At 71.4% G+C, this 49,698-nt stretch carries 45 protein-coding genes; 20 read left to right on the top strand and 25 right to left on the bottom strand.

The annotated features are described in order from the left end of the window. Nucleotides 1-258 precede the first annotated feature (258 nt). The gene (locus AB0412_RS34550; protein ID WP_366406570.1) at nucleotides 259-1,275 is read left to right on the top strand and encodes a sigma-70 family RNA polymerase sigma factor; all 1,017 of its coding nucleotides are present in this window, start codon (nucleotides 259-261) and stop codon (nucleotides 1,273-1,275) included. On the opposite strand, the gene AB0412_RS34545 is transcribed toward AB0412_RS34550, so the two are convergent. Continuing rightward, nucleotides 1,159-1,542, bottom strand: coding sequence for an STAS domain-containing protein (locus tag AB0412_RS34545; protein ID WP_366406569.1), 384 nt, complete (start codon nucleotides 1,540-1,542; stop codon nucleotides 1,159-1,161). The two genes, AB0412_RS34550 and AB0412_RS34545, sit on opposite strands and share 117 nt — an antisense overlap. A gap of 92 nt (nucleotides 1,543-1,634) precedes the next feature. Between AB0412_RS34545 and AB0412_RS34540 the strand changes: the two genes are divergently transcribed. Continuing rightward, on the top strand, nucleotides 1,635-2,555 hold the full coding sequence (locus AB0412_RS34540; protein WP_366406568.1) for an AEC family transporter: 921 nt from the start codon (nucleotides 1,635-1,637) through the stop codon (nucleotides 2,553-2,555). Between the two features lie 59 nt (nucleotides 2,556-2,614). Here AB0412_RS34540 and AB0412_RS34535 read toward each other — a convergent pair whose 3' ends face one another. The 6 genes from AB0412_RS34535 to AB0412_RS34510 form a co-directional block, all read right to left on the bottom strand. After that, nucleotides 2,615-3,898, bottom strand: a complete 1,284-nt coding sequence (locus AB0412_RS34535) for a thymidine phosphorylase (RefSeq protein WP_366406567.1) — start codon at nucleotides 3,896-3,898, stop codon at nucleotides 2,615-2,617. 93 nt (nucleotides 3,899-3,991) lie between these two features. Next, nucleotides 3,992-4,390 (bottom strand): cytidine deaminase, encoded by a 399-nt coding sequence (locus tag AB0412_RS34530; protein ID WP_366406566.1) that lies wholly within the window; start codon nucleotides 4,388-4,390, stop codon nucleotides 3,992-3,994. After that, nucleotides 4,387-5,661, bottom strand: a complete 1,275-nt coding sequence (locus AB0412_RS34525; RefSeq protein ID WP_366406565.1) for an ABC transporter permease — start codon at nucleotides 5,659-5,661, stop codon at nucleotides 4,387-4,389. Before AB0412_RS34525 ends, AB0412_RS34530 begins: the two co-directional genes overlap by 4 nt. After that, the gene (locus AB0412_RS34520) at nucleotides 5,658-6,782 is read right to left on the bottom strand and encodes an ABC transporter permease (RefSeq protein WP_366406564.1); all 1,125 of its coding nucleotides are present in this window, start codon (nucleotides 6,780-6,782) and stop codon (nucleotides 5,658-5,660) included. Before AB0412_RS34520 ends, AB0412_RS34525 begins: the two co-directional genes overlap by 4 nt. After that, nucleotides 6,782-8,359 carry an ABC transporter ATP-binding protein gene (locus AB0412_RS34515; protein ID WP_366406563.1) on the bottom strand — a complete coding sequence of 526 codons (1,578 nt, stop codon included), beginning with the start codon at nucleotides 8,357-8,359 and terminating at the stop codon, nucleotides 6,782-6,784. Before AB0412_RS34515 ends, AB0412_RS34520 begins: the two co-directional genes overlap by 1 nt. Before the next feature lie 196 nt (nucleotides 8,360-8,555). Continuing rightward, nucleotides 8,556-9,605: a BMP family ABC transporter substrate-binding protein gene (locus AB0412_RS34510; RefSeq protein WP_366406562.1), complete on the bottom strand. Its 1,050-nt coding sequence runs from the start codon at nucleotides 9,603-9,605 to the stop codon at nucleotides 8,556-8,558. A gap of 865 nt (nucleotides 9,606-10,470) precedes the next feature. On the opposite strand from AB0412_RS34510, the gene AB0412_RS34505 reads away from it, so the two are divergent. Further along, on the top strand, nucleotides 10,471-12,108 hold the full coding sequence (locus AB0412_RS34505) for a phospho-sugar mutase (RefSeq protein WP_366406561.1): 1,638 nt from the start codon (nucleotides 10,471-10,473) through the stop codon (nucleotides 12,106-12,108). Between the two features lie 128 nt (nucleotides 12,109-12,236). Here AB0412_RS34505 and AB0412_RS34500 read toward each other — a convergent pair whose 3' ends face one another. Continuing rightward, nucleotides 12,237-12,950, bottom strand: a complete 714-nt coding sequence (locus tag AB0412_RS34500; protein WP_366406560.1) for a PH domain-containing protein — start codon at nucleotides 12,948-12,950, stop codon at nucleotides 12,237-12,239. Nucleotides 12,951-13,063: 113 nt separating this feature from the next. Between AB0412_RS34500 and deoC the strand changes: the two genes are divergently transcribed. From deoC to AB0412_RS34485, 3 genes are read left to right on the top strand one after another with little or no spacing between them, the layout of a single operon-like run. Next, complete coding sequence (gene deoC / locus AB0412_RS34495; protein WP_366406559.1) at nucleotides 13,064-14,014, top strand: deoxyribose-phosphate aldolase; 951 nt, start codon at nucleotides 13,064-13,066, stop codon at nucleotides 14,012-14,014. A 5-nt stretch (nucleotides 14,015-14,019) separates the two neighbouring features. Next, the gene (locus AB0412_RS34490; protein ID WP_366406558.1) at nucleotides 14,020-15,480 is read left to right on the top strand and encodes an aldehyde dehydrogenase family protein; all 1,461 of its coding nucleotides are present in this window, start codon (nucleotides 14,020-14,022) and stop codon (nucleotides 15,478-15,480) included. Next, nucleotides 15,473-16,366, top strand: a complete 894-nt coding sequence (locus AB0412_RS34485; protein WP_366406557.1) for an aldehyde dehydrogenase family protein — start codon at nucleotides 15,473-15,475, stop codon at nucleotides 16,364-16,366. Before AB0412_RS34490 ends, AB0412_RS34485 begins: the two co-directional genes overlap by 8 nt. A gap of 81 nt (nucleotides 16,367-16,447) precedes the next feature. On the opposite strand, the gene AB0412_RS34480 is transcribed toward AB0412_RS34485, so the two are convergent. Continuing rightward, nucleotides 16,448-16,855, bottom strand: coding sequence for a hypothetical protein (locus AB0412_RS34480; protein ID WP_366406556.1), 408 nt, complete (start codon nucleotides 16,853-16,855; stop codon nucleotides 16,448-16,450). Nucleotides 16,856-16,914: 59 nt separating this feature from the next. On the opposite strand from AB0412_RS34480, the gene AB0412_RS34475 reads away from it, so the two are divergent. Beyond that, nucleotides 16,915-17,631, top strand: a complete 717-nt coding sequence (locus AB0412_RS34475; RefSeq protein WP_366406555.1) for a uridine kinase — start codon at nucleotides 16,915-16,917, stop codon at nucleotides 17,629-17,631. 211 nt (nucleotides 17,632-17,842) lie between these two features. Here AB0412_RS34475 and AB0412_RS34470 read toward each other — a convergent pair whose 3' ends face one another. After that, complete coding sequence (locus AB0412_RS34470; protein WP_366406554.1) at nucleotides 17,843-18,580, bottom strand: SigE family RNA polymerase sigma factor; 738 nt, start codon at nucleotides 18,578-18,580, stop codon at nucleotides 17,843-17,845. Nucleotides 18,581-18,821: 241 nt separating this feature from the next. On the opposite strand from AB0412_RS34470, the gene afsQ1 reads away from it, so the two are divergent. The 5 genes from afsQ1 to AB0412_RS34445 all read left to right on the top strand — a co-directional run bounded on the left by afsQ1 (nucleotide 18,822) and on the right by AB0412_RS34445 (nucleotide 22,820). After that, nucleotides 18,822-19,499, top strand: coding sequence for a two-component system response regulator AfsQ1 (afsQ1, locus tag AB0412_RS34465; protein ID WP_006133375.1), 678 nt, complete (start codon nucleotides 18,822-18,824; stop codon nucleotides 19,497-19,499). After that, the gene (locus tag AB0412_RS34460; RefSeq protein ID WP_366406553.1) at nucleotides 19,496-21,196 is read left to right on the top strand and encodes a HAMP domain-containing sensor histidine kinase; all 1,701 of its coding nucleotides are present in this window, start codon (nucleotides 19,496-19,498) and stop codon (nucleotides 21,194-21,196) included. The genes afsQ1 and AB0412_RS34460 overlap by 4 nt, the downstream gene beginning before the upstream one ends. After that, nucleotides 21,196-21,849: a hypothetical protein gene (locus AB0412_RS34455; protein WP_366406552.1), complete on the top strand. Its 654-nt coding sequence runs from the start codon at nucleotides 21,196-21,198 to the stop codon at nucleotides 21,847-21,849. Before AB0412_RS34460 ends, AB0412_RS34455 begins: the two co-directional genes overlap by 1 nt. A gap of 128 nt (nucleotides 21,850-21,977) precedes the next feature. Beyond that, nucleotides 21,978-22,559 (top strand): VanZ family protein, encoded by a 582-nt coding sequence (locus AB0412_RS34450; RefSeq protein ID WP_366406551.1) that lies wholly within the window; start codon nucleotides 21,978-21,980, stop codon nucleotides 22,557-22,559. Nucleotides 22,560-22,619: 60 nt separating this feature from the next. Next, nucleotides 22,620-22,820 carry a PspC domain-containing protein gene (locus AB0412_RS34445; protein ID WP_260829531.1) on the top strand — a complete coding sequence of 67 codons (201 nt, stop codon included), beginning with the start codon at nucleotides 22,620-22,622 and terminating at the stop codon, nucleotides 22,818-22,820. Between the two features lie 101 nt (nucleotides 22,821-22,921). On the opposite strand, the gene AB0412_RS34440 is transcribed toward AB0412_RS34445, so the two are convergent. Together AB0412_RS34440 and AB0412_RS34435 are read right to left on the bottom strand one after the other, a co-directional pair. Then, on the bottom strand, nucleotides 22,922-23,287 hold the full coding sequence (locus tag AB0412_RS34440; protein WP_366406550.1) for an ATP-binding protein: 366 nt from the start codon (nucleotides 23,285-23,287) through the stop codon (nucleotides 22,922-22,924). A 138-nt stretch (nucleotides 23,288-23,425) separates the two neighbouring features. After that, nucleotides 23,426-24,583, bottom strand: coding sequence for an adenosine deaminase (locus AB0412_RS34435; protein WP_366406549.1), 1,158 nt, complete (start codon nucleotides 24,581-24,583; stop codon nucleotides 23,426-23,428). Nucleotides 24,584-24,728: 145 nt separating this feature from the next. On the opposite strand from AB0412_RS34435, the gene AB0412_RS34430 reads away from it, so the two are divergent. Next, complete coding sequence (locus AB0412_RS34430; RefSeq protein WP_366406548.1) at nucleotides 24,729-25,484, top strand: alpha/beta hydrolase; 756 nt, start codon at nucleotides 24,729-24,731, stop codon at nucleotides 25,482-25,484. A 94-nt stretch (nucleotides 25,485-25,578) separates the two neighbouring features. Here the strand turns inward: AB0412_RS34430 and AB0412_RS34425 are convergent, their stop codons facing one another. Then, on the bottom strand, nucleotides 25,579-26,532 hold the full coding sequence (locus tag AB0412_RS34425) for a LysR family transcriptional regulator (RefSeq protein ID WP_366406547.1): 954 nt from the start codon (nucleotides 26,530-26,532) through the stop codon (nucleotides 25,579-25,581). A gap of 64 nt (nucleotides 26,533-26,596) precedes the next feature. Between AB0412_RS34425 and AB0412_RS34420 the strand changes: the two genes are divergently transcribed. Beyond that, nucleotides 26,597-27,877, top strand: a complete 1,281-nt coding sequence (locus tag AB0412_RS34420) for an MFS transporter (RefSeq protein WP_366406546.1) — start codon at nucleotides 26,597-26,599, stop codon at nucleotides 27,875-27,877. Between the two features lie 705 nt (nucleotides 27,878-28,582). Here the strand turns inward: AB0412_RS34420 and AB0412_RS34415 are convergent. Together AB0412_RS34415 and AB0412_RS34410 are read right to left on the bottom strand one after the other, a co-directional pair. Then, nucleotides 28,583-29,632 carry a BMP family ABC transporter substrate-binding protein gene (locus AB0412_RS34415; protein WP_366406545.1) on the bottom strand — a complete coding sequence of 350 codons (1,050 nt, stop codon included), beginning with the start codon at nucleotides 29,630-29,632 and terminating at the stop codon, nucleotides 28,583-28,585. Between the two features lie 244 nt (nucleotides 29,633-29,876). Beyond that, nucleotides 29,877-31,106 carry a M20 family metallopeptidase gene (locus AB0412_RS34410; protein ID WP_366406572.1) on the bottom strand — a complete coding sequence of 410 codons (1,230 nt, stop codon included), beginning with the start codon at nucleotides 31,104-31,106 and terminating at the stop codon, nucleotides 29,877-29,879. A 332-nt stretch (nucleotides 31,107-31,438) separates the two neighbouring features. Between AB0412_RS34410 and AB0412_RS34405 the strand changes: the two genes are divergently transcribed. Continuing rightward, nucleotides 31,439-32,143 (top strand): class I SAM-dependent methyltransferase, encoded by a 705-nt coding sequence (locus AB0412_RS34405; RefSeq protein WP_366406544.1) that lies wholly within the window; start codon nucleotides 31,439-31,441, stop codon nucleotides 32,141-32,143. A 12-nt stretch (nucleotides 32,144-32,155) separates the two neighbouring features. Here the strand turns inward: AB0412_RS34405 and AB0412_RS34400 are convergent, their stop codons facing one another. The 4 genes from AB0412_RS34400 to AB0412_RS34385 form a co-directional block, all read right to left on the bottom strand. After that, nucleotides 32,156-33,220, bottom strand: a complete 1,065-nt coding sequence (locus AB0412_RS34400; protein ID WP_366406543.1) for a hypothetical protein — start codon at nucleotides 33,218-33,220, stop codon at nucleotides 32,156-32,158. A gap of 45 nt (nucleotides 33,221-33,265) precedes the next feature. After that, nucleotides 33,266-34,201: an N-acetylneuraminate synthase family protein gene (locus AB0412_RS34395; RefSeq protein ID WP_366406542.1), complete on the bottom strand. Its 936-nt coding sequence runs from the start codon at nucleotides 34,199-34,201 to the stop codon at nucleotides 33,266-33,268. Nucleotides 34,202-34,215: 14 nt separating this feature from the next. Then, complete coding sequence (locus tag AB0412_RS34390; RefSeq protein WP_366406541.1) at nucleotides 34,216-35,469, bottom strand: N-acylneuraminate cytidylyltransferase; 1,254 nt, start codon at nucleotides 35,467-35,469, stop codon at nucleotides 34,216-34,218. A gap of 116 nt (nucleotides 35,470-35,585) precedes the next feature. Further along, nucleotides 35,586-36,905: a DUF6716 putative glycosyltransferase gene (locus tag AB0412_RS34385; RefSeq protein WP_366406540.1), complete on the bottom strand. Its 1,320-nt coding sequence runs from the start codon at nucleotides 36,903-36,905 to the stop codon at nucleotides 35,586-35,588. Nucleotides 36,906-37,103: 198 nt separating this feature from the next. Between AB0412_RS34385 and AB0412_RS34380 the strand changes: the two genes are divergently transcribed. The 3 genes from AB0412_RS34380 to AB0412_RS34370 all read left to right on the top strand — a co-directional run bounded on the left by AB0412_RS34380 (nucleotide 37,104) and on the right by AB0412_RS34370 (nucleotide 40,548). Further along, complete coding sequence (locus AB0412_RS34380) at nucleotides 37,104-38,084, top strand: glycosyltransferase family 2 protein (RefSeq protein ID WP_366406539.1); 981 nt, start codon at nucleotides 37,104-37,106, stop codon at nucleotides 38,082-38,084. Then, nucleotides 38,081-39,418: a polysialyltransferase family glycosyltransferase gene (locus tag AB0412_RS34375; RefSeq protein ID WP_366406538.1), complete on the top strand. Its 1,338-nt coding sequence runs from the start codon at nucleotides 38,081-38,083 to the stop codon at nucleotides 39,416-39,418. The genes AB0412_RS34380 and AB0412_RS34375 overlap by 4 nt, the downstream gene beginning before the upstream one ends. Before the next feature lie 143 nt (nucleotides 39,419-39,561). Further along, nucleotides 39,562-40,548, top strand: a complete 987-nt coding sequence (locus AB0412_RS34370; protein ID WP_366406537.1) for a hypothetical protein — start codon at nucleotides 39,562-39,564, stop codon at nucleotides 40,546-40,548. A gap of 62 nt (nucleotides 40,549-40,610) precedes the next feature. Here AB0412_RS34370 and AB0412_RS34365 read toward each other — a convergent pair whose 3' ends face one another. After that, nucleotides 40,611-42,947, bottom strand: a complete 2,337-nt coding sequence (locus AB0412_RS34365; RefSeq protein ID WP_366406536.1) for a glycosyltransferase — start codon at nucleotides 42,945-42,947, stop codon at nucleotides 40,611-40,613. After that, on the bottom strand, nucleotides 42,944-44,341 hold the full coding sequence (locus AB0412_RS34360) for a glycosyltransferase family 29 protein (protein ID WP_366406535.1): 1,398 nt from the start codon (nucleotides 44,339-44,341) through the stop codon (nucleotides 42,944-42,946). The genes AB0412_RS34365 and AB0412_RS34360 overlap by 4 nt, the downstream gene beginning before the upstream one ends. Nucleotides 44,342-44,648: 307 nt before the next feature. On the opposite strand from AB0412_RS34360, the gene AB0412_RS34355 reads away from it, so the two are divergent. Further along, a complete protein-coding gene (locus AB0412_RS34355) occupies nucleotides 44,649-45,743 on the top strand; it encodes an acyltransferase (protein WP_366406571.1) in 1,095 nt (364 codons plus the stop codon). Between the two features lies 1 nt (nucleotide 45,744). Here AB0412_RS34355 and AB0412_RS34350 read toward each other — a convergent pair whose 3' ends face one another. Then, nucleotides 45,745-46,416, bottom strand: a complete 672-nt coding sequence (locus AB0412_RS34350) for a TetR/AcrR family transcriptional regulator C-terminal domain-containing protein (RefSeq protein ID WP_366406534.1) — start codon at nucleotides 46,414-46,416, stop codon at nucleotides 45,745-45,747. A 71-nt stretch (nucleotides 46,417-46,487) separates the two neighbouring features. Between AB0412_RS34350 and AB0412_RS34345 the strand changes: the two genes are divergently transcribed. Further along, complete coding sequence (locus AB0412_RS34345; RefSeq protein ID WP_366406533.1) at nucleotides 46,488-47,888, top strand: FAD-dependent oxidoreductase; 1,401 nt, start codon at nucleotides 46,488-46,490, stop codon at nucleotides 47,886-47,888. Nucleotides 47,889-47,996: 108 nt separating this feature from the next. Here AB0412_RS34345 and leuE read toward each other — a convergent pair whose 3' ends face one another. From leuE to AB0412_RS34330, 3 genes are all read right to left on the bottom strand, one after another. Further along, complete coding sequence (gene leuE, locus AB0412_RS34340) at nucleotides 47,997-48,653, bottom strand: leucine efflux protein LeuE (protein WP_366406532.1); 657 nt, start codon at nucleotides 48,651-48,653, stop codon at nucleotides 47,997-47,999. Nucleotides 48,654-48,697: 44 nt separating this feature from the next. Continuing rightward, the gene (locus tag AB0412_RS34335) at nucleotides 48,698-49,273 is read right to left on the bottom strand and encodes a Uma2 family endonuclease (protein ID WP_366406531.1); all 576 of its coding nucleotides are present in this window, start codon (nucleotides 49,271-49,273) and stop codon (nucleotides 48,698-48,700) included. 92 nt (nucleotides 49,274-49,365) lie between these two features. After that, nucleotides 49,366-49,698: methylmalonyl-CoA mutase family protein (locus tag AB0412_RS34330; RefSeq protein ID WP_366406530.1), on the bottom strand; the 333-nt coding region annotated here is incomplete at its 5' end.

Here is a 49,698-nt window from a genome sequence, read left to right as displayed (position 1 = left end):
TGGGGGTCCCCCCGCTCGAGCGAAGCCGAGAGTGGGGGAGGGTGGGCGCAGCGGCACCCCGCAAGCGCGGGCGAGCGACACCCACCCCCGGCCAGACCCCACCCGGGGCACCCGGGTCCACTGGCCAGCCTTGCCCGCAGCGGTGTGCTGACCTGCGCGTTTCTCGACTCGGCGGGCCATTGTCAGTGCGCTGCGGTAGCTTCCGGAGTGGTGGGTGCGATGGTGCGCCACGACAGGAGCCACAGGGGTGGGTGGACGATGACGAACGGCACGGCGACGACGACCGACCTGGACGCCAGGCTGGAGGCACACCGCGTCGAGCTGACCGGGTACTGCTACCGGATGCTCGGCTCCTCCTTCGAGGCGGAGGACGCGGTGCAGGACACGATGGTCCGCGCCTGGCGCAGCTTCGACAAGTTCGAGGGGCGGTCCAGTCTGCGGTCGTGGCTGTACCGCATCGCGACCAACGTGTGTCTGGACATGCTGACCGCGGGCAACAAGCGTGCCCGGCCCATGGATCTGACCGAGTCGACGCCGCTCGCCCAGGCCGCCCTGTCCCCCCGCCCGGACAACACGTGGCTGGAGCCGATGCCGGACGCCCGTGTGCTGCCCACCACCGACGACCCGGCGGAGGCCGCCGTCGCCAAGGAGTCCGTGCGGCTCGCCTTCATGGCCGCCCTGCAGCAGCTCCCGCCCAAGCAGCGCGCGGTACTGATCCTGCGTGAGGTGCTGGCCTGGAAGGCGAACGAGGTCGCCGAGCTGCTCGGCACGTCGGTCGCGTCGGTCAACAGCGCGCTGCAGCGAGCCCGGGCCACGCTGGCCGAGCGGCAGCAGCCCGGTGCCGACGCGACCGTCTCCGACCCGCTGGACGAGGAGCAGCAGAAGCTGCTGGAACGCTATGTCGCGGCGTTCGAGGGCTACGACATGTCGGCGCTGACGGAGTTGCTGCACGAGGACGCCATCATGACGATGCCGCCGTTCGACCTGTGGCTGACCGGCAGCGAGGACATCACCGGGTTCATGACGACGCTGGGTGCGCCGTGCGCGGGGTCGCGGCTGCTGCCGGTGCAGGTCAACGGTCTGCCGGGGTTCGCCCAGTACAAGCCCGACCCGGAGGCCGGTGGCTACACCCCGTGGGCCGTGCAGGTGCTGGAGATCTCAGACGGCCGCATCACCGGGTTCCACTGCTTCCTCGACACCAAGCGGTGGTTCCCGCTGTTCGGGCTGCCCCTCCACCTCGAAGCGGAGGCCGACGAGGTCGAGCAGGGAGCATAGGGCCGGGTCGGGGTCGCGCAGCCGTATCCGCCCTCCGGCACGCCGGGCGGCGAGCTGGAGCCGGGCGAGGAGGTTCACGGCGGCGAGGCCCGGCGGGCCCAGGCCGCCGACATCGCAGACGACTACCCCGCCGGGGGCGTTCAGCAGAGCCCGCAGCGCATCGCAGGGCCCGCTCACCTCGTCCCGGGTGACGGGGCCGCGCAGCACGAGTACGGGGGGTGTCATGGCGTCCACGATCGGTAGACCGGGCGGTGGGCCATAACTCATCGCGGGTGCGGGTGATCACATTGACCCGGGGGCAGACCTGCGCCGAGGGTTGGCTGTATGTGCCATAGATCCTTCCCGCTCGAGGGGCCGTCGTGCAGGGGGTGCTGAGCGGGTTCGCGGTGATCGCCGTCGTCATCGGCGTCGGCTATGTCATCGGGCGGCGGGGGTATCTGGGCACGCAGGGCAGTGAGGTGCTGACGAAGCTCGCGTTCCATGTGGCGTCCCCGGCCCTGCTGTTCACCACCCTTGCGCGGGCCGACCTGTCGGTGGTCTTCTCCGAGCGGCTCCTGGTCACGGCGCTGAGCACGGCGGCGGTGGCGGGTGTCTTCGTGGCGGTGGGTGCCGTACGGCGCTGGGGGGTCGGCCGGACGACCATCGGTGCCCTGTGCGCCGGCTACGTGAACTCCGGCAACCTGGGCATCCCGATCGCGGTGTACGTCCTGGGCGACGCCTCGCTGGTCGCGCCGGTGCTGTTGTTCCAGCTGATCGGGGTCACGCCGGTCGCGCTGACGATCCTGGACCTGTCGACGGCCGGCGAGAAGGGCTCGCTGTGGCGGCGGCTGCTCACGCCGCTGCGCAATCCCATCGCGGTCGGATCGCTGGCGGGAGTGGCCGTGTCGGCGTCGGGGATCACCGTTCCGGGGCCGGTCATGGATCCGGTGACCCTGATCGGCAACATGGCCGTCCCGGCCGTCCTGCTCGCCTTCGGCATCTCGCTGCGGGGCAGCACACTGCCTCTTCGGGGCGGTGAGCGGGGGGCGGTGCTGCTCGCTGTGGCGCTGAAGTCGGTGGGCCAGCCGGTGGTGGCCTGGGTGCTCGCGGCGGGCGTCTTCGGGCTGCGCGGGGCGCAGCTGCTGGACGTGGTGGTGACGTCGGCGCTCCCGGCCGCGCAGAACCTGTACACGTACGCGTCCACGTACGGCGTGGGCGAGCGGCTGGCCCGGGACGCCGTCCTGGTGTCGACGGTGGTCTCGGTACCGGTGCTGGTCGTGGTGGCTGCGTTGTTCGGCTGACCGCGTCGTGCACGGGACCGGTCCGCCGGTCCCGTGCACGCGCCGGGGAGAGCCGAAGGTCAGGCGATGCGCTCCAGCACCACCGGGGACGGGGTGAAGCCGGTGTCGGGGGCGGAGATGTCGTACGCGGACTCCAGGGCCTGCAGGGCGTACTCGAAGCGCTCCGGGGTGTCCGTGTGGAGGGTCAGGAGCGGCTGGCCCTCGGTGACCTCGGCGCCGGGCTTGGCGTGGAGCTCCACGCCCGCCGCCGCCTGCACCTGGTCCTCCTTGCGGGCGCGGCCCGCCCCCAGGCGCCAGGCGGCGACGCCGACGTCGTAGGCGTCCAGGCGGGTCAGTACCCCGGAGGCCGGGGCCTTGATCACGTGCTGTTCACGGGAGGTGGGCAGGGGGGCGTCGGGGTCGCCGCCCTGGGCTGCGATCATGCGGCGCCAGACGTCCATCGCGGAGCCGTCGGCCAGGGCCTTCGCCGGGTCGGCGTCCTTCACGCCCGCCGCATCCAGCATTTCGCGGGCCAGGGCGAGGGTGAGGTCGACGACGTCCTGCGGGCCGCCGCCGGCCAGGACCTCCACGGATTCGCGGACCTCCAGGGCGTTGCCCGCCGTCAGGCCCAGGGGCGTCGACATGTCGGTGAGCAGGGCGACCGTCTTCACGCCGTGGTCCGTGCCCAGGCCGACCATCGTCGAAGCGAGTTCGCGGGCGTCGTCCAGGGTCTTCATGAACGCGCCGCTGCCCACCTTCACGTCCAGGACCAGGGAGCCCGTGCCCTCCGCGATCTTCTTGGACATGATCGAGGAGGCGATCAGGGGGATCGCCTCGACCGTGCCCGTGACGTCGCGCAGCGCGTAGAGCTTCTTGTCCGCCGGGGCCAGGCCGTCGCCTGCCGCGCAGATCACCGCGCCCACCTCGTCGAGGACGGTCAGCATCTCCTCGTTGGACAGCAGCGCGCGCCAGCCGGGGATCGACTCCAGCTTGTCCAGCGTGCCGCCGGTGTGGCCGAGGCCGCGGCCGGAGAGCTGGGGGACGGCGGCGCCGCAGGCGGCGACCAGGGGCGCGAGGGGGAGCGTGATCTTGTCGCCGACGCCGCCCGTGCTGTGCTTGTCGGCCGTGGGGCGGGACAGGGACGAGAAGTCCATGCGCTCGCCGCTCGCGATCATCGCGGCCGTCCAGCGGGCGATCTCCCGGCGGTTCATGCCGTTGAGCAGGATCGCCATCGCGAGGGCCGACATCTGCTCGTCGGCCACCTCCCCGCGGGTGTACGCGTCGATGACCCAGTCGATCTGTTCGTCGCTGAGCTCGCCGCGGTCCCGCTTGGTGCGGATGACGGAGATGGCGTCCATGGCCATGGCTGGCGTTCCTTCCGGAGTGCGAAGGGGGCGGTGCGAAGGGGGCGGCCCCTCCGATCGGGGTGGTGGTCGGTCGGAGGGGCCGCGGTCGCGTTACTTGTCGAGGTGCTTCGGGGTGAAGGCCTGGGGCAGCATCTCCGAGAGCGGCAGGATGCCCGCCGGGGTCTCCAGGAGCAGTCCCGGGCCGCCGAACTCGTACAGCAGCTGCCGGCAGCGGCCGCACGGGACGAGGATCTGGCCGTCGCCGTCCACACAGGTGAAGTGGGTGAGCCGGCCGCCCCCGGTGCGCTGAAGTTCCGAGACCAGCCCGCACTCCGCGCACAGGCCGAGACCGTACGAGGCGTTCTCGACGTTGCAGCCGGAGACGATACGCCCGTCGTCGACCAGGGCGGCGACGCCGACCGGGTAGCCCGAGTAGGGGGCGTACGCGTGGGACATGGCGTCCCGGGCGACGGCGCGCAGCGCCTCCCAGTCGACGTCCGCCGAGGTCACTTGCCCTGCCCCTTCCGGTACGGCAGTCCGTCCGCCTTCGGCATCCTCAGGCGCTGCGCGGACAGTGCGAGGACGACGAGGGTGACGACGTACGGCGTGGCGGAGACGACCTGGTTGGGGACCTCGTTGGTGGTGGCGTACCAGGTGAAGACGAGGGCACCGACGATCAGGGTGATCACCGCGTGGACGTACTTCTTGCGGACGGCCAGCCAGATCGCGCCGATGAGCAGCAGCAGCGCGCCGAGCAGCAGCAGGGCGTGCACGTTGGCGGAGCCGCCGCGCAGGTTGAGGCTGTCGGTGTAGCCGAACAGGCCGGCGCCGATGGCGAGGCCGCCCGGCATCCAGTTGCCGAAGATCATCGCGGCGAGGCCGATGTAGCCGCGGCCGCTGGTCTGGCCCTCCAGGTAGAAGGGGTTGGCCACGATGGACAGGAAGACACCGCCGAGGCCGGCCAGGGCGCCGGAGATGATCACGGCGAGGTACTTGTACTTGTAGACGTTGACGCCGAGGGACTCGGCGGCGACGGGGTTCTCGCCGCAGGAGCGCAGGCGCAGGCCGAAGGCGGTGCGCCACAGGATCCACCAGGTGGCGGGGATCAGCGCGACGGCGATCAGGGTCAGCCAGGAGACGTCGGTGACCAGACCGCCGAGCAGGCCGGCGATGTCCGAGACGAAGAACCAGCCCTGGTTGTTGAGGTCCCGGAGCCAGTCGGACAGCCCGGGCACCGTGAAGTGGCCGAGGGAGTCGACCGCCGGGGACTGCTTGGCGGAGCCGCCCGCGTGGCCCTCGAAGGCGAGCGGGGCGAGGTAGCGGGTGGCGCCGAGGGCGAGGATGTTGATCGCCACACCGGAGACGATGTGGTTGACGTTGAAGGTGACGGTCACGAAGGCGTGCAGCAGGCCGCCGATCGCGCCGCCGATGAGGCCGACGAGGACGCCGGTCCACGGGCCCCACTGGAAGCCTGCCCAGGCACCGAACCAGGTGCCGAGGATCATCATGCCCTCGAGGCCGATGTTGACGACGCCCGCGCGCTCGGCCCACAGGCCGCCGAGGCCGGCGAGGCCGATCGGGACGGCGAGTTCGAGCGCGGTGGACATCTGGCTGACGTTGGTGATGCCGTCCGCGCCGGTGATGAGGCGGACGATCGAGGTCAGCGCCAGGGCTCCGGCGATGACCAGCATCAGCACCGGCAGCGACAGCCGGCGGCCGGTCGGCGCCGCGGGCTGCAGCGTGGGCTGGTTGACGTCGACGGCGGAGGTCGGAGCGGTCATCGGCCAGCCACCTCCTTCGTGGTGTTGTTGTCGGCGCCGATGAAGTGGCCCGCGGCGAGCTCCGCGCCGACCCGGCGCTGCTGGCGGCGCAGGCCCCACTCGCGGACGGCCTCGTAGGAGACGACGACCGAGAGGACGATCAGGCCCTGCATGATGACCGCGATCTCCTTGTCGTAGCCGTGGAAGTCGAGCTCGGGCGAGGCCTTGTCGAGCCAGGCCCACAGCAGCGCGGCGAAGGCGATGCCGACCGGGCTGTTGCGGCCGAGCAGGGCGATGCCGATGCCGAGGAAGCCGATGCCGGTGGGGAAGTTCAGGCTGTAGGTGTGGGTGTCGCCGAGCAGGATCGGCAGGCCCGCGAGGCCGGCGATGGCGCCCGAGATCAGCATGGCGCTGAGCACCATGCGCTTGGGGCTGACGCCGCTGGCCGCGGCGGCGGTCTCGGAGGCGCCGGAGGCGCGCAGGTCGAAGCCGAAGCGGGTGCGGTTGAGGACGACCCAGTAGCCGATGCCGAGCAGCACGGCGAGGATGACCAGGCCGTAGATCTCGCCGGCGGCGCCCATGTCGATGCCGGGGACCCAGCCGGACTCGTGCATCTCGCCGGTGGTGTTGTTGTTGCCGACCTTGACGCCGAAGACGGTGGGCAGCCACAGGTAGCCGATGACGGAGGTCGCGATCGCGTTGAGCATGATCGTGGCGACGACCTCGCTGACGCCGCGGGTGACCTTCAGGACACCGGCGATGCCGGACCAGAAGGCGCCGGTGAGCACGGCCGTCAGGAGCAGCAGCGGGATCTGCAGCGCGGCCGGCAGGTTGGCGTGGGCGCCGACGATCGCGGCCATCATGGCGGCGAGCTGGTACTGGCCGTCGACGCCGATGTTGAACAGGTTCATCCGGAAGCCGATGGCGACCGCCAGGGCGGCGATGTAGTACATCGAGGCCTGGTTGATGATCAGGACCTGGATGTCGGAGAACGTCGCCTGCTCGAACATCAGGGCGAACGGCTCGACGGGGTTCTTGCCGGAGGCGACCAGCACGATCGCGCTCAGCACGAAGGCCACGGCGAGCGCGATGACCGGCCCGGCCACCGCGAGGAGCACACGCTCCTTGTCGAACTTCTTCATCAGCGGGCCTCGTCTTCCGGAGACTCGGGGGACGTGGACGAGTCGGCCGGGGTCTCGGGGGTCTCGTCGTGCTCGAGGTGGCCGGTGGCGGCGCCGGTCATGGCGGTACCGAGCTCCTCCGGGGTGATGGTGGCCGGGTCGGCGTCGGCGACCAGCTTGCCGTCGTAGATCACCCGCAGGGTGTCGGACAGGCCGATCAGCTCGTCCAGGTCGGCGGAGATCAGCAGCACGGCCAGGCCCTCGCGGCGGGCCTCGCGGATGTGGTCCCAGATCGCGGCCTGCGCGCCGACGTCCACACCGCGCGTGGGGTGGGCGGCGATCAGGAAGCGCGGCTTGTGGCTCATCTCGCGGCCGACGATCAGCTTCTGCTGGTTGCCGCCGGACAGGGAGGCGGCGGTGACGTCGATGCCGGGGGTGCGGACGTCGTACGCCTCGACGATGCGGCGCGTGTCCTCCTGGGCGGCCTTCGGGTCCAGCCAGACGCCCTTGGCGTTGGGCTTCTCGGTGACATGGCCGAGGATGCGGTTCTCCCAGAGGGGGGCCTCCAGGAGCAGGCCGTGGCGGTGGCGGTCCTCGGGGATGTAGCCGATGCCCTGCTCGCGGCGCCTGCGGGTGGCCCAGGCGGTGATGTCCTCGCCGGCCAGCCGGATGACCCCGGAGTCGGCGTGGCGCAGGCCGATGAGCGCGTCGACGAGCTCGGTCTGGCCGTTGCCCTCGACACCGGCGATGCCGAGGACTTCGCCCTCGTGGATGGTGAAGGTGATGTCGTCCAGCAGGGCCTTGCCGCCGGGGGCGGCGAGGCGGAGCTTCTCGACCTCGATGACCGGCCGGTCGGTGACGGTGGACTCGGCGGTCTCGGGGGTGGGGAGTTCGCTGCCGACCATCATCTCGGCGAGCTGACGGGGCGTGGTCTCGGCGGGGACGGCCGTGCCGACCGTCGTACCGCGCCGGATGACGGTGATCTCGTCGGCGACGGAGAGGACCTCGCCCAGCTTGTGGGAGATGAAGATGACCGACAGGCCCTCGGACTTCAGCTCGCGCAGGTTCTCGAAGAGGGCGTCGACCTCCTGCGGCACGAGCACGGCGGTCGGCTCGTCGAGGATCAGGGTCGTGGCACCGCGGTAGAGCACCTTGAGGATCTCGACGCGCTGGCGGGCGGCGACGCCGAGCTCCTCGACGAGGACGTCGGGGCGCACGCCGAGGCCGTAGCGCTCGGAGATCTCCTTGATCTTCCGGCGGGCCCGGGCGCCGATGCCGTACAGCTTCTCGCTGCCGAGCACGACGTTCTCGAGGACCGTGAGGTTGTCGGCCAGCATGAAGTGCTGGTGGACCATGCCGATGCCGCGGGCGATGGCGTCGGCGGGCGAGGAGAAGGTGACCTTCTCGCCGTCGACGGCGATGGTGCCCTCGTCCGGCTTCTGCATGCCGTAGAGGATCTTCATCAGCGTCGACTTGCCGGCGCCGTTCTCGCCGACGAGGGCGTGGACGGTGCCCTTGCGGACGCTGAGGTGGATGTCGTGGTTGGCCACGACGCCGGGGAAACGCTTCGTGATCCCGGCGAGCTCGACGGCGGTCACCTGACCGCCCGCCGCCGATCCGGCCGGAGGGCTGCTGGACGCGTTGATGGCGCACTCTCCATGGGGACGGGGGTCGTCTACGCGCGTAGCGCCCCTACGGCATACGAAGGGGTGGCGCACCGCTTCGACGGGGTACGGGAAGCCGAAGCTCCCGTACCCCGTCGAGCGCGCGCAACCCCGCGGGGGTCTTGCTGGGTCAGCTCGACTTGACCTTGATCTCGCCGTTGACGATCTTCTCCTTGGCCTTCGCGATGGCTTCCTGGAGCTCGGCGTCGTCCGCGAACTTCGGGTTGGAGTTCGACAGGCTCACCTCACCCGTCTTCAGATCGCCCCTGACGATACCGGTCTCGGGCTTGCCGTCCTCGACCGACTTCGCCAGGTTGTACACCGCCTTGGCGACGTCCTTCATCGCCGAGGTGAGGATCGCGTCCTTGTACTTGGCGAGGGCCTCCTGCTTGTACTGGTCGGAGTCGACACCGATCGCCCACACCTTGTTGGCGGCGGCGGCCTCGATGACGCCCTGACCGGAGAGACCGGCGGCCGCGTACACGACGTCGGCCTTCTTCTCGATCTGGCCCTCGGCGGCGGTCTTGCCCTTGTCCGGGCTGGAGAAGCCGCCCTCCTCGGCGGTCTGGGTGAGGAACTGCGAGATCACCTTGACCTTGGGGTCGGTGTCCTTGACGCCCTGCTCGAAGCCGGCCCGGAACTTGTGGATCAGCGGAATGTCCACACCGCCGACGAAACCGACGGTCTTGGACTTGGTGGCCTTGGCGGCGGCGACACCGGCGAGGTAGGACGCCTCTTCCTCGGAGAAGACCAGGTCGGCGACGTTGTCGGCCTTGACCGTGGCGTCGTCGACGATGCCGAAGGTGGTGTCCGGGAACTTCTCGGCGGCGCCCTTCACGGCGGCGGCGTAGGCGTAGCCGACACCGATGACCGGGTTGTAGCCCTGCTTGGCCAGCGAGACGAGGCGCTGCTCCTTGTCGGCGTCGGTCTCACCCTCGGTGGGCTCGACGTCTGCGGTCTTGTAGCCGAACTCCTTCTCCGCCTGCTCGAGACCGGCGTAGGCGGCGTCGTTGAACGACTGGTCGCCCTTGCCGCCGACGTCGTACGCGATGGCGAGACCCTTGTCGCCCTTGGCCTCGGAGGACGAGCTCTCGGTGGAGGTGCCGCCGCAGGCGGAGAGGGCGAGGGCCAGGGAGGCGGTCGCTGCGCCTGCGACCGTGATCCGGGAAATCCGGCGCATGTGTGGTGCTCCTAGTCGTACAAAGCGCCGGACGGTACAGCAACGGCGCTGGCTTCGCCGCAGAGTAACGCGCGTAGACCTGCAAGAAAACCCCTTCTGTCCAGCTTGTTATCCGGCCGTGCTGAAGGGGGCGGAGGGGAGCGGTCCGGTTACGGTGGGTCGCCGGGGAGGGTGCGGGTCCGGTGGGGGCGCGCGTGGCCATGCCTGCGGCGCCACCGCGGCTCCGGTGGGGGTGCGCGTAGCGCCTCATGCCGGTGGGTGAGTCGGGGCCGGGGCGGTGGTGTCCGTCCTCGGTCTGGCGCGGAATCGGTCGACTCGAGAAGCGAGGGCGCGGACGCGCCAGCCGCTGCGGGCGGACACCACCGCCCCGTCCCCTCCCCGCCGCGGGCGAGTGCGGCACGCCCACGGTGCATGGTCCCTGCCGTCGTGCGCGACTGCCGGCAGGCGACACCGGGCACAGCGACGCCCATGTGCCACGTGCCGGGCTGCTCCCGTGCGTCACACGGCGACGTGCCGTAGGGCAGGACCCACGGCAGCATCTGGCGGAACTGTGCGAGGTCCGCAGCCGTGTACGGCGGGCGCGCACCAGAGGCCGTGGGTGTGGCGCGCACGCGTACGGCGGGGAGGGGACGGGGCGGTGGTGTCTGCCCGCAGCGGCTGGCGCGTCAACAGCAGTTCCTCGTTGAGCGACCGATTCCGCGCCAGACCGAGGACGGACACCACCGCCCCGGCCCCGACTCACCCACCGGCCGTAGGCGCTACCTCAGCCCCCACCGAAGCCGCGGTGGCGCCGCAGGCATAAGACGCGCACCCCCACCGGCCCCGCACCCGAATCCCGCACGACACCACGAGAGGCTGACCGACCGTGCAAGACGATCTCATCGCACAGGCCCAGGCATGGCTCACCGAGGACCCCGACGCGGACACCCGCGACGAACTCGCCCGCCTCATCGACGCCCAGGACCACGCCGAGCTCGCCGCACGCTTCAGCGGCACCCTCCAGTTCGGCACCGCCGGACTCCGCGGCGAACTCGGCGCCGGCCCCATGCGCATGAACCGCTCGGTCGTCATCCGCGCAGCCGCCGGCCTCGCCTCCTACCTCACCAAGCACGGCCACCCCGACGGCCTCGTCGTCATCGGCTACGACGCCCGCCACAAGTCGCACGACTTCGCCCTGGACACCGCCGCCGTCATGACCGGCGCGGGCCTGCGCGCAGCGATCCTCCCCCGCCCCCTCCCCACCCCCGTCCTCGCCTTCGCCATCCGCCACCTCGGCGCGGTCGCCGGCGTGGAGGTCACCGCCAGCCACAACCCGCCCCGCGACAACGGCTACAAGGTGTACCTGGGCGACGGCTCCCAGATCGTCCCCCCGGCCGACACCGAGATCGCCGCGGAGATCCAGGCCGTCGCCTCCCTCACCACGGTCCCCCGCCCCACCGAAGGCTGGGAGACCCTCGACGACAGCATCGTGGACGCCTACCTCGCCCGCACGGACGCCGTCCTCGCCCCCGGCTCCCCCCGCACCGCCCGCACCGTCTACACGGCGATGCACGGCGTCGGCAAGGACGTCCTCCTCGCGGCCTTCGCCCGCGCGGGCTTCCCCGCCCCGGCCCTCGTCACCGAGCAGGCGGACCCCGACCCGGAGTTCCCCACCGTCGCGTTCCCCAACCCGGAGGAACCCGGTGCGATGGACCTGGCCTTCGCGAAGGCCCGGGCGACCGAACCCGCCCCGGACCTGGTCATCGCCAACGACCCGGACGCCGACCGCTGCGCCGCCGCCGTCAAGGACGGCGACGACTGGCGCATGCTCCGCGGTGACGAGGTCGGCGCGCTCCTCGCCGCCCACCTGGTCCGCCGCGGAGCGACCGGCACGTTCGCGGAGTCGATCGTCTCCTCCTCCCTCCTCGGCCGTATCGCCGAGAAGGCGAACCTCCCCCACGTCGAGACCCTCACCGGCTTCAAGTGGATCGCCCGCGCCGAGGGCATCCGCTACGGCTACGAGGAGGCCCTCGGCTACTGCGTCGACCCGGACGGCGTACGCGACAAGGACGGCATCACCGCGGCCCTCCTCCTCACGGAACTGGCCTCGGAGCTGAAGCAGGAGGGCCGCACCCTCCTCGACCTCCTCGACGACCTCGCCGTCGAGCACGGCCTGCACGCCACCGACCAGCTCTCGGTCCGCGTGAAGGACCTCGACCTGATCGCCGCCGCGATGCGCCGCCTGCGCGAACACCCCCCGACCGAACTGGCCGGCCTGCGCATCACCAAGGCGGAGGACCTCACCCGGGGCACGGACACCCTGCCGCCCACGGACGGCCTGCGCTACACCCTGGAGGGGGCCAGGGTGATCGTCCGCCCGAGCGGCACGGAACCCAAGCTGAAGTGCTACCTCGAGGTGGTCGTCCCGGTCGCCACCCGCCACGACCTCCCTGAGGCCCGCACGAAGGCCACGGCACTCCTGACGCAACTCAAGCGGGATCTGTCACAGGCAGCGGGCATCTAGATCAAAGCGGGGTGTCCCCCAAGGGACACCCCGCGCATCACCACATCACCGCAAGCAGAACCTCACGCCACCGCCGGCGGAACCTCACGCCACCGCAAGCAGAACCTCACGCCACCGCCGGCGGAACCTCACGCCACCGCGAGCAGAACCGCCAGCAACACGGCCCCAGCCCCCACCGGCCCGAGAATCTCGTACGCCCACCGCACAGAAACCTCACCCTGCGCGTCAGCCGCCCCCTGCCTCGCCTCGTGCAGCTCCCGCAGCTCGTCCATGGCCTGATCGGTCTGCGACCGCACCGGCCCCGCAGCCGCACCCTGCGAAGCCGCTCCGCCACGCCGAAACGCGCTCCCCACACTCGGGCCCTGCCCCGCGGACCGCACGTCGACGCCCTGCCCCCGCTGCGCCTGTGCCCTCATCTCCTGCCGCGCCGCCCGCTTGCGGGCCCGCAGCGACACCGGCAGCGCCCACAGTTGGTACTTCGCCCCGGCCTCGGTGAGCACCTCGTTGGAGTAGCCGGACCGCAGCTGCGCCACCTGCCCCCAGGGCAGCACGATCACCCGGAACGGGTTACGGACCCGCAGCCGGTCGCGCCCGGCGTACACGGCGGGCCGCACCGTGAAAGCCACCACCAGCGGCACCAGGAGCACGAGCGCCGCCAGCGCCAGCCACGGCGTACGCCCCTCGCCGGAGATCAGCGCGTCGATCCCGAGCCACCCCATGACGGCCAGCAGCAGCACACCGCCGGCGATGCCCGCGGGCGACCGGTACACCCGGTCCCGGTCCTGGTTCCGGTTCTCCGGCTCAGGCGAAGGCGAAGGCGACTGCGAGTCAGGCGAGGTCATGCCCCCGATTCTGCCCGACGCCCGCAAGACCGTTCGCACACACCGGCCGCCGCACGAGATCCCTCCGAGGGCTGTACAGCCGCTACGCGCGTAGATATGCTCGGCTTGTGAGCATGCCCACCACTGCACCAAAGCCTCTCGGCGACGTCACCGCGTCCGACAGCACGCTGCGCCGCTTCCTCCACGGGCTGCCCGGCGTCGACGCCGTCGGCCTGGAGGCGCGCGCCGCCTCCCTCGGCACCCGTTCGATCAAGACGACCGCGAAGGCGTACGCGATCGACCTCGCCATCTCGATGGTCGACCTGACGACGCTGGAAGGCGCGGACACCCCGGGCAAGGTCCGGGCGCTCGGCGCGAAGGCGGTCCTGCCCGACCCGACCGACCGTACGGCCCCCGCCACGGCAGCGGTCTGCGTCTACCCCGACATGGTGGCCACCGCCAAGGAGGCCGTCGCGGGTTCCTCCGTGAAGGTCGCCTCCGTCGCCACCGCCTTCCCGGCGGGCCGCGCCCCGATCGCGGTCAAGCTGGCGGACGTGAAGGAGGCCGTGGCCGCCGGTGCGGACGAGATCGACATGGTCATCGACCGCGGCGCGTTCCTCGCCGGCCGGTACATGAAGGTGTACGAGGAGATCGTCGCCGTGAAGGAGGCCTGCGGGTCCGCACGGCTGAAGGTGATCTTCGAGACCGGTGAGCTGTCGACGTACGACAACATCCGCCGGGCCTCCTGGCTCGGCATGCTCGCCGGCGCGGACTTCATCAAGACCTCGACCGGCAAGGTCGCCGTCAACGCGACCCCCGCGAACACCCTGCTCATGCTGGAAGCGGTGCGTGACTTCCGTGCGCAGACCGGCGTCCAGGTGGGCGTGAAGCCGGCCGGCGGCATCCGGACCAGCAAGGACGCGATCAAGTTCCTGGTGCTGGTCAACGAGACGGTGGGCGAGGACTGGCTGGACAACCACTGGTTCCGCTTCGGCGCCTCCTCGCTGCTGAACGATCTGCTGATGCAGCGCCAGAAGCTGGCGACCGGCCGCTACTCCGGCCCCGACTACGTGACGGTGGACTGATCACCATGACCGAAAAGACCACGGACAAGCGGTCGTCCGCTTTCGAGTACGCGCCGGCGCCCGAGTCCCGCTCGGTCGTCGACATCGCCCCGTCCTACGGCCTGTTCATCGACGGCGAGTTCACCGAGGCGGCCGACGGCAGGGTCTTCAAGTCCGTCTCGCCGTCCACCGAGGAGGTCCTCTCCGAGGTGGCCCAGGCGGGCGAGGCGGATGTCGACCGCGCCGTGAAGGCCGCCCGCAAGGCCTTCGAGAAGTGGTCGGCGCTGCCCGGCTCCGAGCGCGCGAAGTACCTGTTCCGCATCGCCCGGATCATCCAGGAGCGCTCCCGCGAGCTCGCCGTCCTCGAGACCCTGGACAACGGCAAGCCGATCAAGGAGACCCGGGACGCGGACCTGCCCCTGGTCGCCGCGCACTTCTTCTACTACGCGGGCTGGGCCGACAAGCTGGACCACGCCGGCTTCGGCGCGAACCCGCGCCCGCTCGGTGTCGCGGGCCAGGTCATCCCCTGGAACTTCCCGCTCCTGATGCTGGCGTGGAAGATCGCCCCGGCGCTGGCCACGGGCAACACGGTCGTCCTCAAGCCCGCCGAGACGACCCCCCTGTCCGCCCTGTTCTTCGCGGACATCTGCCGCCAGGCCGGTCTGCCGAAGGGCGTCGTCAACATCCTTCCGGGCTACGGCGACACGGGCGCAGCCCTGGTCGCGCACCCGGACGTGGACAAGGTCGCCTTCACCGGCTCCACGGCCGTCGGCAAGGAGATCGCCCGCACGGTCGCCGGCACCCGCAAGAAGCTCACCCTCGAACTGGGCGGCAAGGGCGCCAACATCGTCTTCGACGACGCCCCCGTCGACCAGGCCGTCGAGGGCATCGTCAACGGCATCTTCTTCAACCAGGGCCAGGTCTGCTGTGCCGGCTCCCGCCTCCTGGTCCAGGAGTCGATCCAGGACGAGCTGCTGGAGTCGCTCAAGCGCAGGCTCTCCACGCTCCGCCTCGGCGACCCGCTGGACAAGAACACCGACATCGGCGCGATCAACTCCGAGGAGCAGCTCAGCCGGATCACCTCGCTGGTCGAGCGGGGCGAGGCGGAGGGCGCGGAGCGCTGGTCGCCCGAGTGCGAACTGCCGACGTCCGGTTACTGGTTCGCCCCGACGCTCTTCACGAACGTCACCCAGGCGCACACCGTCGCCCGCGACGAGATCTTCGGCCCGGTGCTGTCGGTGCTGACGTTCCGCACCCCGGACGAGGCGGTCGCCAAGGCCAACAACACGCCGTACGGCCTGTCGGCGGGCATCTGGACGGAGAAGGGCTCGCGCATCCTGGCGGTGGCGAACAAGCTCCGTGCGGGCGTCGTCTGGTCCAACACGTTCAACAAGTTCGACCCGACCTCGCCGTTCGGCGGTTACAAGGAGTCGGGCTTCGGCCGCGAGGGCGGCCGCCACGGCCTGGAGGCGTACCTCGATGTCTGATTCCCCCCGACTCTCCGTCCTCAAGACCTACAAGCTGTACGTCGGGGGCAAGTTCCCCCGCTCCGAGAGCGGCCGGGTGTACGAAGTGACCGACGCGAAGGGCAACTGGCTGGCCAACGCTCCGCAGTCGAGCCGCAAGGACGCGCGTGACGCGGTGGTCGCCGCGCGCAAGGCGTTCGGCGGCTGGTCCGGGGCGACGGCGTACAACCGGGGCCAGATCCTGTACCGCATCGCGGAGATGCTGGAGGGCCGCCGCGACCAGTACGTCCGTGAGGTGGCCGACGCGGAGGGTCTGTCGAAGTCCAAGGCGGCCGCGCAGGTCGACGCGGCGATCGACCGCTGGGTCTGGTACGCGGGCTGGACCGACAAGATCGCCCAGGTGGTGGGCGGCGGCAACCCGGTCGCGGGCCCGTTCTTCAACCTCTCCTCCCCGGAGCCGACCGGCGTGGTCGCGGTCCTGGCCCCGCAGGAGTCGTCCTTCCTGGGCCTGGTCTCGGTCGTGGCCCCGGTGATCGCGACCGGCAACACGGCGGTCGTGGTGGCCTCCGAGAAGTCCCCGCTGCCCGCCCTCTCCCTGGGCGAGGTGCTGGCCACCTCGGACCTCCCCGGCGGCGTGGTGAACATCCTCTCCGGCCGCACGGCGGAGATCGCGGCCCCGCTCGCCGCGCACCAGGACGTCAACGCGATCGACCTGGCGGGCGCCGACGAGGTGCTGGCGAAGGAGCTGGAGATCGCGGCGGCCGACAACCTCAAGCGCGTCCTTCGTCCACAGCCTGTGGACGACTGGTCGGCCACGCCCGGCCTGGACCGTATGACGGCGTTCCTGGAGACGAAGACGGTCTGGCACCCGACGGGTTCGCTGGGCGCGTCGGGCTCGTCCTACTGACCGCCACCCCCCACACCGGAGAGCCGCGCCCCACCTCCGTCCGGGAGGGGCGCGGCTCTTCGCCTCCTGCAGCGGCCCGGATCAGCCGCGCAGCGTCTCGGTGGCCTGGCCGATCGGCTGGATGCCGCCGATCGAGTCGGCGCGGGCCACCGGGTCCGTCACCGTACGGGAGTTGACCGGCTGGAAGTCGGCGACCTGGGTGCCGACGCCGTTGCTGAGCGGGTCGAAGCCGGTGCCGTCGAGCGGGTTGGGCTTGAGATCGGTGACCGGGGCGGTGGCATGACCGACCGTGCCCGTCGCCGACTCCAGGCCGGCCTGCGGGTCGAGCTGGCCGAGCGCGCCGGAGCGGCTGCCGCTCTCGCCCAGCAGCGACTCGGAGTCCGCGGCTGCCGCCGTCGTCGCGGCGGCGCCCAGCGCCACGGACGCGGTCGCCAGGACGGCGAGGGCGCGTCGGACGGTCGACGTCTTGGGGGAGTCCTGTCGGGCCATCGGTGTGCCACCTTCTGATCTCGCTGGGTAATCAGGTCGACGCGAAGCGTAGTTGAGATGTGACGCACGCTTCAAAGCGGACCCGCAGGGTCGTACGGCGCCCGTTCGATGCCTCACACTGGTGTCCCGTGAGTTCCCAGTCGCCCATATCCGCGCGAGTCGTGCTGCTCTGCGGCCCCTCCGGCTCCGGCAAGTCCCTGATCGCGGCCCGCTCCGGCCTCCCGGTGCTGCGCCTCGACGACTTCTACAAGGAGGCCGGCGACCCGACGCTGCCGCTGCTGCCGGGCGGCTCGGCCATCGACTGGGACCATCCCGACTCCTGGGACGCGGACGCCGCCGTCGCCGCGATCGACCGCCTGTGCCACACGGGCCGTACGCACGTCCCCGTCTACGACATCTCGCTGAGCGCCCGCACCGGCGAGGACACCGTCGACATCGGCCGCACCCCGCTGTTCATCGCCGAGGGCATCTTCGCCGCGGAGATCGTCACCCGCTGCCGTGAACTGGGCGTGCTGGCGGACGCGCTGTGCCTGAACCGCGGTCCGGTGCGCACGTTCCGCCGTCGCTTCGTGCGGGACCTCAAGGAGGGCCGCAAGTCGGTGCCGTTCCTGCTGCGGCGGGGGTGGCGGCTGATGCGGCTGGAGCGGTCCATCATCGCCCGTCAGACGGCGCTGGGCGCGTACGCCTGCGACCGGGACGAGGCGCTGGGCCGCATGGCGTCCGCGGCGTGCCGCGGGCGGGCGACGACCGGCACGAGTGCGAGTACGGCCGCGTAGACGCGCGAAAGCGGGACTGGACGGACCCCCCGGCCCTCCAGTCCCGCTCCTTGCCTCCCCCGTACTCCCCCGCGCTCCCCCGTTCTCACTTCCGCGGTGACGCCCCCCGACGTCTCCCCGGCGTCCCCCGACGCCCCGCGGCCCCCCGCTTCTCCCCCGTTCCCCCGAGAGTCCCCCCGGTTCCCCCGAACCCCCCGGACCCCCCTGACCTTCAGGCGACCAGTTCGCCGAAGGCGTCCTCCTCGTCACGGCCGAAGCTGAGGACCTCGTCCTCGCGCAGCCGGCGGAGCGACCGCCAGATGCTGGACTTCACCGTGCCGACACTGATGTCGAGGATGTCCGCGATCTCCGGGTCCGTGCGGCCCTCGTAGTAGCGCAGGACCAGCATGGTGCGCTGGAGCTCGGGCAGCCGGGCGAGCGCCTGCCACAGGACCGCGCGCAGCTCGGTGCCGCGCATCGCGTCCGTGTCGCCGGCCGTCTCCGGCAGTTCCTCGGTCGGGTACTCGTTCAGCTTGCGGCGGCGCCACGCGCTGATGTGCAGGTTGGTCATGGTGCGGCGGAGGTATCCGCCGACCGCGGCCTTGTCGCTGATCCGGTCCCACGCCCGGTAGGTCGAGAACAGCGCGCTCTGCAGCAGGTCCTCGGCCTCGAAGCGGTCGCCGGTCAGGTGGTAGGCGGTGGCGTACAGGGAGGCGCGGCGCTCCTGGACGTAGGCGGTGAACTCCGCTTCCGACAGCGAGCGGCGCTCCCCCGGGTCCTCCCCGTACGCGGCTCCCCCGTGCGTTTCCCCCGTAGGCGCGTCAACCACCGTCATGTACGCGGTGTGCTGACGCCCGGTGCTGCGAGCGCACCCCCGCCCGCTCACAGCACCGGACTTCTCTCCCCCTCGGTGCACGTCGTGCAGACGCGTGATCACTGCGCTGGTGCTGGTGCTGTGCAGCGTGTTCATCCCGCGCCCCCCGTCGTGGACTTCCGGTGTCTTCGGTGCTGGCTTGCTTGTGCGGAAAATCCTGCCCGGGCGACTTCATGGCCGTGTCCGCCGACTGTCACAGAGCTGTCACAGGGGTCCGCCACGGTCCGGACACAGAACGTTCACAGGTGTCCGTGCACGTAGCCGCCCTTATGGGGGCCAGGCGGGCATCTGCGTCCACGGGTCGAACAGGGGGCCCTCCATGGGCCAGAATGAGCGCGTGCCTTCCCTGTTGCTGATCGAGGACGACGACGCCATCCGCACGGCCCTGGAGCTCTCCCTGACGCGCCAGGGACACCGGGTGGCGACCGCTGCCAGCGGTGAGGACGGTCTGAAACTGCTGCGCGAACAGCGGCCGGACCTGATCGTGCTGGACGTGATGCTGCCCGGCATCGACGGGTTCGAGGTGTGCCGGCGCATCCGGCGCACGGACCAGTTGCCGATCATCCTGCTGACCGCGCGCAGCGATGACATCGACGTCGTGGTCGGTCTCGAGTCCGGCGCGGACGACTATGTCGTCAAGCCGGTGCAGGGCCGGGTGCTGGACGCCCGGATCCGGGCGGTGCTGCGGCGCGGCGAGCGGGAGTCCAGCGACTCGGCGACCTTCGGCAGCCTGGTGATCGACCGTGCCGCCATGACCGTCACCAAGAACGGGGAGGACCTCCAGCTCACGCCGACCGAGCTGCGGCTGCTTCTGGAGCTGAGCCGGCGGCCCGGTCAGGCGCTGTCCCGGCAGCAGCTGCTGCGGCTGGTGTGGGAGCACGACTACCTGGGCGACTCGCGCCTGGTGGACGCGTGTGTCCAGCGGCTGCGCGCCAAGGTCGAGGACGTGCCGTCGTCCCCGACGCTGATCCGTACCGTGCGCGGTGTCGGCTACCGGCTGGATCCGCCTCAGTGACACAGGAGCACCAAGGGGGGTCCCGCGGCTGGTCCGCGGCACGCAAGGGAGTGTGGTCCCGGCTGCGCCTGACCAGTCTGCGGCTGCGGCTGGTCGTCGTGTTCGGGCTGGTCGCGCTGACCGCGGCGGTGTCCGCCTCCGGGATCGCGTACTGGCTGAACCGCGAGGCGGTGCTCACCCGCACGCAGGACGCGGTGCTGCGCGGCTTCGAGCAGGAGATGCAGAACCGGGCGGGTGCGCTGCCCGCGCGTCCGACGCAGGACGAACTGCAGCACACCGCGAGCCAGATGGCGAACAGCAGCCAGCGCTTCACCGTGCTGCTGATCGCCGAGAACCCCGAGGGCCGCACGGTGTACGGCAGTTCGGGCGGGCTGAACGGCTTCTCGCTGCAGGACGTCCCGGCCTCGCTGCGCGAGGCGGTCACGAAACGGCAGAAGATCTCCTCGACCAACAAGTACCCGTACCACCTGTACTGGCAGCGGATCGTCGAGGACGACACCCCCTACCTGGTGGCGGGGACACGGATGATCGACGGCGGGCCGACCGGCTACATGCTCAAGTCGCTGGAGCCGGAGGCCAAGGACCTCAACTCGCTGGCCTGGTCGCTGGGGATCGCGACCGGTCTCGCGCTGATCGGCTCGGCGCTGCTCGCGCAGGCCGCCGCCACGACCGTGCTCAAGCCGGTGCAGCGGCTCGGCGCGGCGGCCCGGCGGCTCGGCGAGGGCAGGCTGGACACCCGGCTGAGAGTGTCGGGGACGGACGAACTGGCGGATCTTTCACGGACGTTCAACAAGGCGGCCGAGGCGCTGGAGAAGCGGGTCGCGGACATGGCGGCGCGCGACGAGGCGTCGCGCCGGTTCGTGGCCGACATGAGTCATGAGCTGCGGACGCCGCTCACCGCGATCACGGCCGTCACCGAGGTCCTGGAGGAGGAGCTGGAGTTCGAGGGCGGCGGGATCGACCCGATGATCGAGCCCGCGGTGCGGCTGGTGGTCAGCGAGACGCGGCGGCTGAACGACCTGGTCGAGAACCTGATGGAGGTGACCCGCTTCGACGCGGGCACGGCCCGGCTGGTCCTCGACGACGTGGACATCGCCGACCAGATCACCGCCTGCATCGACGCCCGCGCCTGGCTGGACGCGGTCGAGCTGGACGCCGAGCGCGGTATCCACGCCCGGATCGATCCGCGCCGGCTGGACGTGATCCTGGCCAACCTCATCGGCAACGCGCTCAAGCACGGCGGTTCGCCGGTGCGGGTGTCGGTGCGCGAAGAAGGGGGCACGGGCGGCCCGGACGGCGTGGGCGACACCGGCGGTGCGGACGGGGCGGACCGGGCGCCGGACGGCGGCGCGGTGGTCATCGAGGTGCGGGACAACGGACCCGGTATCCCGGAGGACGTCCTGCCGCACGTCTTCGACCGCTTCTACAAGGCCAGCGCGTCCCGGCCGCGCTCCGAGGGCAGCGGCCTCGGCCTGTCCATCGCGCAGGAGAACGCCCATATCCACGGCGGTGAGATCACCGCGGCCAACTCTCCCGACGGCGGCGCGGTGTTCACCCTGCGGCTGCCCCGGGACGCCTCCGCGCTGACGGAGGACAAGGACGAGACCGGAAACGGCGACGGCGCCGGGGCCCGCGGCAGCGGCGGCGGCACGCGCAAGGACGACGGCAAGGGCGAAGGCGCTAAGGGGGACGCCTGATGAACGGCCTGACGAACCCGCGACGGCCGACCGGACGGCGGACGGTCCGCGGCCGGCTGCCGGGACTGCTCGCCGTCACCGCGCTCGGCGCCCTGCTCGCCGGATGCGGCATCCGCGCCACCGAGGTGCCGACCGACTTCGGTCCCGCGCCCTCGCGGGTGCGCTGCTCGCTGGGCGAGCCGGAGGTCTCCTCCCGCGCCGACCGGGGGCTGCCCGTGCAGGTGTTCCTGCTGTGCGGCTCGTCGCTGGTGGCCGTGGACCGCACGGTGCGGGTGCCGGACGGCGCGGCCGACTCCGGGCGGCGCGCGCTGATCGCGCAGGGGCTGCTCGACCAGCTCTCGGCACCGCCGTCGGCCGCCGAGAAGGAGGCCGGGTACACCACGCACGTACGGAGCGGGATCGCCGTGAGCGGACCGCGGCGCGGGGATCCGGACGACGCGCTGCGGCTGAGTGCCGCGCCCGGCGACCTCAGCTCCTCCGCGCTCGCGCAGATCGTATGCACCCTGTCCGACTCGGCGGCGGCCGAGGGCGACGGCTCGGTGATCCTGGCCGGCCCCGGCCGTGACACGCCGCGCCGCTACCAGTGCACGGACGAGGTGCGTGCCCGCCCCGGCAGCGAGCGGCCGCCGTCCTCGGAGACCACAGGGGGCTGAGACCCGCCGGTGCCTGCCGCGCGACCTCACACGCCGGACCCGGTGCCGGTGCGTTGTGGCGAATGCCTCATCGGCGGAACGGGTGACATCGCGGAACCGATTGCGCCGAAGGCCGCGTCTAGGGGGGCGTGCAGCGTCAAGGCTCCATCGGCGGCACCGCCGCGATCCGCATCCGTGTGCTGGGAGGTCTCCTCCTGGCCGCGTATCTGGCGTTCGTCGCCTGGTTCACGCTGCGCCCCCTGGACGTCCCCTGGGTGATGCCCGCCAATCTGCGGCCGCTGGACGGCATCCGGGCCGACTTCGCGCTCGGCTGGGTGGCGGGGGCCCGGCGGGTCGGTGAGGGGCTGGCGCTGCTGGCTCCGCTGGGTGTGCTGCTTCCGATGGCGGGCGGGCGGCTGGTGGTCTCGCCGCTGGGTTCACTGATCCGCACCATGGCCGCGGCGGCCCTGCTGTCGCTGGGCATCGAGATGCTGCAGACGGCGGTGCCCGGTCAGGTCGTCGACATCGACTCGCTGCTGCTCAACACCCTGGGCGCGGGTCTCGCGCACGCGGCGGTGGTGCCCGCGGGCCGTTCCTGGCTGCGCCGCCGGGCGGTACGCCGGGCCGCCACGGCCGTCCCCCGGGAGGAGCCGGCTCAGGGTCGGACCCCGACGATTCCCAGGGTCGGAATCGCCCCGTGGAGCGACGCTTTGCCCCCTTCGTCTCCGTAGCGTGGACGGCAGATGAGGCATCCGGACGGGAGGCCTCGCACCGCTCACGAAGGAGCCGCAATGTCTCGCCTCGCCCGCCCGACCAACGACCGCATGATCGGCGGAGTCTGCGCCGCGCTGGCCCGGCGCTTCGGCACCTCCGCGACCACGATGCGGGTGATCTTCCTGCTGTCGTGTCTGCTGCCGGGCCCGCAGTTCCTGCTGTACATCGCGCTGTGGATCCTGCTGCCGTCGGAGAGCAAGACGCGGACGGCCTGGTAGTCCGGTCCGCCGCGGCTCCGGTCCGCTGCCGCCGTCTCCCTGCGTGTACGCCGATGGGGCGCACCCCGAGTACCGGGTGCGCCCCATCGGGCTGTTCCGCGTCAGCCGCCGAGCGGGAGCCCGTTGACGTTGAGCCCCTTGGTGGGCAGCTGGCCCAGCGGCAGTCCGCCGAGCAGGCCCTTCGCCGGTGCCGTCGGGTCCTTGGCGACCATGTCCTTCGCGGCTTCCTTCGCGACCGGCTCCGCGGCCGTCAGACCCGTGCCGGCCAGCTCCTTGCCCGTCTCCAGCGTCTGGCCGGCGGCGGGCAGCACGGCGACGTTCTCCGCCGGGAGGGTCCGGTTGGCGGCGTCCAGGGCCGGGGCGGCGTCCGGGACGGCCGGGGCGGCGCCGGCGGCACCCGCACCGACGGCGGCGAAGGCGGCACCGAGAGCGGCGACACCGAGGGTCTTGGCAGCAGACTGCTTCATGAAAATGCGTCCTCGAATGGGATACGGGGATGTGAGCGGTCCTGTGACCGTAAACACGCGGCACCACCGGCCGCAAACATCGAAATGCGGACGGATTGTGAACGCGGACCGTGTCCCTGGTGTCGAGAAGCCTTCTCCTCAGCCCTCCTCGGCCACAGAACCGCTGGTGGAGGCGGTCTGCCGGAACAGCCATTCGGATTTCAGTTCTGCATATCCCGGCTTGATGACGTCATTGATCATGGCCAGTCGTTCGTCGAAAGGAATGAACGCTGATTTCATCGCATTGACGGTGAACCACTGCATGTCGTCGAGCGTGTAACCGAATGCCTCGACAAGATGCTCGAATTCCCGACTCATGCTGGTGTGCGACATGAGACGGTTGTCGGTGTTGACCGTGGCCCGGAAGTGCAGCCGGCGCAGCAGTCCGATCGGGTGCTCGGCGTACGAGGACGCCGCTCCCGTCTGGAGGTTGGAGCTGGGGCACATCTCCAGCGGGATGCGCTTGTCGCGGACGTAGGAGGCGAGCCGGCCGAGCTCCACCGTGCCGTCCTCACGGACCTGGATGTCGTCGATGATGCGCACCCCGTGCCCGAGCCGGTCGGCGCCGCACCACTGCAACGCCTGCCAGATGGACGGCAGTCCGAAGGCCTCACCGGCGTGGATGGTGAAGTGGTTGTTCTCCCGCTTGAGGTACTCGAAGGCGTCGAGGTGCCGGGTGGGCGGGTAACCGGCCTCGGCGCCCGCGATGTCGAAGCCGACGACACCCAGGTCCCGGTAGCGGTTGGCGAGTTCGGCGATCTCCAGGGCGCGGGCGGCGTGCCGCATGGCGGTGAGCAGGGCGCCGACGCGGATGCGGTGGCCGTTCTCCTTGGCGCGCCGCTCCCCTTGACGGAAGCCCTCGTTGACCGCCTCGACGACCTCTTCGAGGGTGAGTCCGGCTTCGAGGTGCTGCTCGGGGGCGTAGCGCACCTCGGCGTAGACGACACCGTCCTCGGCGAGGTCCTCGGCGCACTCGGCGGCGACGCGGACGAGGGCGTCGCGGGTCTGCATGACGCCGACGGTGTGCGAGAAGGTCTCCAAGTACCGCTCCAGGGAACCGGAGTCGGCGGCCTCCCGGAACCAGAGCGCGAGCTTGTCCGGGTCGGTCTCGGGGAGAGGGGAGTAGCCGGTCTCACGGGCCAGGTCGACGACGGTGCCGGGGCGCAGCCCGCCGTCGAGGTGGTCGTGCAGCAGAACCTTGGGCGCCCGGCGGATCTGGTCCGGTGTCGGGGTGTTCGCGATGGTCTGGCTCGTCATTTCCGCACTGTAACGCCTCGCCGCCCTACGCGCGTAGATGCCGGGCGGGGTGAATGTGCCGGGACGTGGGGAACACGTGCGCCGATACGTAACGGTGACCGCACGGACGGGTGGAGTACACCCGCCCTTCTGAGAATGTTCTGCCATGGCACAGCAAGCGACGCCGGTTCGCAGGGCCCGGCTGGGGAGGACGCTCGGCCCTGAGCCGACGGCGGTGAGCGGAGTGGTGCTGCTGCTCCCCGACGGCGAGGAGGCCTCCGACCGCAGACCGTCGCCCCTGCTGGCGACGGCCTCCGTACGCGCGCTGGGGCGCCGCCTCTGCCGCGCCGGGCGGGAGGAGGGGCTGGCCGTCCACGTCGTCCACTACCGGTATCGGGGCTGGAACGGCAGCGCCGCGCATCTGGCGCGTGACGGGGAGTGGGCCGCCGACGAGGTCGTACGGCGGTACGGGGACGTACCCGTGTGCCTCGCCGGGACCGGGATGGGCGGGCGCGCCGCACTGCGGGCGGGCGGACACGAAGCCGTCAACTCGGTGCTGGCGCTGGCCCCTTGGCTGCCGGAGGAGGACGTGGCGGCCTCACCCGAACCGGTGAAACAGCTCGCGGGACGGCAGGTGTTGATCGTGCACGGCACGAACGACGCACGGACCGATCCCGAGTTGTCGTTCCGGCTGGCGGCGCGGGCGAAGAAGGCGAACCGGGATGTGTGCCGCTTCGAAGTGCACGCCGATGGACACGGGTTGCATCAGTACCGGGACGAAGTGCTGGCCCTCGCCGAGGACTTCGTGATGGGAGTTCTGTTCGGGCGGGCGTTCGCGCGGCCGGTGCGGGATGCCTTGGCGGCGCCTCCGCCGCTGGGGCTGCGGATGCCGCTGGCTTCCGGGTTCGGGCGGTGGCGGTAGCGCCGTCGGGGTGTGGGGCCGTGGTCGAGTGCCGTCGGGGGGTTCGTGGTCGAGTGCCGGTCGCATGTGGCTGGTCGCGCAGTTCCCCGCGCCTCTAGGTGGGGAGCAGGCTCCCTCGCCTTGAGAGCAGGAACTTCTTGAAAGCGGCCACCGGGGGTGTGTCCGGGTGGCCTGCCAGCCATGCCAGGCCGATCTCCCGGACCGCTCGGGGAGCCGTGACCGTCAGCTCGACGACGCCCGGGCGGGGGACGGTCGGTGGGGGGAGGAGGGCCACCCCCAGGCCCGCTGCCACCAGGCCCCGGAGGGTCTCGGCCTCCTCGCCCTCGAAGGCGACCCTCGGCTTGAAGCCGGCCTGGGTGCACAGGTCGTCGGTGATGCGGCGGAGGCCGTAGCCGGGTTCCAGGGTGACGAAGGTTTCGTCGGCGGCCTCGGCCAGGCGGATGCGGCGGCGGGCCGCGAGACGGTGGTCGGCCGGGACGACCAGGCGCAGCTTCTGCTCGTCCAGGCGGCGGGCGACGAGGTCGGGGGCGTCGGGGACCGGGGAGGTCAGGCACAGGTCGAGTTCGCCCGCGCGGAGGCGCTCCAGCATGGCCTCGCCGTAGTTCTGGACCAGGCTGAAGCGGACACGCGGGTGGTCGGCGCGGAAGGCGTGCAGGAGGCCGGGGACGGTCTCGGCGCCCATGGTGTGCAGGAAGCCGAAGGCGACCTTGCCGGTGGCCGGGTCGGCGTCGGCGCGGACCTCCTCGGCGGCGCGTTCGATCTCGGCGAGGGCGCGCTCGACGGAGGTGAGGAAGGTGCGGCCGGCCGGGGTGAGGGAGAGCGTGCGCCCGTGGCGGGCGAACAGGTCGACGCCGAGGTCCTGTTCGAGACGGGCCATGGCGCGGGACAGGGTCGACTGGGGGACCTGCATCTGCTGGGCGGCGCGGGTGACGTGCTCGGTGCGGGCGACGCCGGCGAAGTGGGCGAGGCGGGGGGCGAGCAACATCGCCATGTCTTCTGTGTCACTGGACGGTGACAGTCGTTCCTGTGACCTCTGCTGATGCGGCATGGGAACGATTATGGCCATTCCATGCATTGGACGGATGAGGCGGGGCGTCCGTAGCGTCGGGGTCATGAATCCCGCCAGTACCGGGGCGTCCACCGTCGTGGGCGCCGGATCTTCTGCCGCTTCTTGTGTTGTCGACTCGCGTATGGCTCCGGGTGGAGCCGGTTACCGGCGGATGAGCTTCGCGCTCTTCCTCGCGGGGGTCGCCACGTTCGCTCTGCTGTACTCGACGCAGGCGCTGTTGCCGCTGATCTCCGGGGACTTCGGGGTGAGTGCGAGTGACGCGAGCTGGACGGTGGCGGCGGCGACGGGTGGACTGGCGGTGTTCGTGCTGCCGATGAGTGCGCTGTCGGAGCGGTTCGGGCGGCGCACGGTCATGACGGCGTCGCTGGGTGTCGCGGTGACGGTCGGGCTGGTGGTTCCGTTCGCTCCGTCGCTGGGCTGGCTCGTTGCCCTGCGGGCGTTGCAGGGGGCGGCGCTGGCGGGGCTGCCGGCGTCGGCGACGGCGTATCTCGCGGAGGAGGTGCGCCCGAAGGCGCTGGTGACGGCGATCGGGCTGTTCGTGGCCGGCAACAGCGTCGGCGGGATGAGCGGGCGGGTCATCACCGGGTGGGTGGCTCAGGAGTGGGGCTGGCGGGTCGCCGTCGGTGTGCTCGGCGTGATCGCGGTGGGGTGCGCGGTGGCCTTCCGGCTGCTGCTGCCGGTGCCGCGGCACTTCCGGGCGGGGTCGCTGCGGCCGGGGGTGCTGGTGCGGACGGTGCGGGGGCATCTCGCGAATCCGCTGCTGCGGCGGTTGTACGCCATCGGGGCGCTGTTCATGACGGTGTTCGGTGGGGTGTACACGGTGATCGGGTACCGGCTGACGTCGGCGCCGTTCTCCTTGCCGCAGGGTGTGGTGGGGTCGATCTTCCTGGTCTATCTGGTCGGGACGGTGTCGGCGTCGGCGGCTGGGCGGCTGGTGGGGCGGCTCGGGCGTCGGGGGGCGCTGTACGCGGCGGGCGGTACGACGGCGGTGGGGCTGGTGCTGTCGCTGGTGGATGCCCTGTCGCTGGTGCTGCTCGGGTTGGTGCTGATCACGGCGGGGTTCTTCGCGGGGCATGCGGTGGCGTCGTCGGCGGTCGGGAAGACGGCGACGGAGGGGCGGGCGCAGGCGTCGGCGCTGTATCAGTCCGCGTACTACGTCGGCTCGAGCGCCGGCAGCACGGTGGGCGCGGTGGCGTTCCACGGCGGTGGCTGGGCCGGGGCGGTGGGCGTCGGGCTGGTGGCGGTGGCGGGCGTCGTGGCGATCACGGTGGCGGGGTCGCGGGCGGCGATGCGCTCCGCGGGTGCGGTGGGGGTACGCGCCTGATGCCTGCGGCGCCTGCGCGGCTTCGGTGGGGGTGCGCGTAGCGCCTCATGCCGGTGGGTGAGTCGGGGCCGGGGCGGTGGTGTCCGTCCTCGGTCTGGCGCGGAATCGGTCGACTCGAGAAGCGGGTCGGCGCGGACGCGCCAGCCGCTGCGGGCGGACACCACCGCCCCGTCCCCTCCCCGCCGTGGGCGAGCGCGCAACGCCCACGGTGCATGGTCCCTGCCGTCGTGCGCGACTGCCGGCAGGCGACACCGGGCACAGCGACGCCCATGTGCCACGTGCCGGGCTGCTCCCGTGCGTCACACGGCGACGTGCCGTAGGGCAGGACCCACGGCAGCATCTGGCGGAACTGTGCGAGGTCCGCAGCCGTGTACGGCGGGCGCGCACCAGAGGCCGTGGGTGTGGCGCGCACGCGTACGGCGGGGAGGGGACGGGGCGGTGGTGTCTGCCCGCAGCGGCTGGCGCGTCAACAGCAGTTCCTCGTTGAGCGACCGATTTCGCGCCAGACCGAGGACGGACACCACCGCCCCGGCCCCGACTCACCCACCGGCCGTAGGCGCTACCTCAGCCCCCACCGAAGCCGCGGTGGCGCCGCAGGCATAAGACGCGCACCCCCACCGGACCGGCACGCCGCCCGCCACCGGCCCCGCAACGGCAGCGGGCGGAGACCGTCGGTCTCCGCCCGCTCACACCGCAACGGTGTGGTTACTCCGTCTTGACCTTGATGGAGCCGTCGATGATGCCTTCCTTCGCCTTGGCCACGGCGTCCGTCAGGCCCGCGATCTCCGCCATCTTCGGGTTGCTGTCGGACAGGCCCACGCCGTTCACCTTGAGGTCGAAGACCTGGGTGCCCGTCAGCGGCTTGTCGTCGTGGACCGACTTCGCCAGCGTGTAGACCGCGCCGCCCACGTCCTTCAGCGCCGACGTGAGGATGTAGTCCTTGTACGCGGCGAGCGCCTCCTGCTTGTACTGGTCCGAGTCGACACCGATCGCCCAGACCTTCGCCTTCGCCGCCGCCTCGATCACGCCCTGGCCGGAGAGGCCCGCCGCCTGGTAGACGACGTCGGCCTTCTTCTCGATCTGGCCCTCGGCCGCGGCCTTGCCCTTGTCCGGGCTGGAGAAGCCACCCTCCTCGGCGGTCTGCGTCAGGTACTGCGAGATCACCTTCACCTTGGGGTCGGTGTCCTGCACACCCTGCTTGTAACCGGCCTCGAACTTGTGGATCAGCGGGATGTCCACGCCGCCCACGAAACCGACCGTCTTCGTCTTCGTGGCCTTGGCCGCCGCGACGCCGGCCAGGTACGACGCCTGCTCCTCGGCGAAGACCAGCGAGGCGACGTTGTCACCCTCGACGACCGAGTCCACGATGCCGAACGTGGTGTCCGGGTACTTCGCGGCCACCGCCTTCATCGCGGGGCCGTACGCGAAGCCGACACCGATGACGGGGTTGTAGCCCTGGCGGGCCAGGGAGCTCAGCCGCTGCTCCTTGTCCGCGTCCGTCTCACCCTCCGTGGGCTCGACGTCGTCGGTCTTGTAGCCGAACTCCTTCTGGGCCTTCGCAAGGCCGGCGTAGGCGGCGTCGTTGAAGGACTGGTCGCCCTTGCCGCCGATGTCGTACGCGATGGCGAGACCGAGGTCTTCCTTCGAGCCGCCGCTGTCGCCGTTGTCACTGCTGGTGCCACCGCAGGCAGTGGCGGCGAGTGCGAGCGACGCGACCCCCACCGCGACGCGGGTCAGTTTGGATATCCGACGCATCTGAAGTTCCCCATTCTCCAAAGCCCCGCAGCGGGTGCTCGGTTCGGCGCACATTAACGCGCGTAGACACTCCTGGGAACGGGGTTCCGCGGGGCCGTTATCCATTCGTGCCGATGGCCGGTGCACCGGTGCATCGGTGCTGTGCCCATGCCTGTGAGGCACGCACCACGCTGCCCCTCCCCCGCCGCCTGTGCAAGCGGAAGGGGGCGAGTGGGGAACGACGGGGCCAGTGTGACCCGCGGGACTACCGGAGCGCGTCCAGCAGTGCCGCGGCCGTGAACAGCTCCACGCCCACCGTGATCGCGTGCTCGTCCACGTCGAAGTCGCCCTGGTGCAGGTCCCGGACGATCCGATCGCCCGGCGTGCGGACACCGAGCCGCGCCATCGCGCCCGGCACGTGCTCCAGGTACCAGGAGAAGTCCTCGCCGCCGAGGCTCTGTTCGGTGCCCTCGACCGACTCGACACCCCGCCGCGCGATCATCGCGTCGCGCAGCAGCTCGGTGACGCCGGCCTCGTTGACCACCGGAGGGACCCCGCGCACGTAGTTGATCTCCGACTTGGCGCGGTGCAGGTTGGCCACCTCGTCGATCGCGGCGACCAGGATGTCGGGCGCCTGCCGCCAGGTGTCGAGGTCGAGGCAGCGCACCGTGCCGGAGAGTTCCGCGTGCTGCGGGATGACGTTGGGCGCGTGGCCCGACTCGATCCGGCCCCAGGTGACGGCGAGCCCGCTGCGGCTGTCGACGCGCCGGCCGACCAGCGCGGGCACGTCGGTGACGACGCGGGCGGCGGCGGTGACCAGGTCGGTGGTCAGGTGGGGGCGGGCGGTGTGGCCGCCGGGGCCGTCGAGGGCGATCTCCAGCCGGTCGCAGGCGGAGGTGATGGGGCCTTCGCGCAGCCCGATCTTCCCGGCGTCGACGCGGGGGTCGCAGTGCAGGGCGATGATCCGCCCGACACCGGTGAGCGCGCCGTCCTCGATGGCGTCGGCGGCACCGCCGGGCAGCACCTCCTCGGCGGGCTGGAAGATCAGCCGCACGGGCCGGGGCAGTGCTCCCTGGCGGTGCAGTTCGGCCAGGACCAGACCGGCACCGAGCACGACGGTGGTGTGCACGTCGTGGCCGCAGGCGTGCGCGCGGTCGGGCACGGTCGAGCGGTACGGGCAGTCGGCCTTCATGTCGGGGATGGGCAGGCCGTCGATGTCGGCGCGCATGGCGAGCATCGCCGTGTCCGTGACCATGTCGAGCGGCGTGCCGATGTCACAGATCACGCCGGTCCCGCCGGACAGGACGCGGGGCTTCAGACCGGCCCGCTCGAGCCGCTCCTTGATCGCGGCGGTCGTGCGGAACTCCTGGTTGCCGAGCTCCGGGTGCATGTGCAGATCGCGCCGGAACGCCACGAGCTCGGCCCGCAGGGCCTCGGGGAGCGCACCGGGAAGCACCGCTCCCCCGGGGAGATCGATCTCGGACTCCAGTGACATCAGTGGCTTCACCCTTTGAAGAGTAGGGCGCCGGGGCCGTCCACCGACCCCCGATCAAGAAAATTCAACCCCTTAGGGGAAGAAAATCTTGCCGCCCTACGCATAGCAGTCAATCAAGATGGGTAAGCTTCTCGCTCTTTTTCATGGGGTTCGGGCCGCGCGACCAGCCACCCGACCGGCTGCCCGACCTGCGGAGAGTGACTTCTCTCACATCCTCCGCCTCGGCGGCGGCACGCGCCCGTTCTCTCCACGGTTACCACGCATGGCGCTGCCCACGCGGAGCGGTTCAACTGGCGGACACCGCGGGGCGGCGCTGGCTAGGGTGCGGCCCCATGCGCGCACCCGACCCGGAGTTCCTGCGGACCACCCGTGCCTCGTACGACGCCATGGCGGAGGACTACACCGACCGCTTCGCGGACGGGTTGAGCGACCTGCCGCTGGAACGCGCCCTGCTGACCGCCTTCGCGGAACTGGCCGCTGGCCCCGGCGGCGACGGCACGGCACGCCCGCCCGTGGCGGACCTGGGCAGCGGCCCCGGCCATGTGACGGCCCGGCTGCATCGCCTCGGGCTGCCGGTCTTCGGCGTGGACATCTCACCGCGCATGGTGGCCCTGGCCCGCGCGGCGCATCCCGGGCTGCGCTTCCACGTGGGCTCGATGACGGATCTGGACCTCCCGGCCGGGTCGCTGGGCGGGATCGTGGCGCTGTACTCGATCATCCACGTCCCCGACGAGCACCTGCCGTCCCTCTTCGCCGAGTTCCACCGCGTCCTGGCCCCGGGCGCCCCGGTCCTGCTCGCCTTCCAGTCCGGTGCGGAGGACGGCACCCTGCACCTGGACGAACGCTTCGGCCGTGCGATCTCGCTCGACTACTACTGGCGCTCCCCCGGGTCGGTGACCGCCCACCTGGGCAAGGCCGGGCTGGAACTGACGGCGCAGGTGATGAGGGAGCCGGCCGGCGAGGAGAAGCGCCCCCGCGCCCTGCTGCTGGCGCGGCGGCCACAGGAGCCGTCGCGCAGGTCCCAGCAGGAGCCGTAGCGGGAAGGGCGCTCAGACCGCCGGTACCGCCGCCAGGCGGTGTGCGTCGCGCGCCGTGTCCGTCACCCCGGAGAGGAAGCCCTGCGCCCGGGGAGAGGCGTGCTCGGTCAGCCAGGTGGGGTCGATGTCGCAGACCGCCACCCGGACGTCCGTGCCGGACAGCGCCAGCGGGAGGGTGTGGACGACCGTGGAGGGGAAGCTGAGGATCGTGCTGCCGATCGGACCCCGGCGGGCGATCAGCTCCAGGGGGAGTTCCGGGCGGACGATCTGCAGGCCCGTCTCGACGGCGAGCCGGTGGAGCTTCTCCGTGCTCTCGCGGCGGTGGGCGAAGTACCGGGTCGCGCCGTGCTTCGTGGCCAGGGAGCGGACGGCTTCCAGGTAGGCGTCGGAGTCGACCACGCCGGTCTCCACCAGGGACGTGCCCACCAGGTCGGCGCCCTTGGTGATGCGGGGCGGGCCGAAGCGGGCGCGGGTCCAGGAGAAGGTGTTGGCGGTGACCGTGACGCCCGGCGGGGTGTCCTCCATCGGCATGGAGGAGAAGACCTCGACGCTGCGCTTCCCGCCCGGGGTCAGGCGGCGGCGGGCGGCGGCGGAGACCGGGGCGAGCAGGAGGTCCTTGGGGCCGGGGCGGCCGCCCTTGCGGTGCCAGCGCACCAGGCGCTCGCCGCGGGCCAGCTGGCCGACGAACTCCATGGTCGCCGTGCCGTCGTCGACGACGACGACCTCGCGGGCGCGGGTGATGGTCAGCAGCAGCTGGACGTAGCGGGAGAAGGGGTCGCCGAGGAGGATGCGGCCGGCCCGGCGCAGGAGGGTGGTGAGGCCGCCGATGGTCTGCAGGGGCGCGGTGGGTCCGTTCCTCGCCTCCTCCCAGCGGACCGTGTGGCCCTCCTCGCGGGCGAGTTCGGACATGCGGCGCAGCTGGCCGCGGGTCATGGGGTCGACCGGGGACAGCACCACGAGGGTGAGCCCCGCGCCGGGAGCGTGCGCGTGCGCCCACTCCAGCACGTTCAGCAGTTGTACCGGGCTCTCGACGAAGGCGAGAGTGTGGGGGCCGGCGTTCCCGGCGCGGGGGCTCATCGACGTACGACCGTTCCCGTCGTCGTAAGGGTGGGACTGGTGGGCTCAGACGGTCAGCGGCTCGCCCGCGGCCGCGGCGATCTCCGCCTCGGCGACGACGCCGGGGACCCGGCGCAGCTTCTTCATCGGGCCGAGCTCGGACTCGTAGACCTTCTTCACGCCGTCGCCGAGGGACGCCTCGATGGTGCGGATGTCGCGGACGAGGCGGGTGAGGCCCTGCGGCTCGACGGAGGCGGCCTGGTCGGAGCCCCACATGGCGCGGTCGAGGGTGATGTGGCGCTCGACGAAGCAGGCGCCCAGCGCGACGGCGGCGAGGGTGGTCTGCAGGCCGGTCTCGTGGCCGGAGTAGCCGATCGGGACGTTCGGGTACTCCTGCTGGAGGGTGTTGATGACGCGGAGGTTCAGCTCCTCGGCCTTCGCGGGGTAGGTCGAGGTGGCGTGGCAGAGCAGGATGTTGTCGCTGCCCAGGACCTCCACCGCGTGGCGGATCTGCTTCGGGGTGGACATGCCGGTGGAGAGGATGATCGTGCGGCCGGTCGCGCGCAGTTCGCGCAGCAGGTCGTCGTCCGTCAGGGACGCCGAGGCGACCTTGTGGGCGGGGACGTCGAACTTCTCCAGGAAGGCGACGGCCTCGGTGTCCCACGGGGAGGCGAACCAGGCGATCCCCTTCTGCTTGCAGTACTCGTCGATCTGGCGGTACTCGTCCTCGCCGAACTCCACGCGGTGGCGGTAGTCGATGTACGTCATCCGGCCCCAGGGGGTGTCACGCTCGATGTCCCACTGGTCGCGCGGGGTGCAGATCTCGGGCGTGCGCTTCTGGAACTTGACCGCGTCGCAGCCGGCGTCCGCGGCGGCGTCGATCAGCTTGAACGCGTTCTCGAGGTCGCCGTTGTGGTTGATGCCGATCTCGCCGGTGATGTAGACGGGGCGGCCGGGGCCGGCCTCGCGGGAACCGAGCGTGCGGATGCGGGAGTTGCTCATGACAGGGGGTTTCCTTACTGGGGGAGGGAATCGAGGGAGGGGCCGAGGATCCAGCCGGCGATCTCCCGGATGGCGCCGTCACCGCCGGGGGCGGTGGTGACCGCGCGGGCGGCGCCGCGTACGACGTCGTGGGCGCTGCCGACCGCCACGGGCCAGCCGGCGAGGGCGAAGCACGGGAGGTCGTTGACGTCGTTGCCGACGTAGAGCACGCGCTCCGGCGCGATGCCCTGCTCCTCGCACCACTGCTTCAGTGCGAGGTCCTTGCGGTCGACGCCGTGCAGCACGGGGAGCTTGAGCTTGCGTGCGCGGGCGGCGACGACCGGGTTCTGTTCCGTGGACAGGATCAGCATCTTCAGGCCGCTTCTGCGCAGCGCGGCGATGCCGAGTCCGTCGCCGCGGTGCACGGCGACGAACTCCCGTCCGTCGGAGTCGATCAGCACCCTGTCGTCGGTCTGGGTGCCGTCGAAGTCGAGGACGACCGCGTCGACGTCTTCGGCGGTCGGGAGGGCGCCGGGCCGGTTCGCGTCGAAGAGCGGCGCGAGGGCGCGGGCGCGGGCGAGGTCGTGCGGGTCGTCGATCTCGAGGACCCGGGCCGGGTCGGTGCGGACGAGTTCGGTGCGTCCGAAGAAGCGGTGCCGGTGCGTGCGGAATCCGTGCGCGTCCATGGCGTAGGCGGCACCGGTCTCCAGCAGGTCCTGGGGGCGGTCCTGGCGGCGGGGGCGGAAGGACTTGTCGTGGTTGACGCCGTAGCCTCCGGCGGGCGCGGCGGGGTTGGCCTCGCTCGCCTCGTCGCCGCTGTCGCGCCAGATGAAGCCGTGGAACGGGGCCACCGTCACCGCCGTGTCGGCACCTTGTTCCGTGACGGCCGCGGCCACCCCGTCGATGTCCTCGCGGATCAGGAACGGGCTGGTGCACTGGACGAGGAGGACGACGTCCACCGGGGCGCCGTGCAGGGCCTCGTGGGCCTCCATGGCGTGCAGGACGGCCGCCTCGGAGGTGGCGGTGTCGCCGGCGATGGCGGCGGGCCGCAGCACGACCTCGGCGCCGGCCTGGCGCGCGGCGGCGGCGATGGCCTGGTCGTCGGTGGAGACCACCACGTCGGTGACGTGCCGCGCGGCCCGGCACTCGCGCACGGCCCGGGCGACCAAGGGGACGCCACCGACAGGCGCGAGATTCTTCGCGGGCACGCCCTTGGAGCCCCCGCGTGCGGGAATGACGGCAAGCACCCGGGGCACGGAAGCACCGACGTCAGCCGAAGGTTGGGACATGGCGTCCACTCCTTGAAAAGAGGGGGTCATAGACGTGCCTCGAAGGGGCGCGGGGCTGTGTCGATTTGCGGCTCCGCCGCGGGGCGCGACCAGCCCAGACGGCGCAGCGGACGACTTCACAGCTCCCCCATCCGCCGAATGACCGGCGCCACCCGCTGCACCCCGTGCCGGTAGGCACCCCGCGCCGCCCGCCGCACGATCTGCCGCACGGGACCCGGTGATGTGTCGGCGGCCGGCGCCCCCGGCAGCGGGCTGCCATCGACGCCGAGGTGATGGCGGGCGAGGATGCCCGGGAGGTATCCGGGCGCGGTGACCGGTGTGTAGTACGGGGCCAGCGGCGGCAGGTCACCCGAGGAGAGCAGCTTGGCGATGCGCTCACGCGCCGCGTCGAACGCCGTCTCGTACGCCCCGTCCGCGGCGACGCCCTGCCGGGCGACCCACTCCGCGTCCGGCACCGGCAGGTGGCCGTCGTCGAGCTGGTCCCAGGAGGCGAGGCAGCCGGAGCCGATGAAGTGGTGGTTGCCCAGCGACTCCCGCACGCCCAGGTCGGTGAGGACGGCCGTCGGGATGCTCCGGTGCAGCGACTCGAGCGCGGCCGTGGAGCTGACGGTGACCAGCAGGTCGGTCCGGTCCAGCACCTCGCCCATGTGCCCGTACACCAGGCGGACGTTGGACGGCAGGTCCATCTTCTGCGCCAGCTTCTGGTAGGGCAGCTCCTCGATGTGCGTGGTGTGCTCACCCGGCTTGGAGCGCAGCTTGAGCAGCACCTCGCGCTCGGGGTGCCTGCGGGCGTGCCGCACCAGCCGGTCCAGCAGGTACGTACGGTCCTTGCGGCTCTCCGGTACGGACGGCTGGGCGGCGAAGACCACCGTGCGGGGCTTGTGTTCACCGGCGTACGCCGCACCGCCGAGGAACGGCAGCGCGACCTCGGTGACCGAGGAGGCGTCGGCGCCCACGCCCTCGTAGACGGCGCGGAAACGCTCCGCGTCCTGGCGGGAGTTGGCGAGGACGAGGTCGGCGCCGTGGCGCAGCAGCAACCCGTCGGCGAGCTTCTCGTAGACCACGCCGACGTAGCCGGTGACGACGACGGGGCGTGTCGACCGGTCCTCCCAGACCCGCCCCAGGCCGTGCAGCATGGCCTGGACGCCGCCGCCGACGAGGGCGAGGACGAGGACGTCGTAGGTCTTGTCGCTCATCGCGCGCAGGAACTCGACCGCGGTCACCTCGCTGAGGGAGTCCGCGCGGACGCCGACCTCCGTCAACTGGCGGGCGGTCGGGGTCGCACGGCCGCGCAGCAGATAGCCGTCCAGCCGGATCTCCGGCCGGTCGCCGCTGTGCGGGGCGATGCGGTTCGCGGTGAGCGCGCCCCATTTCCACCGGGTGTCGGAATCCGCGAGGACCGCCACCCGCAGGGCTTTCGTTGCACTTGCTGGCACGTCGAAGACGCTAGGAAGGCATTTCTAGTAATCGCCCAACCCGAATCCAACAAACGGTTAACAGCACACCGCCGAATGGCGAATCGGCTCGTTCCCAGGCGGAAAAGGCGCCCGCTTCACCACTTCGCCACGCGTCGTTCACCCTGGCTCAAGGTGCGGGTAAAGCCGAATGCCGGGCCGCCGCCTAACGTCCGTCTCGTGCTCAAGCTCTCTGTCATCGTGCCGTTCTACAACGTGCGGCAATACGTCCCCGATGCCCTGCGGAGTCTTCGCGCGAACGCGCGCGAGGACTTCGAATTCATTCTCGTCGACGACTGTTCCACCGATGGGACCGCGGAACTTCTCGCGCGTGCCGAGCGCGAGCTGCCGGGGGCGGTGCTGGTCAGACATGAGCAGAACGGCGGCCTGGCGACCGCCCGCAACACCGGTATCGACCGGGCGCGCGGGGAGTATCTGACGTTCATGGACGGCGACGACTGGCTGGCGCCCGGCTACTACGCCCGGCTGCTCGCCGTGATCGAGGAGCTGGGCTGCGACTTCGTGCGCACGGACCATGTGCAGTGCACGGCCCGGGCCCGTTCCGTGCAGCGGGTGCCGCACGGGCGCCGCAATGTGGTGCTGCCGCCGCGTGCGGCGATCCTGCCCGCGCACCGGACCACGTCCGTGGACTACGCCTACGCCTGGGCGGGCGTCTACCACCGCCGGCTGGTCGACCGGGGGCTGCTGCACTTCACCGACGGGCTGCGCACCGCCGAGGACCGCCCGTGGATCTGGAAACTGCACCGGGAGGCGGAGTCGTTCGCGGTGACGAGCCTGCTCGGGGTGTTCTACCGGCGTGGGGTCGCCTCGTCGCTGACGCAGATCGGGGACGCCCGGCAGCTGGACTTCATCCGCGCCTTCGACCAGGTGATCGAGGAGACCGCGGCGGACGCGGAGGCGGCGATGCTGCTGCCGAAGGCGGTGCGCACCTACTGCGCCATCATTTCCCATCATCTCGGTTCCATCGAGAAGTTCGAGGCGCCCGTGGCCCGGAAGCTGAAGGCGATGAGCAGCGCGGCGCTGCGGCGGATGCCGCAGGACGTGCTGGACGACGCGCTCGCGTCGATGGACGCCGAGCGGGCCACGCGGCTGCGCCGGCTGCGCCGGCGTCCCGTTCCGGCGGCGGAGGTGGCGGCATGACCACGCAGATCTTCATGGCGTCGACGCTGTACGGCACGGCCACGCTGGCCGCCGCCCTGGACGCGGGCTGTTTCGCCCCGGCCGGCCGGCGCATCCTGCTGGTGTCGAACAACGCGGCGACGCCGGAGACGACACCGGCCGTGGACGAGATGCCCGGGTTCGAGCGGCTGCGCGGTCGCTTCGACGACGTGGTGTCGTGGAACGACGCCGTCTTCCCCTTCCATCCAGGGGGTTGGGCACCGCGCTACGAGGACGCCCCCTTGTGGGAACGCTATCTGCGGCTGGCGTGGGGGCTCGGTGACGACGACGTGGCGCTCGCCGTGGAGTCGATCCAGGTCAACCCGGCGCTGGGGCTGGCGCAGATCTTCACCGACGCGCCGCTGACGGTGTACGCGGACGGCCTGATGAGCTACGGCCCCACCCGCAACAAGCTCGACCTGCTGGTCGGCACGCGCGTGGAGCGGCTGCTGCACCTCGACCTGGTGCCGGGGCTCCGGCCGCTGCTGCTGACGGAGTTCGACGTCCCGGCGGAGGTGGTGCCGACCCCGGCGTTCACCAAGGTGCTGGCCGAACTGGTCGACACGGGGGCGGAATTGCCTCCGATCGAGGAGCCGGCGCTGCTGCTGGGCCAGTATCTGTCGGCGCTGAACATCCTCTCCGCCGAGGAGGAGGAGAAGCTGCACGTACGGATGCTGAAGGGCGCGGTCGAACTCGGCCACCGCCGGGTGGTGCTCAAGCCGCATCCGACGGCGCCGGCCCGCTTCACCCGCCTGCTGGAGGAGGAGGCCGAGCGGCTCGGTGTCGACCTGACGGTGCTGGACACGCCGGTGCTGGCCGAGGTGCTGTACCAGCGGATGCGTCCGGCGCTGGTCGTCGGCTGCTTCTCCACGGCTCTGATCACCGCCTCCGCGCTGTACGGACTGCCGGTCGCCCGGGTCGGCACGGACCTGCTGCTGGACCGGCTGACGCCGTTCGAGAACAGCAATCGCGTGCCCGTCACGATCGTCGACGCGCTGCTGCCCGAGCTGACGGACCGTGCGGCCGTCACGGAGGGACGCACGGGTGCGGACACCGATGCCCTCACGGAGCTGGTCCGGACGGTCGGCTTCGCCATGCAACCGAAGATCCTGCCGGACCTCAGGGCGGAGGCCGAGCGCTATCTGTCGACGCGGCTGGACGGTCACACCTGGCGCTACTTCAAGAAGAAGCGCCTGACCTCGCTGGGCCTGCCCGGCGGTGTGCCGGCCCGGCTGGGCTTCCTGCCGCGCAACGCCACGGTGCGGCGGGTCGCGCGCAAGGCACGGCGGTTGCAGCGGCGGGTGGTGCGACGGTGAACACCCGACGAAGGGTGAGGAAACGGCGGTGATCCGGGCCGTTACTCCTTGGATTCCATGGTGAACTCACGTTCGCCCCTCTAGGGTTACGGGTGCCGCCCTCCCCTCTTGTGTGCTTGTGCCACCCGAACCGTGAGGCATCCATGACGAACCTCGGCCGGCTCTACCCCCTCCTCGACGACGTCCGCCTGCCCGACGACCTCCCCTACTCCCAGGTGAGCACCTGGGAGTTGCGGTTCCTGTACCTGCTGGGCCGGCATCACCTCACGGGCGAGGACCGGCTGGTCGAGCTGGGCTCCGGCGGGGGCGGCTCCACGTACGCCCTGGCGCTCGGGCTGCGGGAGAGCCCGGTGTTCGACGAACGCACCGGGCGGCTGCACGCGTACGACTTCTTCCGGGTCGGCAAGGGCACCTTCGCCACGGAGAAGTTCTTCACCGCCGGGGCGAAGCCGCAGGACGACGACTCCTTTCTGAACGACTTCAAGAGCCGTCTGGAGCCGTTCCTGCCGTTCCTGGAGATCCACGCCGGGGATCTGTGGCAGACCTCCGATCCCGAGGACACCAGCGCCGTCGAGTTCCTGCACATCGACATCGCCAAGACCGCCCGGGTGTTCCGCTGTGTCGCCGAGCGCTTCCTGACGCGGCTGCGGCCGGGCTCGGTGGTGCTGCACCAGGACTTCGCCGGGCCCCGGCTGCCGTGGCTGCACCACAGCACGGGCGCGCTGCTGCCGTACATCGAGATCGCCGGGCCGCCGATCCGCTCCACGCTCGCCTTCGAGGTGGTCCGGCCGATCCCCGAGGACCTGCTGAAGCGGATCGCGGAGGACGCGTACACCGTCGACGAGAAGCTGGAGCTGATCTCCGCCGTGCAGGAGCGGGTCGACCGCGACCACACGGGCGGCATCCCCTTCAAGTCGGTGCTGGAGTTCGCCAAGGCGTACGTCGCCCACTACGCCGGCGACCACGAGCGGGCCTGGTCGATCGCCAGGCCGCTGACCGGCGACGCGTACCTGAGCCGGACCCGCGCCGACCACTTCGAGCAACTGCGCAAGGCCTACGAGCAGGACCGGGAGCGGGGCGGCAGGGGCTCGCGGCTGGGGCGGCTGGTGAAGAAGGCCGTCGGGCGCTGAGACGCCGGTGAGCCCCGCGGCCGGGTCCGGCCGCGGAGCTCACCGCTGTGTTCAGGACGGTCTCACCCGCCGAGGATCGCCTTCAGGTCGGCGGCGTTGGCCTCGGTGACCTTCCACAGCGTCTGCTGCCGCTCGTGGACGTCGGCGACGGTCCTCGCGTGGGCGTCCAGGATGCCGAGCGCGCGTTCGGTGAGGACGGCGCCCAGGTGGCGCTCATGCACGGAGACGCCCCACTCGGGTCGCTCGATGTCGGCCAGGAAGTAGGCCATCTTCGGGTGCGAGATCAGGGAAACGATCGGCGTGCCCACTCCGAACGGGATCATGCCGGCGTGCCCGCGCATGCCGATGACCAGCCGTGTCCTGGCGTACAGGTCACGGATGGCGTCGTTGTCGAAGTCGTACATCGGGATGACGGGCAGCGAGATGCCGTGCTCGCGGCGCAGGTCGAAGGCGATCCGCTCGTCGTCGAGGGAGTGCGCCACGCAGCGCACCTCGGTGTGGGCGCCGATGCCCCGCACGGCCTTCGCGATCTCGGCGAGGAAGTGCCCGTAGTCGTGGCCGAAGCGCAGGCCCGCCCGGTCGTAGGCGGCGTTCAGCAGGACGGTGTCCTCGCGGCTCACCGGGTCCTGCCAGCCGGGGACGAGCTGCCGGCTGACCGTGGTGGGGCAGGGCTGGAAGCGCACCCTGTCGTGCAGGTGGGCGGGGAGCATCGCGCGGACCTTGTCGATGGAGCCGTGGTTGCGCAGCCCGAAGAACGCCGACTTCTCCACCAGGAGCCTGAGGCTCTCCCGGAACCGGCCGGCCCGGTAGGACTGCCCGTCGAAGGCGTTGAACCCGACCGCGTACACCATGACCGGCACGTCGATCGCGCGCAGCTGCTCGTCGGGGACGTTCCACTGCCAGGCGCTGTTGCCGTTGGGCATGGTGTCCGGGATGAACAGTCCGCCGCCGCCGATGACCAGTCCGCGCCGGGCGTTGACGCGCTGCAGGGCGGCCCGGTCGAACAGCCGGTGGGCGTGCACGGAGTGCCAGCGGCGGGTGGTGGTGTCGGGGCCGAAGGCCAGCCGCACGGTCTCCGGCAGCAGCTTGTCGCCGGCGTTGCCCTGCCGGTCCATGTAGAAGGCGACGTGGGCGAGCTGGTCCTCGGGGGCGCCCTGTTCCTGCACCGGCACGGCGGCGGCGCGCTGCGCCCACAGGCGGCTGGGCCGGTGCGTGGGGTCGACCGCCATGCCGGCGGTGGCGTGGGCGAGGGCCTCGGCGTCGTCGCCGTGCACCCAGGCGATCTGGGCGAGCCGGGCGTAGGCGGTGGCGGCCCGGTTGGGCGCGGCGGTGGCCAGCAGCAGCCGGGCCCTGGCCTCCGCGTAGCGGGAGACGCTCATCAGGGCGTGCCCGAGCACCTCGTGCGGCCAGGCCTCGTCGAGGGGGATGCGGACGCCGGAGAGGATGTCGACGGCGTCCTGGTAGTCGCCGGCCGCGATGTGCGCGGCGGCCACCTTGCGGGCGCTCTCCACGTCGCCGGTGCGGGCCACGTGCGGGGTGCCGAAGTGCACGAGCAGGTCGTGGTGGAGGGTGCCGCCCAGCGCCAGGTACGCGGCGTGGAAGTCGGCGTCGCTCATCTCGTACGCCCGCCAGCGCTCCTCGGCCTGCGCGTAGCCCGACTCGCCGCCCTGCCAGGGCTTGTGGCGACCGGTGAAGTGCAGGACCGCGGTGTCCTCGGGCACCGGGAGGTCGCCGGACAGCCGGCGCTTGACGAAGTTGTAGCGCGGGTCCAGGCGGACGAAGTCGCCGTCGAGGACGGCGTTGAGGATGCCCTGGTCGTGCTTGTCGAGTTCGTAGTCGCCGCTGCGGCCGGTCGCGTCGAGCTTCGCGCAGAACGCGTCGCTGAGGTACTCGCGCTGGATGACCAGCAGCCCGGAGTTGAGCTTGTGCTGCCCGTGGAAGAACTGCGGGACGGCTGCCAGGCCCTCGCGCAGCGTGAGCAGTTCGGTCAGGTCGCCGAGGACGACCATGTCGGTGTCCAGGGTGATGACCGTGTCGTAGTCGCGCAGCCGGAAGACGTCGAGGATGAAGTACGCCTTGCGCACCAGGTAGTTGTCCTGGTCGCCCTTCTTGTACGTGTCGTAGTGCCCGGCGTTCACGCGGCGCAGCACGATGCGCGGGTGCAGGGCGCGGATCCTCGCGATGGAGCCGGGGCGCAGGTCGTCGTGCAGGACGACGAAGTCCTCGCACACGCCCGGGTTGGACAGGGCGAGGCTGCGCAGCAGGGCGAGGAAGCCGGGGAGGTAGTTCTCGTCGACGTAGGACGCGAAGGCGATGCGGCGCTTGCCGGTGAGGTGGTGGGCCGTGGTCACCGGGGCGGCGGCCGCGGTGCCGGCCGGTGTCGGGGAGGTGGTGGTCATCGCAGGGATATCCTCAGGTCGGTCACGCGCTGGGCCCGCTGCATGACCCATTCCTTCTCGCTGGTGTATTCGTGCACGGACGTGATGGCCAGCTTCATCGCCTCCGGCACGCGGTAGGCGCCGCTCTCGTAGAAGTCGAAGCCGATCAGGTCGAGGGTGGGGCTGACGTCGAGGAAGTCCAGCAGGTACAGCATGTTGAAGCCGGTGGTCGGGATGCCCGGCCAGGCGTCGGCGGAGAGCCGGCCGATGTTGCGCACGGGCCAGCGCAGGGACTCGTCGCCGAGGTGCTTCTGGGCGCCGGGGACGAGGCGGTTGCGCAGGGAGTATTTCCAGTCGCCGGAGACGCCGCCGAAGACGAGCCGGGTGGTGACCGGCCGGTCCCAGTTGAAGCCGTGCTTGTGGATGGTGGCGTGGATGTCGGTGCGGCTGCCGGTGTGCTCCGGGTCGATCCGGTACGAGTTGAAGCGCACCACGAGGTCGTAGGCGTCGATCTCGGCACCGAGGGAACTTGCGCCGACGCGGCCGGAGTTGGCGACCAGGCAGATGGACTTGCCCGCGATCAGATTGCGGAACTCGCCGAGGCTGATCCACTGCACGCCGCCGATGGTGGGGTCGGCGACGGGGCCGCGCATGCGGGTGCGGCGCTGCTCGGCGTAGAGGGCGAGGGCCGCCGTGAGGCCGGGCAGGGCGGCGGGGCCGCGGTCGGCGGCGAGGCGCAGGTCGAGGTACTGGCTGAGCAGTTCCTGCCGGTCGGCGACCGGGGCGTCCTCGGCGGCCAGGGTGAGGAGCGCTCCCACGAGGCGCGGCTCGGCCTCCGTCCAGTCCCCAACGGCGTGTGCGGCCAGCCCCTCGGCCCATACGTCGGTGGCGGGGCGCCCCGCGAACTCCTCGGCGCGCGGGCACTGGCGGCGCAGCAGGGCGAGCAGGTCCCGCTCCTTGTCGGCCGCGGCGCGCAGGCCCGCGACCTTGGCGCGGACGCCGAAGCCGTCGTCGTCGGTGAGGTCGAGGTAGCGCTCGTAGGCCGCGACGGCGGCGGGCTCGTCGCCGAGGGTCTCGAGGAGCCGGGCGCGCAGCCGCCAGCCGGCCCGGGAGTTCTTGCGGTGGGCCAGCACGGTGTCGCTGATGACCAGAGCGAGGTTCAGCTCGTCGTCGTAGCCGCACTCCAGGGCCTTGTTGGCGACGGCGAGCAGAGCGTCGAGGAGGTCGCCGGAGATGTCGGAGCTCGGTGCCGCCGCGCCTTTGACGGCCCGTTTGAGCAGGGCGGTCGCGCCGGTCGGGGCGGGCGCCTGGGCGGTGGTGGTGCGGGTCGTGCAGACGACGAGCAGCTTTCTGAGATGCTCGGCGAGTTCGATCCGCCGACGGTCGACGCTGCCGACGAGTTTGCCGCTGTGCACCGCGCAGGCCCGCAGACAGTCCTCCAGTTCCCCTCCCTCTGCCCGTGCGCGTCTTGGCTGATCCCTGTGGACCCTCGTCATGGCACTCCTGGTGTCCGAGTGGCGTGGGGGGATGTTGAGGAATTTAGGAAACCAAGACGACCGGTGGGTGAACGCGCAGGGACCGGGCGGCGAATCGTTGGCCCGGTGGTCAGGTGCCCGCTGTGAACCGGATTAGCGTGCTGATACATCCATCGCGCCATGGGGCCACCGCCCGCACCTGTAGGGGACGTACGTGACCAGCCTGACCGCCCGCCCGGCCGTCGACATGACCGTGCGGCCGACGCCGCCGAAGCCGCCCCGGGAGAGCCGGCTGCGGGCTCTCGACGGGCTGCGCCTCGTCGCCGCGCTGATGGTGGCGGCCTACCACTACGGCGGTCGCGGCGGGGAGGTCACCGAGGCCTGGGGCACCTCCCCGAAGCTCCAGTTCCCGACGCTCCACTCGTGGTTCGCGTACGGGTGCCTGGGTGTGCAGATCTTCTTCGTGATCAGCGGATTCGTGATCTGCATGAGCGGCTGGGGCCGGCCGCTGAGGTCTTTCTTCGCCTCGCGCGCCTCGCGGCTGCTGCCGGCCTATTGGTGTGCGGTCGTGCTGGTGGCGGCCGTGTTCGCGCTGCCGGTGGTGGCGTACGAGGCGGTGTCGCCGAGCGACGCGCTGGTGAACCTGACGATGCTGCAGATGCCGCTGGGCGTGGACCGGGTGCTGGGGGTGTGCTGGACGCTGTGGGCGGAGGTCCGCTTCTACGCGCTGTTCGCCCTGTTCGTGGTGCTGCCGGGGGCGAGCCGACGGCGCACGATCATGTTCTGCGCGTGCTGGACGCTGGCGGCGGTGATCGCGCAGGCCGCGAAGGAGCCGCTGCTCGACATCGTGCTGATGCCCGAGTACGCGCCGTTCTTCGTCGGCGGTGTCGGCCTCTACCTGGTCCACCGCGACCGGCGGGACGCCTACGCCTGGGGCATCGTGGGCGTGAGCTGGCTGCTGGGGCAGCACCATGTCGTCCGGGAGCTGTGGCACGCGCCCGGCGGGGACGCGTTCTCCTACCGCTCCTCCGCCATGATCGTCCTCGTGGTGACCCTGGGCTTCGCGGCGGTCGCGGCGGTGGCGCTGGGCTGGCTGAACCGGGTGAACTGGCGCTGGCTGACGGTGGCCGGGGCGCTGACGTACCCGTTCTACCTGGTCCACGAGCATCTCGGCTGGGTGGTGATCGGCGCCCTGCACCGGGGGCTGCACCTGTCCTCGGCGGTGACGTTCACGCTCACGGTCGCCTCGATGCTGCTGCTGGCGTGGCTGATCCACCACCTCGTGGAGAAGCCGGCGACGCCTCGGCTGCGGGCGGTGCTGGCGAGGGGTCACCGGGCCTGACTCACCCGGTGGCCGGGCCGCTCCGCAGGGTCGCGCCGATGCCCTCGATCACCGCGCTCAGGCCCGCCTCGAAGCCCCTGGTGTGGTCCCGGAACATCTCATGGCCGGCCTGCGCGGCCAGCGGATGGCGAGCGAGGCGTTCGGCGCGCGCGTCCAGGTCGTACCCCTCGTCGGCGGAGGCCGGGTCGGGGCCCATGGCCTGTTCCTCGATGACGTAGCCGATGGTGTAGCTGTACGCGGTGAACCAGGCGCGGGCCGCGCCCGCCGGGGTGAAGCCCGCCCGGGTGAGCATGCTCAGGCCGGCCTCCATCGGCTCCGCGTACGACAGGTCGGTGAAGTGCGTACCGGCGTAGACCTTGGCGCCGTCCCGGTAGCGCAGCAGGTGGGCGCGCAGGCCGCACATCATCGCGAAGAACGCCTCCCGCCAGTCCCGGTCCGGCGCGGTGGTCTCCGCGGTCATGTCGGCGGACATGCGCCGCATCATCTCCGTCGCCATCTCGTCCAGCAGCGCCTGCTTGTCCTTGAAGTGCCAGTACAGGGCGGGCGCCTTGACATCGAGTTCCTTGGCGATGGCGCGCAGGGTCAGGCCGTCCAGGCCGACCTCGTTCAGCAGCTTCAGTGCCGTGTCGGCGACCCGGCGGCGGTCGAGGGGCGCCCGTCGTTCCGTGCTCACGCTTGACAGCTTAACGGCGTTAAGCCCATCCTCGGACTCAAGCGGCACTTAACAACGTTAAGGAGATTGCCATGAATGCGGACGTTCTGGTCGTCGGCGCGGGTCCGACCGGCCTCGCCCTCGGCATCGACCTGGCCCGGCGCGGGGTGGACGCACTGGTGGTGGAGCGGGCGCAGGGGCTGTTCCCCGGCTCACGCGGCAAGGGGATCCAGCCGCGCACCATGGAGGTCTTCGACGACCTCGGCGTGCTGGACGCGATCCACGCGGCGGGCGGGACCTACCCGGTGGGGATGATCTGGCAGGAGGGCCGGCGGCTGGGCGTGCACCACATGTTCGACCCGGCCGAGGAAGGTGAGGGCGAGGACACGCCCTATCCGAAGGGGTGGATGGTGCCGCAGTGGCGGACCCAGGAGGTCCTGCTGGCGCGGCTGGAGGAACTGGGCGGCAAGGTCGCCTTCGGCCGCGAGGTCGTCGGGGTCGCGCAGGACGCGGAGGGCGTGACCGCACATCTGGCCTCCGGGGAGAGTGTCCGCGCCCGCTACGCCGTCGCCGCCGACGGCGGCCGCTCGGCCGTGCGCCGCGCGGTCGGCATCGGCATGACCGGCGAGGAGGTCGACCCGGCTCCGATGCTGGTGGCGGACGTCCGTATCACCGGTCTCGACCGGGACAACTGGCACATCTTCCCGCCCCGCGAGGGCACCGGTGACTTCCTCGCGCTCTGCCCGCTGGCCGGGACGGAGGACTTCCAGCTGATCGCCCGGTTCGCGGAGGGGACGGCGGTGAATCTGTCACCCGAGGGAGTACGACGGGTCGTCGCCGCCCGCTCCCACCTCGCCGCCTCGGACGTCACCGAGGTCCGCTGGGCGTCGGACTTCCGCCCGCGCGCCGCACTCGCCGACCGCTTCCGCGCGGGCCGGGTGTTCCTCGCCGGGGACGCGGCGCACGTGCACTCCCCCGCGGGCGGGCAGGGGCTCAACACCAGTGTCCAGGACGCCTACAACCTGGGCTGGAAGCTGGGCGCGGTGCTGCGGGGCGGGGCGGACGCGGCGCTGCTGGACACCTACGAGGAGGAGCGGCGGCCGGTCGCCGCCGGGGTGCTCGGTCTGTCGACCGGCGTCCATCGCGGCGAGGTGCGGCGCGGGTCGGCGACCCGGCAGCTGGGGCTGGGCTACCGGGAGGCGTCGCTCACACGGGAGACCCGGACGGCCCCCGGCCCGGTGCGCGCGGGTGACCGCGCCCCCGACGGGACGGTGGACGGCGTACGCCTCTTCGACGCGTTCCGGGGGCCGCACTGGACGCTGCTGGGCGCCGCAGGGCACGTGGCCGGCGTACCGGAGTCGGTACGCACGCTCCCCGCCGCCCCGGAGGCGTACGGCCCCGGCGTCTTCCTCGTCCGGCCGGACGGCTACGTCGGCTGGGCGGGGGACACGGCGGAGGGAGTGCGCGCGTACCTGGCCCGCGTCGGACTATGAGACCCAGGGCCTGTCGTTTGGATCACGCCGCAGACGCGGGGTCTGGCACGCACACCGGCGCTGATCAGGCACCGCCCCTTCCCTGCGACGTGATCCAAACGACAGCCCCTAGGCGCTGGCGACCGACAGCTTCGCCGCGAACCCGAGGAACAGCGCACCGGCGGCCGAGGTGGCCCCCGCCGCCAGCCGCCGGCGGCGGCGGAACGCCTCGGCCAGGCGGGTGCCGCCGAAGATCAGCAGCGACAGGTAGAGGAAGCTCGCCGTCTGGAGCAGGGCGCCCAGGACGACGAAGGAGAGCGCGGGATAGGCGTAGCCGGGGTCGACGAACTGCACGAAGAAGGAGATCAGGAAGAGGATCGCCTTCGGGTTGAGCAGCGACACGACCAGGGCGCGACGGTAAGGGTGCTCGTCCGCGGAGGCGGTGGGTGCGGCGGGTGCCCCGGCCTTCGCCGGCTCGCCCCGCTCCTTCCACATGCTCCACGCGGAGCGCAGCATGCCGTACGCCATCCACGCCAGGTATCCGGCACCGGCGTACTTCACCACCATGAACAGCAACGGCGTGGTGGTGAGCACGGACGCCGCGCCGAGCGCCGCGAGCGTCATCAGGACGGCGTCCCCGGTGAAGACACCGGCCGCCGCCGCATATCCGGTGCGCACGCCCTTGCGGGCGGCCACGGACAGCACGTACAGCGAGTTGGGCCCGGGGAGCAGGACGATCAGGACGAGGCCTGCCAGGTAGGTGGGGAGATCGTTGACGCCGAACATGGACAGGAGTGTCGCACGGGGGTACGACATTCCGTTCCGGTGTTTCAGCCGTCGGGAAGGGTGTCCGCAAAGAGCTCGACGCGCACGCCGACCGACTCCGGCACAGCCACGTCCTGGCCGCGCTTGAAACGCTGGGGGTCGGGGTACTTGCCGTCGGCCGGATCGGTGTACAGCAGGATCTCGTCGTGCTTGCGGTCGACGATCAGGTAGACGGGGATGCCCGCCTGGGCGTAGCACTCGACCTTGGGGCCGAGGTCGTCAGACCAGTTGGACGACGTGATCTCGACGACCATGCGGAAGACGTTCGGGGCGTAGTGGTTCTTGGTGACGTGGGCGTCGCGGAAGTCCTCGTCGACGATGGAGAAATCGGGGATCGCGAAGTCCGCCGGCAATGTGGGCAGCCAGAGCCCGACCCCCTGAACCCATTCACGCCCGGTCTCGACGATTCCCGCGTGGTCGAATGCCCTGCCGAGTTTCGTCAGCGCCAGCTGATGCGAGCCATCCGGCGGCGGTGTCACAGTGAGCCTCCCCTGGAGAATCTCCACGCGGTGGCCAGGCAGTGCACGGGCGAGCTGGTCGGCAGCCTCGCCCAGGGTCAGCTCCTGCTGCAGTACGGCCATGGCGTCCTCCTTTCCGGGGCCCACTCACCACGAGAGTAGCCGGGAACGGACTGCATCCGCCCGCGATCACTCATAGGGCGTAACCGACCAGGTCAGAAGGCATCGGAAGGCACGTAAGTCCCCCACACCTCCCGCAGGGCGTTGCACACCTCGCCCACCGTCGCCCGGGCCCGCAACGCCTCCTTCATCGGGTACAGGACGTTGTCCTCCCCCTCCGCCGCCTTCTTCAGCGCGGCCAGCGCCGAGTCCACCGCCCGCTGGTCGCGTTCCGTGCGGAGTCTGGCGAGGCGTTCGGCCTGCTGGGCCTCGATGGCGGGGTCGACACGGAGCGGTTCGTAGGGTTCTTCCTCGCCGAGCTGGAAGCGGTTGACGCCGACCACGACCCGCTCGCCGGCGTCGGTCTGCTGGGCGATGCGGTAGGCGTT

This window comes from Streptomyces sp. NPDC052012 (assembly GCF_040689265.1).
GTDB lineage: Bacteria > Actinomycetota > Actinomycetes > Streptomycetales > Streptomycetaceae > Streptomyces.
Note: the sequence above shows the minus strand (reverse complement) of the source record. Positions and strands in the feature narration are given on the sequence as shown.

What these genes read in the sequence shown, in the direction of transcription:
- AB0412_RS34550 (WP_366406570.1), top strand. Translation starts at nt 259, where the DNA reads ATGACGAACGGCACGGCGACGACGACCGACCTGGACGCCAGGCTGGAG.
- AB0412_RS34545 (WP_366406569.1), bottom strand. Translation starts at nt 1,542, where the DNA reads ATGAGTTATGGCCCACCGCCCGGTCTACCGATCGTGGACGCCATGACA.
- AB0412_RS34535 (WP_366406567.1), bottom strand. Translation starts at nt 3,898, where the DNA reads ATGGCCATGGACGCCATCTCCGTCATCCGCACCAAGCGGGACCGCGGC.
- AB0412_RS34525 (WP_366406565.1), bottom strand. Translation starts at nt 5,661, where the DNA reads ATGACCGCTCCGACCTCCGCCGTCGACGTCAACCAGCCCACGCTGCAG.
- AB0412_RS34520 (WP_366406564.1), bottom strand. Translation starts at nt 6,782, where the DNA reads ATGAAGAAGTTCGACAAGGAGCGTGTGCTCCTCGCGGTGGCCGGGCCG.
- AB0412_RS34510 (WP_366406562.1), bottom strand. Translation starts at nt 9,605, where the DNA reads ATGCGCCGGATTTCCCGGATCACGGTCGCAGGCGCAGCGACCGCCTCC.
- AB0412_RS34500 (WP_366406560.1), bottom strand. Translation starts at nt 12,950, where the DNA reads ATGACCTCGCCTGACTCGCAGTCGCCTTCGCCTTCGCCTGAGCCGGAG.
- deoC (WP_366406559.1), top strand. Translation starts at nt 13,064, where the DNA reads ATGCCCACCACTGCACCAAAGCCTCTCGGCGACGTCACCGCGTCCGAC.
- AB0412_RS34490 (WP_366406558.1), top strand. Translation starts at nt 14,020, where the DNA reads ATGACCGAAAAGACCACGGACAAGCGGTCGTCCGCTTTCGAGTACGCG.
- AB0412_RS34485 (WP_366406557.1), top strand. Translation starts at nt 15,473, where the DNA reads ATGTCTGATTCCCCCCGACTCTCCGTCCTCAAGACCTACAAGCTGTAC.
- AB0412_RS34480 (WP_366406556.1), bottom strand. Translation starts at nt 16,855, where the DNA reads ATGGCCCGACAGGACTCCCCCAAGACGTCGACCGTCCGACGCGCCCTC.
- AB0412_RS34470 (WP_366406554.1), bottom strand. Translation starts at nt 18,580, where the DNA reads ATGAACACGCTGCACAGCACCAGCACCAGCGCAGTGATCACGCGTCTG.
- AB0412_RS34455 (WP_366406552.1), top strand. Translation starts at nt 21,196, where the DNA reads ATGAACGGCCTGACGAACCCGCGACGGCCGACCGGACGGCGGACGGTC.
- AB0412_RS34445 (WP_260829531.1), top strand. Translation starts at nt 22,620, where the DNA reads ATGTCTCGCCTCGCCCGCCCGACCAACGACCGCATGATCGGCGGAGTC.
- AB0412_RS34440 (WP_366406550.1), bottom strand. Translation starts at nt 23,287, where the DNA reads ATGAAGCAGTCTGCTGCCAAGACCCTCGGTGTCGCCGCTCTCGGTGCC.
- AB0412_RS34435 (WP_366406549.1), bottom strand. Translation starts at nt 24,583, where the DNA reads ATGACGAGCCAGACCATCGCGAACACCCCGACACCGGACCAGATCCGC.
- AB0412_RS34430 (WP_366406548.1), top strand. Translation starts at nt 24,729, where the DNA reads ATGGCACAGCAAGCGACGCCGGTTCGCAGGGCCCGGCTGGGGAGGACG.
- AB0412_RS34425 (WP_366406547.1), bottom strand. Translation starts at nt 26,532, where the DNA reads ATGCCGCATCAGCAGAGGTCACAGGAACGACTGTCACCGTCCAGTGAC.
- AB0412_RS34420 (WP_366406546.1), top strand. Translation starts at nt 26,597, where the DNA reads ATGAATCCCGCCAGTACCGGGGCGTCCACCGTCGTGGGCGCCGGATCT.
- AB0412_RS34415 (WP_366406545.1), bottom strand. Translation starts at nt 29,632, where the DNA reads ATGCGTCGGATATCCAAACTGACCCGCGTCGCGGTGGGGGTCGCGTCG.
- AB0412_RS34410 (WP_366406572.1), bottom strand. Translation starts at nt 31,106, where the DNA reads ATGTCACTGGAGTCCGAGATCGATCTCCCCGGGGGAGCGGTGCTTCCC.
- AB0412_RS34405 (WP_366406544.1), top strand. Translation starts at nt 31,439, where the DNA reads ATGCGCGCACCCGACCCGGAGTTCCTGCGGACCACCCGTGCCTCGTAC.
- AB0412_RS34400 (WP_366406543.1), bottom strand. Translation starts at nt 33,220, where the DNA reads ATGAGCCCCCGCGCCGGGAACGCCGGCCCCCACACTCTCGCCTTCGTC.
- AB0412_RS34395 (WP_366406542.1), bottom strand. Translation starts at nt 34,201, where the DNA reads ATGAGCAACTCCCGCATCCGCACGCTCGGTTCCCGCGAGGCCGGCCCC.
- AB0412_RS34390 (WP_366406541.1), bottom strand. Translation starts at nt 35,469, where the DNA reads ATGTCCCAACCTTCGGCTGACGTCGGTGCTTCCGTGCCCCGGGTGCTT.
- AB0412_RS34375 (WP_366406538.1), top strand. Translation starts at nt 38,081, where the DNA reads ATGACCACGCAGATCTTCATGGCGTCGACGCTGTACGGCACGGCCACG.
- AB0412_RS34370 (WP_366406537.1), top strand. Translation starts at nt 39,562, where the DNA reads ATGACGAACCTCGGCCGGCTCTACCCCCTCCTCGACGACGTCCGCCTG.
- AB0412_RS34365 (WP_366406536.1), bottom strand. Translation starts at nt 42,947, where the DNA reads ATGACCACCACCTCCCCGACACCGGCCGGCACCGCGGCCGCCGCCCCG.
- AB0412_RS34355 (WP_366406571.1), top strand. Translation starts at nt 44,649, where the DNA reads ATGACCGTGCGGCCGACGCCGCCGAAGCCGCCCCGGGAGAGCCGGCTG.
- AB0412_RS34345 (WP_366406533.1), top strand. Translation starts at nt 46,488, where the DNA reads ATGAATGCGGACGTTCTGGTCGTCGGCGCGGGTCCGACCGGCCTCGCC.
- leuE (WP_366406532.1), bottom strand. Translation starts at nt 48,653, where the DNA reads ATGTTCGGCGTCAACGATCTCCCCACCTACCTGGCAGGCCTCGTCCTG.
- AB0412_RS34335 (WP_366406531.1), bottom strand. Translation starts at nt 49,273, where the DNA reads ATGGCCGTACTGCAGCAGGAGCTGACCCTGGGCGAGGCTGCCGACCAG.